Annotated in this window: 50 protein-coding genes, 3 tRNA genes and 1 other RNA gene (1 of these 54 only partly in view); 27 read left to right on the top strand and 27 right to left on the bottom strand. The window is 74.1% G+C overall.

What is annotated here, in order from left to right:
* Nucleotides 1-245, bottom strand: the 5' portion of a protein-coding gene (locus GD970_RS01855) for an RDD family protein (RefSeq protein ID WP_152200059.1). The gene continues 118 nt to the left of window position 1, outside the view; the window shows 245 of its 363 coding nt (coding positions 1-245); its start codon is at nt 243-245; its stop codon lies beyond the left edge, outside the window.
* A 268-nt stretch (nt 246-513) separates the two neighbouring features.
* Between GD970_RS01855 and glnA (GD970_RS01850) the strand changes: the two genes are divergently transcribed.
* From glnA (GD970_RS01850) to GD970_RS01835, 4 genes are all read left to right on the top strand, one after another.
* Complete coding sequence (glnA, locus tag GD970_RS01850) at nt 514-1,935, top strand: type I glutamate--ammonia ligase (protein ID WP_152200057.1); 1,422 nt, start codon at nt 514-516, stop codon at nt 1,933-1,935.
* Between the two features lie 276 nt (nt 1,936-2,211).
* The gene (locus GD970_RS01845) at nt 2,212-3,132 is read left to right on the top strand and encodes an ABC transporter substrate-binding protein (protein ID WP_152200054.1); all 921 of its coding nucleotides are present in this window, start codon (nt 2,212-2,214) and stop codon (nt 3,130-3,132) included.
* Nucleotides 3,132-4,094: an amino acid ABC transporter permease gene (locus GD970_RS01840; protein WP_152200052.1), complete on the top strand. Its 963-nt coding sequence runs from the start codon at nt 3,132-3,134 to the stop codon at nt 4,092-4,094. The genes GD970_RS01845 and GD970_RS01840 overlap by 1 nt, the downstream gene beginning before the upstream one ends.
* On the top strand, nt 4,091-4,864 hold the full coding sequence (locus GD970_RS01835) for an amino acid ABC transporter ATP-binding protein (RefSeq protein ID WP_282958494.1): 774 nt from the start codon (nt 4,091-4,093) through the stop codon (nt 4,862-4,864). The genes GD970_RS01840 and GD970_RS01835 overlap by 4 nt, the downstream gene beginning before the upstream one ends.
* A gap of 111 nt (nt 4,865-4,975) precedes the next feature.
* Here GD970_RS01835 and GD970_RS01830 read toward each other — a convergent pair whose 3' ends face one another.
* Complete coding sequence (locus tag GD970_RS01830; RefSeq protein ID WP_152200049.1) at nt 4,976-8,029, bottom strand: bifunctional [glutamine synthetase] adenylyltransferase/[glutamine synthetase]-adenylyl-L-tyrosine phosphorylase; 3,054 nt, start codon at nt 8,027-8,029, stop codon at nt 4,976-4,978.
* Nucleotides 8,030-8,060: 31 nt separating this feature from the next.
* Entirely contained in the window at nt 8,061-9,398 is a 1,338-nt protein-coding gene (gene glnA / locus GD970_RS01825) for a type I glutamate--ammonia ligase (RefSeq protein WP_152200046.1), read from the bottom strand.
* 175 nt (nt 9,399-9,573) lie between these two features.
* Here glnA (GD970_RS01825) and GD970_RS01820 point away from each other — a divergent pair, with 175 nt between their 5' ends.
* Together GD970_RS01820 and panB are read left to right on the top strand one after the other, a co-directional pair.
* Entirely contained in the window at nt 9,574-11,295 is a 1,722-nt protein-coding gene (locus tag GD970_RS01820) for an NAD+ synthase (RefSeq protein ID WP_152200044.1), read from the top strand.
* Between the two features lie 70 nt (nt 11,296-11,365).
* Nucleotides 11,366-12,247: a 3-methyl-2-oxobutanoate hydroxymethyltransferase gene (gene panB, locus GD970_RS01815; RefSeq protein WP_152200042.1), complete on the top strand. Its 882-nt coding sequence runs from the start codon at nt 11,366-11,368 to the stop codon at nt 12,245-12,247.
* Between the two features lie 63 nt (nt 12,248-12,310).
* Here the strand turns inward: panB and GD970_RS01810 are convergent, their stop codons facing one another.
* The gene (locus GD970_RS01810) at nt 12,311-12,505 is read right to left on the bottom strand and encodes an SPOR domain-containing protein (protein WP_152200040.1); all 195 of its coding nucleotides are present in this window, start codon (nt 12,503-12,505) and stop codon (nt 12,311-12,313) included.
* A gap of 66 nt (nt 12,506-12,571) precedes the next feature.
* Here GD970_RS01810 and map point away from each other — a divergent pair, with 66 nt between their 5' ends.
* From map to GD970_RS01795, 3 genes are all read left to right on the top strand, one after another.
* Nucleotides 12,572-13,459, top strand: coding sequence for a type I methionyl aminopeptidase (map, locus tag GD970_RS01805; RefSeq protein WP_152200038.1), 888 nt, complete (start codon nt 12,572-12,574; stop codon nt 13,457-13,459).
* Entirely contained in the window at nt 13,456-14,259 is an 804-nt protein-coding gene (gene ppgK, locus GD970_RS01800; RefSeq protein ID WP_282958495.1) for a polyphosphate--glucose phosphotransferase, read from the top strand. The genes map and ppgK overlap by 4 nt, the downstream gene beginning before the upstream one ends.
* Nucleotides 14,260-14,373: 114 nt before the next feature.
* A complete protein-coding gene (locus GD970_RS01795; protein WP_152200035.1) occupies nt 14,374-14,586 on the top strand; it encodes a PspC domain-containing protein in 213 nt (70 codons plus the stop codon).
* Nucleotides 14,587-14,666: 80 nt separating this feature from the next.
* Here the strand turns inward: GD970_RS01795 and rnpB are convergent.
* Nucleotides 14,667-15,049: RNase P RNA component class A (rnpB, locus tag GD970_RS01790), an RNA gene on the bottom strand.
* Nucleotides 15,050-15,225: 176 nt separating this feature from the next.
* On the opposite strand from rnpB, the gene GD970_RS01785 reads away from it, so the two are divergent.
* Nucleotides 15,226-16,023, top strand: a complete 798-nt coding sequence (locus tag GD970_RS01785; RefSeq protein ID WP_152200033.1) for a YaaA family protein — start codon at nt 15,226-15,228, stop codon at nt 16,021-16,023.
* A 184-nt stretch (nt 16,024-16,207) separates the two neighbouring features.
* On the top strand, nt 16,208-16,720 hold the full coding sequence (locus GD970_RS01780; protein WP_152200031.1) for a hypothetical protein: 513 nt from the start codon (nt 16,208-16,210) through the stop codon (nt 16,718-16,720).
* A gap of 36 nt (nt 16,721-16,756) precedes the next feature.
* Here the strand turns inward: GD970_RS01780 and GD970_RS01775 are convergent, their stop codons facing one another.
* From GD970_RS01775 to GD970_RS01750, 6 genes are all read right to left on the bottom strand, one after another.
* A complete protein-coding gene (locus tag GD970_RS01775) occupies nt 16,757-18,031 on the bottom strand; it encodes a bifunctional RNase H/acid phosphatase (protein ID WP_226925075.1) in 1,275 nt (424 codons plus the stop codon).
* Nucleotides 18,028-18,768 carry a zinc ribbon domain-containing protein gene (locus GD970_RS01770; RefSeq protein ID WP_152200029.1) on the bottom strand — a complete coding sequence of 247 codons (741 nt, stop codon included), beginning with the start codon at nt 18,766-18,768 and terminating at the stop codon, nt 18,028-18,030. Before GD970_RS01770 ends, GD970_RS01775 begins: the two co-directional genes overlap by 4 nt.
* Nucleotides 18,765-19,937, bottom strand: a complete 1,173-nt coding sequence (locus GD970_RS01765) for a Nif3-like dinuclear metal center hexameric protein (RefSeq protein ID WP_152200026.1) — start codon at nt 19,935-19,937, stop codon at nt 18,765-18,767. Before GD970_RS01765 ends, GD970_RS01770 begins: the two co-directional genes overlap by 4 nt.
* A 122-nt stretch (nt 19,938-20,059) precedes the next feature.
* Nucleotides 20,060-20,136: transfer RNA gene (locus GD970_RS01760), tRNA-Val, on the bottom strand.
* A 120-nt stretch (nt 20,137-20,256) separates the two neighbouring features.
* Nucleotides 20,257-20,751, bottom strand: coding sequence for a peroxiredoxin (locus tag GD970_RS01755; protein WP_405002552.1), 495 nt, complete (start codon nt 20,749-20,751; stop codon nt 20,257-20,259).
* A complete protein-coding gene (locus tag GD970_RS01750) occupies nt 20,752-21,174 on the bottom strand; it encodes a DUF3052 domain-containing protein (protein ID WP_226925073.1) in 423 nt (140 codons plus the stop codon).
* Between the two features lie 243 nt (nt 21,175-21,417).
* On the opposite strand from GD970_RS01750, the gene aceE reads away from it, so the two are divergent.
* On the top strand, nt 21,418-24,300 hold the full coding sequence (gene aceE, locus GD970_RS01745; protein ID WP_452178926.1) for a pyruvate dehydrogenase (acetyl-transferring), homodimeric type: 2,883 nt from the start codon (nt 21,418-21,420) through the stop codon (nt 24,298-24,300).
* A 295-nt stretch (nt 24,301-24,595) separates the two neighbouring features.
* Here aceE and aspA read toward each other — a convergent pair whose 3' ends face one another.
* Together aspA and GD970_RS01735 are read right to left on the bottom strand one after the other, a co-directional pair.
* On the bottom strand, nt 24,596-26,134 hold the full coding sequence (aspA, locus tag GD970_RS01740; RefSeq protein WP_152200019.1) for an aspartate ammonia-lyase: 1,539 nt from the start codon (nt 26,132-26,134) through the stop codon (nt 24,596-24,598).
* 5 nt (nt 26,135-26,139) lie between these two features.
* A complete protein-coding gene (locus GD970_RS01735) occupies nt 26,140-26,820 on the bottom strand; it encodes a hypothetical protein (protein ID WP_152200017.1) in 681 nt (226 codons plus the stop codon).
* Between the two features lie 196 nt (nt 26,821-27,016).
* On the opposite strand from GD970_RS01735, the gene GD970_RS01730 reads away from it, so the two are divergent.
* The 7 genes from GD970_RS01730 (at nt 27,017) to GD970_RS01700 (ending at nt 35,592) form a co-directional block, all read left to right on the top strand.
* Nucleotides 27,017-28,213 carry a PucR family transcriptional regulator gene (locus GD970_RS01730; protein ID WP_226925072.1) on the top strand — a complete coding sequence of 399 codons (1,197 nt, stop codon included), beginning with the start codon at nt 27,017-27,019 and terminating at the stop codon, nt 28,211-28,213.
* A gap of 157 nt (nt 28,214-28,370) precedes the next feature.
* Entirely contained in the window at nt 28,371-29,297 is a 927-nt protein-coding gene (locus GD970_RS01725; RefSeq protein WP_152200012.1) for an ACP S-malonyltransferase, read from the top strand.
* On the top strand, nt 29,294-30,307 hold the full coding sequence (locus tag GD970_RS01720) for a beta-ketoacyl-ACP synthase III (protein ID WP_152200010.1): 1,014 nt from the start codon (nt 29,294-29,296) through the stop codon (nt 30,305-30,307). The genes GD970_RS01725 and GD970_RS01720 overlap by 4 nt, the downstream gene beginning before the upstream one ends.
* A 110-nt stretch (nt 30,308-30,417) precedes the next feature.
* The gene (locus GD970_RS01715) at nt 30,418-30,669 is read left to right on the top strand and encodes an acyl carrier protein (RefSeq protein WP_152200008.1); all 252 of its coding nucleotides are present in this window, start codon (nt 30,418-30,420) and stop codon (nt 30,667-30,669) included.
* Nucleotides 30,670-30,784: 115 nt separating this feature from the next.
* Nucleotides 30,785-32,026, top strand: coding sequence for a beta-ketoacyl-[acyl-carrier-protein] synthase family protein (locus GD970_RS01710; protein WP_152200006.1), 1,242 nt, complete (start codon nt 30,785-30,787; stop codon nt 32,024-32,026).
* A 177-nt stretch (nt 32,027-32,203) separates the two neighbouring features.
* A complete protein-coding gene (locus GD970_RS01705; protein WP_152200003.1) occupies nt 32,204-32,905 on the top strand; it encodes a response regulator transcription factor in 702 nt (233 codons plus the stop codon).
* A complete protein-coding gene (locus tag GD970_RS01700) occupies nt 32,902-35,592 on the top strand; it encodes a DUF4153 domain-containing protein (RefSeq protein WP_226925070.1) in 2,691 nt (896 codons plus the stop codon). The genes GD970_RS01705 and GD970_RS01700 overlap by 4 nt, the downstream gene beginning before the upstream one ends.
* Before the next feature lie 143 nt (nt 35,593-35,735).
* Here GD970_RS01700 and GD970_RS01695 read toward each other — a convergent pair whose 3' ends face one another.
* The gene (locus tag GD970_RS01695; protein ID WP_152200001.1) at nt 35,736-36,236 is read right to left on the bottom strand and encodes a DUF3145 domain-containing protein; all 501 of its coding nucleotides are present in this window, start codon (nt 36,234-36,236) and stop codon (nt 35,736-35,738) included.
* Nucleotides 36,237-36,398: 162 nt separating this feature from the next.
* Nucleotides 36,399-36,887, bottom strand: a complete 489-nt coding sequence (gene def, locus GD970_RS01690) for a peptide deformylase (protein WP_152199999.1) — start codon at nt 36,885-36,887, stop codon at nt 36,399-36,401.
* Nucleotides 36,888-36,954: 67 nt separating this feature from the next.
* Between def and GD970_RS01685 the strand changes: the two genes are divergently transcribed.
* The 3 genes from GD970_RS01685 (at nt 36,955) to GD970_RS01675 (ending at nt 39,787) form a co-directional block, all read left to right on the top strand.
* Entirely contained in the window at nt 36,955-37,983 is a 1,029-nt protein-coding gene (locus GD970_RS01685; RefSeq protein ID WP_170297216.1) for a PLP-dependent aminotransferase family protein, read from the top strand.
* An 88-nt stretch (nt 37,984-38,071) separates the two neighbouring features.
* Nucleotides 38,072-38,488, top strand: coding sequence for a YchJ family metal-binding protein (locus GD970_RS01680; RefSeq protein WP_193314862.1), 417 nt, complete (start codon nt 38,072-38,074; stop codon nt 38,486-38,488).
* A gap of 48 nt (nt 38,489-38,536) precedes the next feature.
* Entirely contained in the window at nt 38,537-39,787 is a 1,251-nt protein-coding gene (locus GD970_RS01675) for a M18 family aminopeptidase (protein ID WP_152200101.1), read from the top strand.
* Nucleotides 39,788-39,798: 11 nt separating this feature from the next.
* Here GD970_RS01675 and GD970_RS01670 read toward each other — a convergent pair whose 3' ends face one another.
* From GD970_RS01670 to GD970_RS01645, 6 genes are all read right to left on the bottom strand, one after another.
* Nucleotides 39,799-40,251, bottom strand: a complete 453-nt coding sequence (locus GD970_RS01670) for an SRPBCC family protein (protein ID WP_152199991.1) — start codon at nt 40,249-40,251, stop codon at nt 39,799-39,801.
* A gap of 135 nt (nt 40,252-40,386) precedes the next feature.
* On the bottom strand, nt 40,387-42,720 hold the full coding sequence (locus GD970_RS01665; RefSeq protein WP_152199988.1) for a coiled-coil domain-containing protein: 2,334 nt from the start codon (nt 42,718-42,720) through the stop codon (nt 40,387-40,389).
* Between the two features lie 257 nt (nt 42,721-42,977).
* A complete protein-coding gene (locus tag GD970_RS01660; RefSeq protein ID WP_152199986.1) occupies nt 42,978-43,841 on the bottom strand; it encodes a DUF2231 domain-containing protein in 864 nt (287 codons plus the stop codon).
* A 144-nt stretch (nt 43,842-43,985) separates the two neighbouring features.
* Nucleotides 43,986-44,789, bottom strand: a complete 804-nt coding sequence (locus tag GD970_RS01655) for an FAD:protein FMN transferase (protein WP_152199984.1) — start codon at nt 44,787-44,789, stop codon at nt 43,986-43,988.
* Nucleotides 44,786-45,298: an FMN-binding protein gene (locus GD970_RS01650; protein ID WP_152199982.1), complete on the bottom strand. Its 513-nt coding sequence runs from the start codon at nt 45,296-45,298 to the stop codon at nt 44,786-44,788. The genes GD970_RS01655 and GD970_RS01650 overlap by 4 nt, the downstream gene beginning before the upstream one ends.
* Before the next feature lie 11 nt (nt 45,299-45,309).
* Nucleotides 45,310-46,716 (bottom strand): ferredoxin reductase family protein, encoded by a 1,407-nt coding sequence (locus tag GD970_RS01645; protein ID WP_152199980.1) that lies wholly within the window; start codon nt 46,714-46,716, stop codon nt 45,310-45,312.
* Nucleotides 46,717-46,961: 245 nt separating this feature from the next.
* Here GD970_RS01645 and GD970_RS01640 point away from each other — a divergent pair, with 245 nt between their 5' ends.
* Nucleotides 46,962-48,020: a zinc-dependent alcohol dehydrogenase family protein gene (locus tag GD970_RS01640; protein WP_152199978.1), complete on the top strand. Its 1,059-nt coding sequence runs from the start codon at nt 46,962-46,964 to the stop codon at nt 48,018-48,020.
* Nucleotides 48,021-48,047: 27 nt separating this feature from the next.
* On the opposite strand, the gene GD970_RS01635 is transcribed toward GD970_RS01640, so the two are convergent.
* The 5 genes from GD970_RS01635 to GD970_RS01615 all read right to left on the bottom strand — a co-directional run bounded on the left by GD970_RS01635 (nt 48,048) and on the right by GD970_RS01615 (nt 53,744).
* Nucleotides 48,048-48,323 carry a hypothetical protein gene (locus tag GD970_RS01635; RefSeq protein WP_152199976.1) on the bottom strand — a complete coding sequence of 92 codons (276 nt, stop codon included), beginning with the start codon at nt 48,321-48,323 and terminating at the stop codon, nt 48,048-48,050.
* A gap of 196 nt (nt 48,324-48,519) precedes the next feature.
* A complete protein-coding gene (locus GD970_RS01630) occupies nt 48,520-51,234 on the bottom strand; it encodes a cation-translocating P-type ATPase (protein WP_152199974.1) in 2,715 nt (904 codons plus the stop codon).
* Nucleotides 51,235-51,759: 525 nt separating this feature from the next.
* Nucleotides 51,760-51,990: a hypothetical protein gene (locus GD970_RS01625; RefSeq protein ID WP_152199972.1), complete on the bottom strand. Its 231-nt coding sequence runs from the start codon at nt 51,988-51,990 to the stop codon at nt 51,760-51,762.
* 745 nt (nt 51,991-52,735) lie between these two features.
* Nucleotides 52,736-53,509 carry an RNase H family protein gene (locus GD970_RS01620; protein WP_152199970.1) on the bottom strand — a complete coding sequence of 258 codons (774 nt, stop codon included), beginning with the start codon at nt 53,507-53,509 and terminating at the stop codon, nt 52,736-52,738.
* Between the two features lie 161 nt (nt 53,510-53,670).
* A tRNA-Ile gene (locus GD970_RS01615) sits at nt 53,671-53,744 on the bottom strand.
* A gap of 71 nt (nt 53,745-53,815) precedes the next feature.
* Here GD970_RS01615 and GD970_RS01610 point away from each other — a divergent pair.
* The 4 genes from GD970_RS01610 to GD970_RS01595 all read left to right on the top strand — a co-directional run bounded on the left by GD970_RS01610 (nt 53,816) and on the right by GD970_RS01595 (nt 55,704).
* Entirely contained in the window at nt 53,816-54,319 is a 504-nt protein-coding gene (locus GD970_RS01610) for a hypothetical protein (protein WP_152199968.1), read from the top strand.
* Nucleotides 54,320-54,383: 64 nt separating this feature from the next.
* Nucleotides 54,384-54,459, top strand: a tRNA-Asn gene (locus GD970_RS01605).
* Between the two features lie 300 nt (nt 54,460-54,759).
* Nucleotides 54,760-54,957, top strand: coding sequence for a hypothetical protein (locus tag GD970_RS01600; RefSeq protein ID WP_152199966.1), 198 nt, complete (start codon nt 54,760-54,762; stop codon nt 54,955-54,957).
* A gap of 123 nt (nt 54,958-55,080) precedes the next feature.
* The gene (locus GD970_RS01595; protein ID WP_226925068.1) at nt 55,081-55,704 is read left to right on the top strand and encodes a malonic semialdehyde reductase; all 624 of its coding nucleotides are present in this window, start codon (nt 55,081-55,083) and stop codon (nt 55,702-55,704) included.
* 100 nt (nt 55,705-55,804) lie between these two features.
* On the opposite strand, the gene GD970_RS01590 is transcribed toward GD970_RS01595, so the two are convergent.
* Entirely contained in the window at nt 55,805-56,554 is a 750-nt protein-coding gene (locus GD970_RS01590; RefSeq protein WP_152199964.1) for a DUF4352 domain-containing protein, read from the bottom strand.
* Nucleotides 56,555-56,629: the final 75 nt, after the last annotated feature.

The following is a 56,629-nucleotide window of genomic DNA, read 5'->3' as shown; positions in this document are numbered from 1 at the left end:
AGCGGGCCGGGCAGGGCGCCGTCGAGGCGCCGCACGGCCAGCCCGGCGGCGACGTGCCCGATGGTTGCGCCCAGCGTGCTGAGCATCACCCAGGTCATCAGCGCGAAGACGCCAAGGGTGGCCCAGGGGTCGTGGCCGAGGAAGCCGGCGCTGATCGCGGTGGCGATCGCCCAGTCCACGAAGAGGGCGATGATCCGGCGCCCCAGGCCGGCCACGGTGGGAAAAGCGGTTCTTGCGTCGGACACCAGGCGAGCCTACCCAGCGGTGGGCACCGGCCCGGCGCGGACGTCCGCCCCCGGACCCGTGCGGCACCCGGCCGCCCGATCGCCCGGCATCGCCGCGTGCGCACCACCGTGTCGCCGCGTGCTCACGAGCCGGTTGCCGCCGTCCGCCCGCCGGGACGCCGCGTAACATCCCTGACACATTTGGGTGACACAGCAGAAACCGGCCGCCACTAGGTTCGAAGGCGGTTCCCATCCGGGTCACGAAAGTCCACAAGCCAAGGAGCAACGGATGTTTTCCAGCGCCGAGGAGGCCATCGCCTTCACCAAGGAGCAGGGCGTCAAGTTCGTCGACGTCCGCTTCTGCGACCTGCCGGGCGTCATGCAGCACTTCAACATCCCGGTGGAGGCGTTCAACGAGGACGCCTTCACGGACGGTCTGATGTTCGACGGGTCCTCCATCCGCGGCTTCCAGGCGATCCACGAGTCCGACATGAAGCTCGTTCCGGACGTCACCACCGCCTTCGTCGACCCGTTCCGCAAGCAGAAGACGCTCGTCGTCAACTTCTCCATCGTCGACCCGTTCACCGACGAGGCGTACTCGCGCGACCCGCGCAACATCGCCGCCAAGGCCGAGGCGTACCTCAGGAGCACCGGCATCGCCGACACCGTCTACTTCGGCGCCGAGGCGGAGTTCTACATCTTCGACGCGGTGCGCTTCGAGACCAACCAGCACTCGAGCTTCTACTACCTCGACTCCAACGAGGCGGCCTGGAACACCGGCCGCGAGGAGGGACCGAACCTCGGGTACAAGACCCGCTACAAGGGCGGCTACTTCCCCGTCTCCCCCAACGACCAGATGGCCGACCTGCGCGACGAGATGGTCACCTGCCTGCAGGAGGTCGGGCTCGACGTCGAGCGGGCGCACCACGAGGTCGGCACCGCCGGGCAGATGGAGATCAACTACCGGTTCGACACGCTGCGTGCGGCCGCCGACGACGTGATGAAGTTCAAGTACATCATCAAGAACGTCGCCTGGGAGGCCGGCAAGTCCGCCACCTTCATGCCCAAGCCGCTCTTCGGGGACAACGGGTCGGGCATGCACTCCCACCAGTCGCTGTGGAAGGACGGCAAGCCGCTGTTCTTCGACGAGCGCGGCTACGGCGGCCTGTCCGACATGGCCCGGTGGTACATCGGCGGCCTGCTCCACCACGCGCCGTCGCTGCTCGCCTTCACCAACCCGACGGTGAACTCCTACCACCGTCTCGTGCCCGGCTTCGAGGCCCCGGTCAACCTGGTCTACTCCGCCCGCAACCGCTCGGCGTGCATCCGCATCCCGGTCACCGGCACCTCCCCCAAGGCCAAGCGCATCGAGTTCCGGGTGCCCGACCCCTCGTCGAACCCCTACCTCGCCTTCTCGGCGATGCTCATGGCCGGCCTCGACGGCGTGCGCAACCGGATCGAGCCGCCCGAGCCGATCGACAAGGACCTCTACGAGCTGCCCCCCGAGGAGCACGCCAAGATCGCCCAGGTGCCCGACTCGCTGCAGGGCGTGCTCGACGCGCTCGAGGCCGACCACGACTACCTCACCGAGGGCGACGTGTTCACCCCGGACCTCATCGAGACCTGGATCGACTACAAGCGCACCAACGAGATCGACCCGCTGCGCCTGCGTCCGCACCCCCACGAGTTCGAGATGTACTACGACCTGTGACCGGCACGGCGCAGGGCCGCGGCCCTGACGCCTGACCCAGCAGAGACGGCACCCCCGTCGCCCACGTGGCGGCGGGGGTGCCGTGTGCTTGCCCGATCGTTGCTGCGCTGGGCGGTTTCGTGCGGTCCCCCGGCGCGCTCGTTCCCGGCCCGCCGTTGCGGCACCGCGCTCCCGTGCCGCTGTGCCCGAGCCCACACCCTCGGTGCATAGTCATGCATGGATGTGGATATACGATGGCGGAGTTCGTTTACGTGATCCGTCCCCGGAGAGTCTGTCATGCGTCGCTTGCCCGTCCTTGCCACCTTCGCCCTCGCGGGCGCCCTCAGCCTCACGGCGTGCACGAACGCCGTCTCGGAGGGGGCCGGCGGCGCGAGCACGGGCGACGCGACCGCCGCGGCCGCGCCCAGCTACGACACCTCGAAGATCGCCAAGGTCGACGACATCGCGGCCAAGCTGCCCGCCGACTTCGACGGCACCCTCACCGTCGGCGCCAACCTCCAGTACGCCCCGGCGGAGTTCTTCGGCGGCGCCGACGGCCAGACCCCGACCGGCTACGACGTCGACCTGGCCAACGCCCTGGGGCAGGTCCTGGGGGCGAAGGTCGAGATCGCGCACGCCGAGTTCGCCTCGATCATCCCCGGCATCGGCACCCAGTACGACGCCGGCATCTCGTCCTTCTCGATCAACCCCGAGCGCGTGGCCGAGGTCGACATGATCTCCTACATCTCCGCCGGCTCGACCTACTCCGTCCAGGCGGGCAACCCCAAGGGCCTCGACGCGGCCGACCTGTGCGGCACCACCATGGGCGTGCAGACCGGCACCGTCCAGGACGAGGTGGTCGACCAGCTCTCCGCGGACTGCGAGGCCAAGGGCGCCGACCCGATCGAGGTGCTGCGATACAACTCCCAGGCGGACGTCACGACCAACCTCGTCGGCGGCAAGATCGACGTCATGTACGCCGACTCCCAGGTCGGCCAGTACGCCGAGGTGCAGACCCAGGGCAAGGTCGAGCAGCTCGGCGAGGTCACCGACACCGCCCCGCAGGGCATCGTCGTGGCCAAGGACGACCCCGAGCTCACCGCCGCCCTCCAGGCCGCGATGCAGCACCTCATGGACGAGGGGGTCTGGCAGGACCTCCTCGACACCTGGGGCGTCTCCGGCGCGCTGGACACCGCCGAGCTCAACCCGACGGTCTGATGTCCCACTCCCCCGACCGCACGGACGTGCCCGAGCTGATCCGCGCCCGCCCGGTGCGCCGGCCCGGGCGCGTCATCTCGGCCGTCGTCGTCGCCGTGCTCGCGGCGATGGCCGTCAACGCCCTGGTCACCAACCCCAACTTCCGCTGGGACCTGGTCTGGCTCTACGCGCGCGACGTCACGGTGATCAAGGGCGTCGGGTGGACGCTGCTGCTCACGGCGGCCTCCATGGCGATCGCCGTCGTGCTGGCCCTGGCCCTGGCGATCATGCGCCGCTCGGACAACCCGGTCATGCGGGCGGTGGCGTGGTTCTACATCTGGTTCTTCCGCGGCACCCCGATCTACACCCAGCTGACCTTCTGGGGGCTGCTCGCCGTGCTCTACCCGCGGCTGAGCCTGGGCGTGCCGTTCGGGCCGGAGTTCGTCGTCTTCTCCACCAACGACGTCTTCAACGCCGCGTGGGCCGCCATCATCGGCCTGGCCCTCAACGAGGCCGCGTACCTCGCGGAGATCTTCCGCTCCGGCCTGGCCAGCGTGGACGCCGGGCAGGGCGAGGCGGCGCGGGCGCTGGGCATGAAGGAGTCGACCATCCTGCGCCGCATCGTCATCCCGCAGGCCATGCGCGTCATCGTCCCGCCGACGGGCAATGAGACGATCTCCATGCTCAAGACCACCTCGCTGGTGCTGGCCGTGCCCTTCACCCTCGACCTGACCTTCGTGACCAACTCCGTGGGCAACCGGCTGTTCCTGCCCATCCCGCTGCTCATGGTCGCCGCGATCTGGTACCTGCTCATCACCTCGGTGCTCATGGTCGGCCAGCACTACCTCGAGCGGTACTACGGGCGGGGGTTCGCCGGCGCCGGCTCCGGCCCGCGGGGCGGGAAGGGCCTGGGCAAGAAGCAGCAGGCGATCCTCGCCGCCGGCACCACGAAGGACGACCCGTTCCTGGAGTACACCCCATGACCGACATGATTCAGATCGACGGCGTGCACAAGCTCTTCGGCGAGCTGCACGTGCTGCGCGGGGTCGACCTGACGGTGCCCGCGGGGTCGGTGTGCGTGGTGCTCGGCCCGTCCGGGTCGGGCAAGTCCACCCTGCTGCGCTGCGTCAACCAGCTCGAGGAGATCGACGCCGGGCGCATCCGGGTCGACGGCGAGCTCATGGGTTACCGGGAGGAGACCCGCGACGGGGCCAGCGAGCTCCACCGGCTCCACCCGCGCAAGATCGCCCAGCAGCGCGCCCGCATCGGGATGGTGTTCCAGCGCTTCAACCTCTTCCCGCACATGACGGCGCTCGAGAACGTCATGGAGGCCCCGGTGCAGGTCAAGGGACGGTCCAAGGCGGCCGCCCGCACGCGTGCGCTGGAGCTGCTCGACCGGGTGGGCCTGGCCGACCGGGCCGGGCACTACCCCGCCCAGCTCTCCGGCGGCCAGCAGCAGCGGGTGGCGATCGCCCGGGCCCTGGCCATGGACCCCGACCTCATGCTCTTCGACGAGCCGACGTCGGCGCTGGACCCCGAGCTGGTCGGCGAGGTGCTCGGCGTCATGCAGGACCTCGCCGCCGACGGCATGACGATGATGGTCGTCACCCACGAGATCGGCTTCGCCCGCGAGGTGGGCGACCAGGTCGTGTTCATGGACGACGGCGTCGTGGTCGAGCAGGGCCGGCCCGCCGACGTGCTGGACGCCCCGACCCAGCAGCGCACCCGGGAGTTCCTCTCCAAGGTTCTCTGACGGGCCGCGACCGAGATGGGCGTCCTGGCCAGCGGCCGGGGCGTCCATCCGTGTCGGAGCGGCCGGAGAAGGGCTCCGGCTCAGCCGTAAAAGGGCTCCGGCTCGGCCCGATCAGCCGTAGAAGAGCCGCTCGACGACCTTGCGGGCCCGTCGGGCGGCGCGCAGGTAGTCCTCCTCCAGGTCCAGCCGGCCCCCGGGCTCGTAGCCCAGGATCCGCGCGACGACCTCGAGGTCGCGCGACTCGTGCGGCAGCACGTCCAGCCGGCCGCCGGTGGTGCGGCCGCTGGCCAGGACGATGGCGTTGCGGATGCGCGAGGCCAGCTCCCACGCCGCCGCCAGCCGCTCGGCCTGCTCGCCCCCGACCAGCCCGGCGGCGTGCAGCGCGCGCAGCGCCGGCAACGTGGAGGGCGTGCGCACCTCGGGCACCGCGCCGCCGTGGCACAGCTGGAGCAGCTGAACGGTCCACTCCACGTCGCTCAGCCCGCCCCGGCCGAGCTTGAGATGGCGGGTGGGCGGCACCCCGCGGGGCAGCCGCTCGGACTCCACCCGCGCCTTGACCCGGCGCAGCTCGCGCAGCCCGGCCTCCCCCAGCCCGGCCTCGGGGTAGCGCATCCGGTCGATCAGCGCCACGAACCGGGCGGCGAGCTCCTCGTCACCGGCCACCGGCCGGGCGCGCAGCAGCGCCTGGCGCTCCCACGGCTCGACCCACCGCTCGTAGTACTCCGCGTAGGAGGACAGCGAGCGGATCATCGGGCCGTTGCGGCCCTCCGGGCGCAGGTCGGCGTCCACCGGCAACGGTGGCTCCGGGCCCGTCTCGGCGAGCAGGGAGCGCACCGTGGAGGCCACCGCCACCGCCGTGCGCGCGGCCACCTCGGGGTCCGCGCCCGGCACCGGGTCGTGGACGAACAGGACGTCGGCGTCAGAGGCGTAGCTCATCTCCGCCCCGCCCAGCCGACCCATGGCGACCACGAGGTAGCGCGACGGCGGGGCGTCGAGCCCGGCCTCCGCCGTCGTCTGCGCCACGGCCACCTTGAGCGCGCCCTGCAGGGCCACGTCGGCGGCGGTGGTGATCATGCCCGCGGTGCGCGCGAAGGGGACGTCCCCGAGGATCTCGGCCAGGGCGGCGCGCAGCAGCTCGCGCCGGCGCAGGTAGCGCGCGGCCATGACGGCGGGCACCGGCTCGGTGCGCCGGGCCTGCAGCGCCGCGAGCTCGGCGGCCAGGGCGGCCTCCTCGCGCGGGACCAGCTCGGCGTCGTCGTCGAGCCAGGCCACCGCCTCGGGCAGGCGGGCCAGCGCGTCGGCGGCGTACCGGCTGGTGGACAGGACCTGCGCCAGCCGCTCGGCGGCGGCGCCGGAGTCGCGCAGCAGCTTGAGGTACCAGTGGGTGGTGCCCATGGTCTCGGACAGCTTGCGGAAGGACAGCAGGCCGGAGTCCGGCTCGGGGCCCTGGGCGAACCAGCCCAGCATGACCGGCAGCAGCTGGCGCTGGATCGCCGCGCGCCGGGACAGCCCGTCGGTGAGGGCGTCGAGGTGGCGCAGGGCGCCGTCGGGGTCGAGGTAGCCGATGGCCCGCAGCCGGGCGCGGGCGGCCTCGGGGGCGAGCGCGACGTCCTCGGCGGAGAGCTGGGCGGTCAGCGGCAGCAGCGGGCGGTAGAAGATCTCCTCGTGCAGGTGCCGCACCTCGCGGCGCACCTGGCGCCAGCGGGTCTCGAGGGACTCGGCGGAGTCGACCCCGTCGGCGTGCATGGCCCGGCCCAGTCGGCGCAGGTCCGCCTCGTCCCGGGGCACCACGTGGGAGCGGCGCAGCCGGTGCAGCTGGATGCGGTGCTCGAGCACGCGCAGGAAGCGGTAGTGGTGGGACAGCTGGGCGGCGTGGTCGCGCGACACGTAGCCGCCGCGGGCGAGCTGGTCCAGCGCCTCGAGCGTAGTCCCCGAGCGGATCGTCGGGTCGGTGCGCCCGTGGACCAGCTGGAGCAGCTGGACGGTGAACTCGACGTCGCGCAGGCCGCCCTTGCCGAGCTTGAGCTGGCGGTCGGCGTCGGCGGCGGGCACGTGGTCCTCCACCCGCCGGCGCATGGCCTGGGCCTCCTCGACGAAGTGCTCGCGCTCGACGGCGGACCACACCATCGGCCCCAGCGCGGCCCGGTACGCCTCGCCCAGCTCGCGGTCGCCCGCGACGGGCCGGGCCTTGATGAGCGCCTGGAACTCCCACCCCTTGGCCCACCGCTCGTAGTAGGCCACGTGCGAGGCGAGCGTGCGCACCAGCGGGCCGTCCTTGCCCTCCGGGCGCAGATTGGCGTCCACGGGCCACAGCGCCGGCTCGGGCCCGGGAGCCGAGCAGGCGCGGGCCAGCTGCGTGGCCAGGCGCGTGCCGACGGCGAGGGCCGCCGCCTCGGACAGGTCCGAGCCGGGCGCGGGCTCGCACACGTAGACCACGTCGACGTCGGAGATGTAGTTGAGCTCGCGCCCGCCGGTCTTGCCCATGCCGAGGACGGCGAGGCGCACGTCCCGGGCGCCGTCCGGCATCGCGGCCCGCGCCAGGGCGAGCGCCGCGTCCAGCGCGGCGCCGACCAGGTCGGCGATGGCGGCGGCCACCCGGGGGAAGTCGGCCACCGGGTCGGCGCTGACCAGGTCGGCCGCGGCGACCTGCAGGAGCCGGCGGCGGTAGGTCCGCCGCAGGGCGGCGACCCCCTCCTCCCCGGTCACGGTGGCCACCGGCACCGGGGCGTCCGGGTCGGCGCCCACCGCCCACAGCGCGCGGGCGCGCTCGGCGGCGGCGTCGGAGTCCAGCGGCCCGGGCGCGTCGGCCCGGTCGCGCAGCAGGGCGCCGTCGTCGGGGTGGGCCACGAGCATGTCGCCCAGCGCCGAGGAGGCGCCGAGCACGGCCAGGAGGCGACGGCGGTGCGCTCCGTCCTCGGTCAGCACCGCCCGGACCCGGTCGCCCAGGCCGTGGTCGCCGGCCTGCTCGATCAGGCGCAGCAGCGCGAGGAGCGCCTGGTCGGGGTCCGCGGTCTCGCTCAGCGCCTCGGGCAGCGGCGCCTCCGCCGCCTGCGCGGCGTCGACCAGGGGCGCCAGGGCGGGGTCGGCGAGCAGGAGGTCGGCGCGCGGGGCGTCGGTGAAGCCCAGCCGGCGCAGCACGCTGGTGCGGGTGACCTGCCGTGCCATCACGCCTCCCCCCGGTCGCGCCGCGGCGCGGTCACAGCGCCGGGATGAACCGGCGCAGCTCGAACTGCGTGACCTGGCTGCGGTACTCCTCCCACTCGGTGAGCTTGTTCCGCACGAAGTACTCGAAGGTGTCCTCGCCGAGCGTGTCGGCCAGGAGCTCGGACCGCTCCATGATCTGGATGGCCTCGTGCAGGGAGTTGGGCAGCTCCTGGATGCCCAGCGCGCGCCGCTCGGCCCTGCTCATGGCGAACACGTCGTCGTCGGCGCCCTCGGGCAGCTCGTAGCCCTCCTGCACGCCCTTGAGGCCGGCGGCGAGGAGGACCGCGAAGGCGAGGTAGGGGTTGGCCGCGGAGTCCAGCGCGCGGTACTCGATGCGGGCCGAGCCGCCCTTCTCCGGCTTGTACAGCGGCACCCGCACCAGTGCCGAGCGGTTGTTGTGGCCCCAGCACACGTAGCTGGGTGCCTCCCCGCCGCCCCACAGCCGCTTGTAGGAGTTGACGTACTGGTTGGTCACCGCGGTGATCTCCCCGGCGTGGCGCAGCAGGCCCGCGATGAACGCCCGGGCGGTGTCGGAGAGCTGGTAGCGGCCCGAGGGGTCGTAGAAGGCGTTCCGGTCGCCCTCGAACAGCGACAGGTGCGTGTGCATGCCCGAGCCCGGGGCGTCGACCAGCGGCTTGGGCATGAAGGTGGCGAGCACGTCCTGCTGGAGCGCGACCTCCTTGACCACCGTGCGGAAGGTCTGGATGTTGTCGGCCATGCTCAGCGCGTCGGCGTAGCGCAGGTCGATCTCGTTCTGCCCGGGGCCGGCCTCGTGGTGGGAGAACTCCACCGAGATGCCCATGGACTCCAGGGTCGTGATGGCGTCGCGGCGGAAGTCGTGCGCCGTCCCGCGCGCGACGTGGTCGAAGTAGCCGGCGGTGTCGATCGGCACCAGCGGGTCGTCGGGGCGCTGGGGGCGCTCGAAGAGGTAGAACTCGATCTCAGGGTGCGTGTAGAAGGTGAAGCCGGCGTCGGCGGCCTTGGCCAGCGCCCGCTTGAGCACGTTGCGCGGGTCGGAGCGGGCCGGCTCGCCTGTCGGGGTGAGCACGTCGCAGAACATCCGCGCCACGGAGTTCTCCTCCCCCCGCCAGGGCAGGATCTGGAACGTGGCGGGGTCCGGCTTGACCAGCATGTCCGCCTCGTACACCCGGGTGAGCCCCTCGATGGCCGACCCGTCGAAGCCGATGCCCTCGGCGAAGGCCTGCTCCAGCTCGGCGGGGGCGATGGCGACGGACTTGAGCGTGCCCAGGACGTCGGTGAACCACAGCCGGATGAACCGGACGTCGCGCTCCTCGATCGTCCTGAGCACGTACTCCTGCTGCTTGTCCATCGGCCACTCCCTGGCTGCGCGCGTGCCGGCGGGTCCAGCGACCCGCGACGGCGGTCGGGTGCGGCCGGCGGTGCCGCACCGCACCATCATGGCGCACCCGGCCCGGGCGGGAGCGACGCCGCCCGGCGTGTGGCCCGCCGCGAAGGATGTCTGCCGTCGGCAATAGGCTGACGCCATGGCACCGCTTCGCATCGCCCTGGCCCAGGTCAACGCCACCGTCGGCGATCTCGACGGGAACGCCGCCGTCGTGCGCCGCGCCGTCGCCGACGCCGCCGCGGCCGGGGCGGACGTCGTGCTGCTGCCCGAGATGGTGCTGACCGGTTACCCCATCGAGGACCTCGCGCTGCGCGGCTCCTTCCAGCGCGCCGCCGCCGCCCGGCTGGTCCAGCTCGCCGCGGAGCTGGCCGAGGACGGCCACGGCGAGCGGCACGTCGTCGTCGGCTCCCTGGGCACCGCGGCCGACGGGCGGCCCACCAACACCGCCGCCGTGCTGCGCGGGGGGCGGGTCGCGCTGGTCTACACCAAGCACCACCTGCCCAACTACGGCGTCTTCGACGAGTACCGCATCTTCGCCGCCGGCGCCGAGCCGGTGGTGCTCGAGGTTGCCGGGCAGCGGCTGGGCCTGGTCATCTGCGAGGACATCTGGCAGGAGGGCGGGCCGGTGGCCGCGATGGCCGGCATGGGCCTGGACGCCCTGCTGGTGCTCAACGGCTCCCCCTACGAGCACGGCAAGGGCGAGGTGCGCCGGCGCCTGGCCTGCGACCGCGCCGCCCAGCTGGGCTGCCCGCTGTTCTACGTCAACCTCGTCGGCGCGCAGGACGACCTCGTCTTCGACGGCCACTCCTTCGTCGTCGACGCCGCCGGCGAGCTGGTGGGCGCGGCGCGCGGCTTCGTCGAGGACCAGCTGGTCGTCGAGCTGCCCGGCGCCGGTGCCGCGCCGGTCGCCCCGGCCGGGTACACCGTGCCGGCCCGGCAGGGCGACACCGAGCAGATGTACCGGGCCGTCGTGCTCGGGCTGCGCGACTACGTGGTCAAGAACGGCTTCCGCTCCGTGGTCCTCGGGCTGTCCGGCGGGATCGACTCGGCCCTGGTCGCGGCCGTCGCGGCCGACGCCGTCGGCGCGGAGAACGTCGTCGGCGTCTCCATGCCCTCGCGGTACTCCTCCGAGCACTCCCGCGACGACGCCGCCGACCTCGCCGCGCGCATCGGGCTGGACTACCGCGTCCAGCCGATCGCGCCCATGGTCGACGCCTTCGAGGGCGAGCTGCACCTGAGCGGCATCGCCGCGGAGAACCTCCAGGCCCGCATGCGCGGGGTGATCCTCATGGCGGTCTCCAACGCCGAGGGCCCGCTCGTGCTGGCCACCGGCAACAAGAGCGAGCTCGCCGTGGGGTACTCGACCATCTACGGCGACGCCGTCGGGGGCTTCGCGCCCATCAAGGACGTGCTCAAGACCCAGGTGTGGGAGCTGGCCCGCTGGCGCAACGAGGCCGCGCAGGCCGCCGGCCAGACCGAGCCCATCCCGTGGTCCTCGATCACCAAGGCGCCCTCGGCCGAGCTGCGCCCGGGCCAGCAGGACTCCGACTCCCTGCCCGAGTACGACCTGCTCGACGACGTCCTCGAGGGCTACGTCGAGCGCAGCCTGGGCCGGGCGGAGCTGCTGGCCTCCGGGTTCGACCCGGCCACGGTGGAGCTGGTGCTCACCCTGGTCGACCGCGCCGAGTGGAAGCGGCGCCAGTACCCCCTGGGCCCCAAGGTCACCGCCCTGGCCTTCGGCCGCGACCGGCGCCTGCCGGTGACCAGCCGCTGGCGCGAGCAGCTCGCCGCGGTGGCGTCCGGGCCGGTGGACGCGGCCACCCCCGACGGCGTCCAGCCCCGCCCGGTGGACGCCCCCTGAGCGGCCCCCAGCCCCCATCCCCGCCGCGGCCGCGCCGTCGCGCCCGAACCACCGACCGGAGAGCGAGAACATGACCGACACCGACCGCCCGGACAGCGCCGGCGCGCCCACCTCCCCTGCCGCGCCGCCCGCCGCCGAGGGCGTCCCCGTGCCCAAGCGGGTGCGGGTGCACCACCTGCGCCAGGCCAAGGAGCGCGGCGAGGCGCTGACGATGCTCACCGCGTACGACGCCGTCACGGCGCGGATCTTCGACGAGGCCGGGATCGACATCCTGCTCGTGGGCGACTCCATCGGCGACAACATGCTCGGCCACCCCACGACGATCCCGGTGACGGTCGACGAGATGATCCCCGCGGTGCGCGCGGTCGCCCGCGTCAGCCGCCGCGCCCTGGTGGTGGCGGACCTGCCCTTCGGCTCCTACGAGGCCTCGCCGCAGCAGTGCCTGGCCACCGCGGTGCGCATGCTCAAGGAGGCGGGCGCCCACGCGGTGAAGTTCGAGGGCGGCGCGCACCTGGCCGAGCACGTCCGGCTGCTCACCCGCTCCGGCATCCCGGTGGTGGGGCACCTCGGCTTCACCCCGCAGGCGGAGAACCTCCTCGGCGGCAAGCGGGTGCAGGCCCGCGACAACGACGCGGCCGAGCAGCTCGTGGCCGACGCCCTGGCGCTGGCCGACGCCGGCGCCGTCGCGGTCGTCCTGGAGATGGTGCCCGCGCCGGTGGCCGAGCGGGTCACCGAGGTGCTGGCGGTGCCGACCATCGGCATCGGCGCCGGGCCCGGCTGCGACGGGCAGGTGCTGGTCTGGACGGACATGGCCGGGATGACCGGCTGGTCCCCCCGCTTCGCCCAGCGCTTCGGGGAGGTCGGCGCCGAGCTCTACCGGGCCACCCGCGCGTACGCCCGGGCCGTGCGGGAGCGGGCCTTCCCCGCCCCGGAGCACACCTACGAGCGCTGAGGCGCGAGCACCGCTGCAGCGCCGGCGGCGCGGCGCCCGGAGGAGCGCCGCCGGCGGGCCGGGTCAGCCGGCGTCGACGTCGTCGTCCTCCTGCCACTTCGCGTCGGCGGCGTCCCAGGCGGCGTTGCGCTCCTGGGCGTGGGCGAGGGCGGCCCGGGCGGCCTCCGCCGTCGGGTACGGGCCCATGCGCGTGGTCGCGCCGTGGACCTTGCCCTCCTCGATCTCGCCGGTCGCGAGGTTGTAGTAGAACTCGGTCATCGCGCGCTTCCTCTCGTCGTCCCCGCCCGATCGTCCCACGGGCGGGCCGGTCCGTAGACTCAGCCCATGCCCGACACCACCATGCTCGCCGACCGCGCCCCGCGCGGCACCCTCACCAAGGGCGTCGTCAGTCCGATGCGCCCCGTCCCGGCCTCCATCCCCCGTCCGGAGTACGTCGGCCGCACGGGACCGGAGCGGGTGACCGCCTCCGAGGTGAAGTCGCCGGAGACGATCGAGCGGATCCGGCGCGCCTCCCAGATCGCCGCGCAGGCGCTCGAGGAGGTCGGCCGGCACGTCCGGCCCGGGGTGACCACCGACGAGCTGGACGCCATCGGGCACGAGTTCATGATCGACCACGGCGCCTACCCCTCGACGCTGGGGTACATGGGCTTCACCAAGTCGCTGTGCACCTCGGTCAACGAGGTCATCTGCCACGGCATCCCGGACTCCACGGTGCTCAACGACGGCGACATCCTCAACGTCGACGTCACCGCGTACAAGGACGGCGTCCACGGGGACCTCAACGCCATGTTCCTCGTCGGCGACGTCGACGAGGAGTCGCGCCTGCTGGTCGAGCGGACCAAGGAGGCGATGATGCGCGGGATCCGGGCGGTCAAGCCCGGCCGCGCGGTCAACGTCATCGGCCGGGTCATCGAGGCCTACGCGCGGCGCTTCGACTACGGCGTCGTCCGCGACTTCACCGGCCACGGCGTGGGCGAGGCCTTCCACTCGGGCCTGATCATCCCGCACTACGACTCCGCCCCCCGCTACGACGACCTCATCCGGCCCGGCATGGTGTTCACCATCGAGCCGATGCTCACCCTCGGCACCATCGAGTGGGAGCAGTGGGACGACGGCTGGACCGTGCTGACCAAGGACCGTTCGCGCACCGCCCAGTGGGAGCACACCATCGTGGTGACCGAGGACGGCGCCGAGATCCTCACGCTGCCGTGAGCACCGCGGAGCGCACGGAGGCGGCGCAGGACGGGCGGCTTGGCCGAGGCGTGCCCCTCGCCTTCGGCATCGACATCGGCGGCTCGGGCATCAAGGGCGCCCCGGTGGACCTGACCAGCGGCGAGCTCACCGCCGAGCGGGTGCGCATCCCCACGCCCAGCCCGTCCACGCCGGCGGCCGTGGCCGCGACCGTGGCCGAGCTCGTCGCCGGGTTCGACCTGCCGGCGGACGTGCCGCTCGGGCTGACCTTCCCCGCGCCCATCAAGCACGGCAAGGTGTCGTTCATCGCCAACCTCCACCAGTCCTGGACGGGCGTGGACGTCCCGGCGCTGATGAGCGAGGCCACCGGCCGGCCGGTCATCGCGGTCAACGACGCCGACGCCGCCGGCGTGGCCGAGGTCGCCTTCGGCGCCGCCCGCGGCGTGCCCGGGGTGGTGCTCGTGACCACGCTGGGCACCGGGATCGGCTCGGCCCTCGTCGTCGACGGCGTGCTCGTGCCCAACACCGAGCTCGGGCACCTCGAGATCGACGGCGAGGACGCCGAGCGCCGGGCCTCCTCCGCCGTCAAGGAGCGCGAGGGCCTCGGCTGGGAGGAGTGGGCCGCGCGGCTGCAGCGCTTCTACGAGACGGTGGAGATGCTCTTCTCCCCCGACCTGATCGTCGTCGGCGGCGGGGTGAGCAAGAAGCACGACAAGTTCCTGCCCCTGCTGCGCACCCGGGCGCCGATCGTCGCGGCGGCGCTGCGCAACAGCGCCGGGATCGTCGGCGCCGCCCGGCTCGCGGCGGCCGGACACCGCTGAGGGGTGCGCCCCGAGGATCAGGGGGTGAACCAGGGGCGTCCCTGATGTGCGCGCGGCCGCGGTGCGGGACGGTGGTACCGACAAGCACACCGACGCACCTGAAAGGGCCTCACCGTGGCCGACGTGCACTCCACCTTCCGCCGTCAGGGACTCGTCCGTCCCCGCGACACCCGCATCATCGCCGGCGTCTGCGCCGGCCTGGGCCGCCGGTTCGGCCTGGGGCCGTGGGCCACGCGCCTGCTGTTCATCCTGCTGCTGATGGTCCTGCCGGGGAGCCAGCTGATCGTCTACCCGATCCTGTGGATCCTCATGCCGAACGAGTACTGAGCCGCGACCGACGGACAGGCGTTCCGCGCCTCGCTCCCGCGGTGCGGCGCCCCTCGCCGGAGGGCCGCGCCCGACGAGGGCGGATGAGTCGGCCGATACGCCGGGTTCTGTCGCCGGGGCCCGTCACCGGGCCCCGGGGGCGGCCATCCATCTAGGACGTGCGTTGCCGCACGCCTCCAGCGACCTACCCGCAGGCTCGGGCGGGCCGCCCTCGAACGCCTGCTGTCTGGTCTTGCTCCGGGTGGGGTTTACCGAGCCACGACGGTCACCCGCCGCGCTGGTGGTCTCTTACACCACCGTTTCACCCTTACCCTCCTGGCGGACCAGGAGGGCGGTCTGCTTTCTGTGGCACTGTCCCGCGGGTCACCCCGGGTGGGCGTTACCCACCACCCTGCCCTGCGGAGCCCGGACGTTCCTCGGCGCCCCGGCCAGGCCGGGACGACGCGACCGCCTGGCCGACTCATCCGCGCGGACAGTCTACCGGGCCCCCGCCTCGGGAACCGACGACGGCGACCGGCCCGTCGTCGCGCAGGGGTGACGACCGCCCGGCGGCAGGCGGCCGCGACCAGCCCGCCCTCCGCCTGTCCACCGGGCGAGCCATGTCCGTTTCGGACCGCGGCCGGGCGTTAGCATCCCTCGGTGCTCGTGCTCCTCCCGCCCTCCGAGGGCAAGACGGCGCCCACCCGCGGCGCGCCGGTCGACCTCTCCGAGCTCAGCGGCACCGCTCTCACGCCCGCCCGCGAACGGGTCCTGACGGCCCTCGAGCGGGCCTCCGCCCGTCCCGACGCCGCGGCCGTGCTCGGCGTGGGCGCCAAGGTCGCCGACGAGGTCCGGCGCAACCTCGACCTCCGCACGGCCCCCGCCGCCCCGGCCGCCACCGTCTACACCGGGGTGCTCTACGCCGCGGCCGGCCTCGCCGGGCTGCGCGGCACGGCGCTGCGCCGGGCCCGCGAGGGCGTGCGCATCTTCTCCGGCCTGTGGGGCGTGCTCGCCCCGGCCGACGCGGTCCCGGCCTACCGGCTGTCGATGGGCGTGGACCTGCCCGGACTCGGCAAGCTCGGCACGTTCTGGCGCGCCCAGCTCGGGGGCGTGCTCGACGAGCGGGCCGCGGGCGACGTCGTCGTCGACTGCCGCTCCGCCGCCTACGCCGCCGCCTGGCACCCGCCGGCCGACGCCGAGCACGTCGTGGTGCAGGTGGTCCGTGAGCACGGCGGGCGGCGCCAGGTCGTCTCGCACAACGCCAAGCACGCCCGCGGCGTCCTCACCCACCACCTGCTCACCCGCCCGGGCCGCCCGCCGCGCACCGCCGAGGCCCTCGCCGGCGCCGCCGAGGAGCTCACCCGCTCCCCCACGCAGGGCACCGGCGCGGTGCACGCCGTCGAGCTGGGCCCGGTGACCCGCGGGCGCCGGACCCTCACCCTCGTCGAGCGCGGCTGACCCGCCCCGGACGCCGCCCGAGCGCGTCCGTGCCGGGGCAGCCGTGCGCGGGGTCGTGTGAGTTTGCGCACCCGCCTGCGCGGGGGCCCTCCTGGGCACCGGTAGTGGACGCCCATGCCATAAAATGGGCACATCGGTCAAGGCAGGGCAGGCCTGCCGAGACGGGTGGCGACGGGGAGGAACAATGTCGACGGTCGGGGTCCAGGGCGACCCGGCGGTGAGCACGGACGTGGCGGGCGCAGCGGGTGGCGGGAAGCCGCGGCGTCCCCGGAGGCGGCTGGCGGCGCTCGGCGGCGCGCTGGTGGCGCTCCTGGCCACCGTCACCGTGGTCACCAGCTCGGTGGTCTCCGGGCACGAGTCCCCGGGTGCGCTGACGGTCGCCATCACCGACGCCGGTTCCCCCACCGACGAGAGCTGCTCGGCGGAGGACTACGCCGGCTCCTTCTTCGACGGCACCGAGGTCGCGCTCCTGGACGCCGACGGCGCGGTCGTCGACAGCCGGGTCGTCAAGGGCGCCGGGCAGCCGTCCAAGAACGGGTGCCTGTGGACCGTCGAGCTCATCGACGTGCCGCAGTCCGACGCCTACACCCTGCGTCTGCGCGGCACCGGGATTCCCGCCCGCGAGCACACCTTCCACTACACCCCCGAGCAGCTGGCCGAGCGCAGCTGGAACCTCTGGGTGACCGTCTTCGCCTGAGCCCCCCGCGCAGCGCCCACGGGCGAGGGGCGCGGGTCAGGCCAGCTCGGACGGGCAACCCACGACGGTGAGGTCGCCGACGAGATGGCCGTCGGCGTCGACGTCGGGCCACAGCCGCACGATCGTCAGCGAGGCCGGCGGGATCCGCACGGCGGACCAGTGCCCCGGGGCCATGCGGGCCACGAGCCCGACCGCGGCCCGGATGACGACGGTGTGGGCGGCCAGCGCGACGGTCGCGCCCTGGTGGTCGGCCAGGTCGCGCAGCCCGCGGGCCACCCGGGCCCCGACGTCGCGCAGGGACTCCCCGCCCGGCGGGCGCACGTCCGCCGAGGTCGCCCAGGCGAGCAGCCCGCCCGGCCAGCCGGCCTCGATCTCGGGCACCGTGAGCCCGTCCCAGTCCCCGAACCGGCACTCGGCGAACCGCTCGTCGGTGCGGAGCGGCACGCCCAGCGCCCCGGCCAGGGCAGTGCCGGTCTCCCGGGCGCGCGCCATCGGCGAGGCGACGACGGCGCCCGGGGTGGGCAGATCGGGCCAGACGTCGTCGCCCACCCGCTTCAGCAGGGCGGCGGCGCGGGCGGCCTGGGCGCGTCCGAGGTCGCTGAGCGGCGGACCCGCGGTGTCCCCGCCGGAGTAGCGCCCGGTCTCCGTCAGCGCGGTGACGCCGTGGCGCACGAGCACCAGGGTGGCCGGCGCGCCCGTCGCCCGGGGCAGCGGCGTGCCCGAGCTGCGCGGGGTGTTGGCGGCGGCCGCCACGCGTGCCTCGGACGCGGCACCCCGGCCGGGCGCCTCGACCACGCCGGGCTCGCCGGGCACCGCCGGGCCGGCGGCGTGGTCGCGGGCGATCTGGCCCCGGGAGTCCATGACGGCGTTGGCGAGGGCGTCGGCGGCGGTGTTCTGGGCGCGGGGCACCCAGGTGTAGCGCACCCGGGCGGGGTCGAACGCGCGGCGGGCCTCCTCGGCGAGACGGCCCAGCTCGGCATGCTTGATCTTCCAGCGCCCGCTCATCTGCTCGACCACGAGCCGGGAGTCGGCGCGCACCTCGACCGCGGCGCCGGGGTCGATCTCGGCGGCGGCACGCAGGCCGTTGACCAGGCCGGTGTACTCGGCGACGTTGTTGGACACCACGCCGAGGTAGGCGGCCCGCTCGGCCAGCAGCCGCCCGGTGGCGGCGTCGCGCACGACCGCGCCGTAGCCGCCCGGGCCGGGGTTGCCGCGGGAGCCGCCGTCGGTCTCGACGAGGAGGCGACGGGTGGCGCCGGAGGGCGGCGCCGGCGGGGCGAACAGGTCGCCCTGCTCCCCCGCGGCGCTCACGTCGCGTCGTCCAGGCGCACGAGCACGTAGCCGTGCTCCTCGGAGGTGAGCACCTCCTCGGGGGCGGCGGCGTCGATGGCGGCGAGCTCGCTGAGCGAGAAGTCCACCTGGGAGCCGTCGGTGCGGTGCCCGTGCAGCGCCACGGCGCCGAGGCCGCCGGTGCGGCGGCGGGCGTACTCGTACAGGTCGAGGAGCTCCTCGCCGATCTCGTCGGCCACCCGCGCCCGCTCGGCGGTGACGTCGGCCAGCTCGGCGTCGATCGTGGCGAACTGGGCGTCGCGGTCGGCGGCGTGCCGCTCGACGTCGGCGGTGACGGCCTTCTCCTGCATGTCGAGCTCGGCCACCCGGGCCTCGGCCGCCTCCAGGCGCTCCATGACCTCGAGCTGGACCTCCTCGAGCACGGCCTGGCGCTTGGCGAGCTGGGCGACCTCGTCCTGCAGGGCCACCAGCTCGCGGGACAGCCCGGTGCCGGCGTCGAGCTTGGCCTGGTGGCGGGCGGCCCGGGAGCGCACCTGCTCGACGTCGGCCTCGGCCTTGGCGAGCTCGCGGCGGGTGTCCGAGGCGAGGGTCTTGGCCTCCACCTGGGCGCGGTGCAGGTCCTCGGCGCGCCCCTCGAGCTCGGCGAGGGTGGCCAGCACGGGCAGCGTGCGACGCTGGTGGGCGAGCTTCGCGGCGCGGGTGTCCAGCGCCTGGAGGTCGAGGAGCCGGCGTTGGTCCTTCACGGGGGCGGTGGTCACGGGCGTGCTCCTTCGTGCGTGTGCTCGCTGTGCTGTTGGGGCAGGTGCAGGGTCCAGGGGTCGGTGACCCGGGTGGAGACCCGCAGGTCCAACCTAGTGCCGCGCGCCGCCGCGTCCGCGCGCAGCCGGTCCGCGGCGCGCGGCAGCCAGGGCCACTCGCTGGCCCAGTGCGTCGCGTCGACGAGGTAGGGGCGCCCGCCGGCAAGGTGCTCGGAGGCCGGGTGGTGGCGCAGGTCCGCGGTGAGGTAGACGTCCGCGCCGAGGCGGCGCACCTGGGCCAGCAGGGAGTCCCCGGCGCCCCCGCACACGGCGACCGTGCGCACCTCGGCGTCGAGGTCCCCGCCCACCCGGATCCCCTGCGGGGTGGCCGGCAGGACGGCGGCCACCCGCTGGGCGAAGTCCCGCAGGGTCATCGGCGCGGGCAGGTCGCCGATGCGGCCGGTGCCGGTGGCGGCCTCCTCGGTGGCCTGGGCGACGAGGGTGTAGGCGGGCTGCTCGTAGGGGTGGGCGGCGCGCAGCGCGGCGAGGACCGCGGCGCGCCGCTCGCGGGGCAGCACGATCTCGAGCCGGTCCTCGGCGACCTCCTCCACCTGCCCGACCTGCCCGATCGCCGGCCGGGCGCTGTCGAGCGGGCGGAAGGTGCCGGTGCCCGGGGACGTGAACGCGGCCCGCTCGTACTCGCCCAGGCGACCGGCGCCGGCCTCGGCGAGGGCGTCGAGAAGTCGCTGGGTGTCCGAGCGCGGGACGAACACCACCAGGGTGTCCAGGGCGCCGCCGGCCAGCGGCTGGATCGGCCGGGTCTCGCCCAGCCCGACGGCGTCGGCCAGGGCCTCGGCCACGCCGTCGGCGGCGGCGTCGGCGTTGGTGTGCGCGGCGTACAGGGCACAGCCGCCGGCCAGCAGGCGGTGGACCACGCGCCCCTTGGGCGTGGTGGCGGCGACCGAGGAGGTGCCGCGCAGGTAGAGCGGGTGGTGGGTGACGAGCAGGTCCGCGCCCCACGCGAGCGCCTCCTCGGCGACCTCCTCGGTGGGGTCGACGGCGAGCATCACCTTGCTGACCGGGTCGCCCGGGTCGCCGGCCACCAGGCCGACGGCGTCCCAGCCCTCGGCGGTGGCGGGCGGGTAACGGCGCTCGAGGAGGCCGACGACGTCGGCGAGGGAGAGGGGCATGGCGGCGAGCCTACCGGCGGGCCCGGGCGTGGCTCGTGGTCGATGCCGCCGGTGTCGACACCCGCGGTGGTGGCTCCACCGCCCGCGCGCGATCGCCCGCGGGGCGTCGCGCGCGGCGGTGATGGTGGGCCCGGCCGGTCTCGAACCGACGACCTCCGCGGTGTAAGCGCGGCGCTCTGACCAACTGAGCTACAGGCCCGAGGGGCGCGTCCGGCGCGCCGATGCGGACGCGCGCCGGGGGGACGCCCCGGACAGCGTAGAGCACCGGCGCGCCCGGGCCGCGCACCCGCGGCGCTGCAGGCGCTCCGCCGGCGCCCGGCTACAGGCTGTCCAGCGCCGCGCGGTAGGCCGCCAGGTCGCGGGCCTGCCCGCGCGGGTTGACCACGCTCCAGCGCACCACGCCGTCCGCGTCGATGAGGAAGCTGCCTCGCAGCGCGTGCCCGCTGCCCTCGTCGAGCACCCCGTAGGCGCGGGCGACCGCCCCGTGCGGCCAGAAGTCCGAGAGCAGGTCGAAGCCGAAGCCCTCCGCCTCGGCCCAGGCCCGCTGGGCGAACATCGCGTCGGTGGAGACCCCGAGCAGCCGCACGCCCCGGGCGGTGAAGTCGGCGAGGTTGTCGCGCAGCTCGCACAGCTCGCTGGTGCAGATGCCCGAGAAGACGAACGGGAAGAACACCAGCGTCACCGGCGTGCCGCGCAGGGCGCTCAGGCGCACCGGCGTGCCGTGGGTGTCGGGCAGCTCGAAGTCCGGCGCCGCCCGCCCGGGCGCGACGGCGGTCGGGCCGTGCACCGCGCCGTCCTGCGTCGTCGCCGTCACTCAGCGCACCCGGCTGCGCGAGGCGATGCGGATGCCCGACCACGCGTCGGCCACCGCGGCGGCCGAGGTGGCGTGCATGCCCGCGGTGCGGGCGGCCTCCTCGATGTCGGAGGGGCGCACGTGCCCGGGGCGGCCGGGCTTGGGGGTGAGGACCCAGATGAGCCCGCCGCCGTCCTCGAGGTTGGCCTGGGCGTCGACGAGCAGGTCGGTGAGGTCCTCCTGCTCGGCGTCGTCCTCGCGCCACCAGATCAGGGTGCCGTCGCAGACGTCCCCGTAGTCCTCGTCCACGAGCTCGTTGCCGGTGGCCTCCTCGATCTCCTCACGGACGCGGGGGTCGACGTCGTCGTCGTAGCCGAACTCCTGGATCACCTGCCCGGTGGTGAAGCCGAACCTGCTGCCGGCTCCCGCCGCGCTGACTGCCACGTGTGTCCTGCCTTTCCCTGGGGCCACGGCCCCGTCCCGGCGGTCCGGACGGGCGCCCGGGACCGCATGTGTGTGGTCTAGCCCACCGTAGCGGGGACAGCCCCCGCAAGCGCACATGTCCGTGCACCACGCCGACGTCGCGTCTCATGCGTGTCCCGCGGGCCCGCGCCGTCGGCGGCTTTCCGTGACAGGCTGGCAGGGACGGCCCCCGTGGTTCGGCAAGCGAACCGGCGTGCGCGGCTGATGTCGGCAGCCTCACACCCCCACGCCTGCCCAAGGTTGGCCTCTTGTGAGGTCAAGGGCGGACAATGGTCCTACCCTGAACGGCGGTGCGCCGCACCGTGCGCCACCGTCGCCGCCAGAAGTGAGAAGAGGGAACGCGTGAGTGCACGAACCGAGTCCTCGCCCCTGATCAACGGACTGCTCAGCCAGGTAGGGGACATCGACAGCGAGGAGACCAGGGAGTGGCTCGAGTCGCTCGACGGTCTCATCGACGAGCGAGGCGGCCCGCGCGCGCGGTACATCCTGCTCAACCTGCTCAAGCGCGCCCGCGAGCGGTCCGTCGCCATCCCGAACCCCGTGACGACCCCGTACGTCAACACCATCGGCGTGCACGAGGAGCCGTACTTCCCCGGTGACGAGGCGGTCGAGCGCAAGTACCGCGGCTGGATCCGGTGGAACGCCGCCGTCATGGTGACGCGCGCGCAGCGGCCCAGCGTCTCCGTCGGCGGTCACATCTCCTCCTACGCCTCGCTCGCCACGCTCTACGAGGTGGGCTTCAACCACTTCTTCCGTGGGAAGGACCACCCGGGCGGCGGGGACCAGGTCTTCTTCCAGGGCCATGCCTCCCCCGGCAACTACGCGCGCGCCTTCCTCGAGGGCCGGCTCACCGAGAAGGACCTGGACGGCTTCCGCCAGGAGTACTCCCACGACCCGGCCGGCCGGGGCCTGCCGTCCTACCCCCACCCCCGGCGCATGCCGGACTTCTGGGAGTTCCCGACCGTCTCCATGGGCCTGGGCCCGGCCGAGGCGATCTACCAGGCGTGGGTCAACCGCTACATGCACGACCGCGGGATCAAGGACACCTCCCAGCAGCGGGTGTGGGCCTTCCTCGGCGACGGCGAGATGGACGAGCCGGAGTCGCGCGGCATGCTGCAGCTCGCCTCGTGGCAGAACCTGGACAACCTCACCTTCGTCATCAACTGCAACCTCCAGCGCCTCGACGGCCCGGTGCGCGGCAACGGCAAGATCATCCAGGAGCTCGAGGCCCAGTTCCGCGGCGCGGGCTGGAACGTCATCAAGGTCATCTGGGGCCGTGAGTGGGACGCCCTGCTCAACGCCGACAAGGACCGCGCGCTCGTCAACCTCATGAACGAGACGCCCGACGGCGACTACCAGACCTACAAGGCGAACGACGGCGCGTACGTGCGCGAGCACTTCTTCGGCCGCGACCCGCGCACCAAGGCGCTCGTGGCCAACATGAGCGACGACGAGATCTGGGCGCTCAAGCGCGGCGGGCACGACTACCGCAAGATCTACGCCGCCTACAAGGCCGCCACCGAGCACACCGGTCAGCCGACGGTGATCCTGGCGCACACGGTCAAGGGCTACGGCCTGGGTCCGAGCTTCGCGGGGCGCAACTCCACGCACCAGATGAAGAAGATGAAGACCACGGACCTCAAGATGCTCCGGGACTCCCTGGGTATCCCGATCTCCGACGAGCAGCTCGAGGACCCGTACAACGCGCCGTACTACCGCCCCGCCGAGGACGACCAGACGCTGCAGTACATGCTCGAGCGGCGCCGCGCGCTGGGCGGGTTCCTCCCCGAGCGGCGCGACCCCAGCAAGACGCTCACCCTGCCGGACGACAAGCCCTACCAGATCCTCGCCAAGGGCTCGGGCCAGCAGGAGGTGGCCACCACGATGGCCTTCGTCCGGCTCCTCAAGGAGCTGATGAAGGACAAGGAGATCGGCAAGCGGTTCGTGCCGATCATCCCCGACGAGGCGCGCACCTTCGGCCTGGACTCGATCTTCCCGACGGCGAAGATCTTCAACACTCACGGGCAGAACTACACCTCCGTGGACGCCGACCTCATGCTCAGCTACAAGGAGTCCGAGCAGGGGCAGATCCTCCACACCGGCATCAACGAGGCCGGCTCGGCCGCGGCGATGCAGGTCGTCGGCACGTCCTACGCCACCCTCGGCGAGCCGATGATCCCGGTGTACATCTTCTACTCGATGTTCGGGTTCCAGCGGACGGGCGACCAGTTCTGGGCGGCCGCCGACCAGCTGGCCCGGGGCTTCATCATCGGTGCGACGGCGGGCAAGACCACCCTGGCCGGCGAGGGCACCCAGCACATGGACGGCCACTCCCCCGTGCTGGCCTCGACCAACCCCGCGATCGTCCACTACGACCCGGCCTACGCCTACGAGATCCGCCACATCGTCAAGGACGGCCTGCAGCGGATGTACGGCGAGGACCCGCGCGACCCGGACGTCATGTACTACCTCACGGTGTACAACGAGCCGATGCGCCAGCCCGGCGAGCCGGAGGACGTCGACGTCGAGGGCATCCTCAAGGGCATCTACCGCCTGGCCGAGCCCGACGGCGACGGGCCGCGGGTCCAGCTCCTCGCCTCCGGGGTCGGGGTGCCGTGGGCGCTGCACGCCCGCGAGCTCCTCGCCAACGACTGGGGCGTCCGGGCCGGCGTGTGGTCGGTGACCAGCTGGTACGAGCTGCGCCGCGACGGGATCGAGGCCGAGCGGCACAACTTCCTCCACCCGGAGGAGGAGCGCCGGGAGGCCTACGTCACCGCCAAGCTGCGCGACGCCGGCGGCCCGTACGTGGCCACCAGCGACTTCGAGCACCAGGTGCAGGACTCGATCCGCCAGTGGGTCCCGGGCGACTACTACACCCTCGGCGCCGACGGGTTCGGGTTCTCCGACACCCGCCCGGCGGCCCGGCGCCACCTTCACATCGACGCCCACTCGATGGCGGTGCGGGCCCTGCAGGCGCTGGCCGACCGTGGCGAGATCGACCGCGACATCTCGCGCCAGGCGATCGAGAAGTACGACCTGTTCAACGTCCACGCCGGCGAGTCCGGCACCGCGGGCGGCGACGCCTGACGGCGCCGCACGGATGACGGGGAGCCCCGCCGGTCTTGGACCGGCGGGGCTCCCCCGTCCCGCACCCCAAGCACCCGCGAGACGTCAAGTAGTGCGCGAGACGTCAAGTGGTGCGTGAGGCGTCACATGGTGCGTGAGACTTCTCGGTGCGCGCGTGGCAGCCGGCGAGCGCAGCCCTGCGACGTCGGCGCTCGTCAACCCCTGGGCTTGAGCGACCTCTCGCGACCGAGTTGACGTCTCACGACCAATTTGACGCCTCACGACCAACTTGACGCCTCACGACCAACTTGACGCCTCACGCGCGAGTTGACGTCTCGCCGCCGGCGCGGGTGGGGGTGGTGGGGTCCTGCCCCTCGTAGTGCCGGCCGCGGTACTGCGGGCGCATGAGGTTGGCCGGGGAGAGGATCTCGTCGAGCTGCTCCTCGGTGAGCAGCCCCATCTCCAGCACGACCTCACGCACCCCCTTGCCGGTGCGCGCGCACTCGCGCCCCACGAGGTCGCCGTTGTGGTGGCCGATGATGGGGTTGAGGAAGGTGACGATGCCGATGGAGTCGAGCACGTCCTGCCGGGTGACGTCCGGGTTCGCGGTGATCCCCACGACGCACTTCTCGCGCAGCGTCTCGCAGGCCCGGCTGAGCAGCGCGATCGTCTCGAACAGCGCCTGGGCGATGACCGGCTCCATGACGTTGAGCTGCAGCTGCCCGGCCTCGGCGGCCATCGTCACCGTGACGTCGTTGCCGAAGACCTTGAAGCAGACCTGGTTGACGACCTCGGGGATGACCGGGTTGACCTTCGCGGGCATGATCGAGGAGCCGGCCTGCCGCTCGGGCAGGTTGATCTCCCCCAGCCCCGCCCGCGGCCCGGAGGACAGCAGCCGCAGGTCGTTGCAGATCTTCCCGAGCTTCACGGCCGTGCGCTTGGCCGCGGCGTGCATGGAGACGTACGCGCCGGCGTCGGAGGTGGCCTCGATGAGGTTCTCGGCGGGCACCACCGGCAGCCCGGTCACCTCGGCGAGCCGGGTGACGGCCCGCTGCGCGTAGCCCTCGGGGGTGTTCAGCCCCGTGCCGATGGCGGTGGCCCCGAGGTTGACCTCGAGCAGAAGCGCCCGGGCGTGGCGCAGCTGGCGCAGCTCCTCGGCCAGGACGACGGCGAAGGCGGTGAACTCCTGCCCCAGCGTCATCGGCACCGCGTCCTGGAGCTGGGTGCGGCCCATCTTCAGGACGTCCGCGAACTCCTCGGCCTTGTCGCCGAGCGCCAGCGCGAGCCGCTCGAGCTCCGCCATGAGCCCGTCGACGGCCCGGTACAGGGCGATGCGCAGCCCGGTCGGGTAGGCGTCGTTGGTGGACTGGCTCTTGTTGACGTGGTCGTTGGGGTTGACGACGTCGTAGCGCCCCTTGGGCAGGCCGAGGTGCTCCAGCGCGAGGTTGGCGATCACCTCGTTGGTGTTCATGTTGACGCTGGTGCCCGCGCCGCCCTGGAAGACGTCCACCGGGAACTGGTCGAGGCAGCGCCCGCGGAGGAGGACGTCGTCGCAGGCGGCCGTGATCGCGTCGGCGATCTCCGGCGGGACGGTGCCCAGGTCCTTGTTCGCCAGCGCGGCGGCCTTCTTGACCTCCACCATGGCGCGCACGAACTGCGGGATGTCGCTGATGCGCTGGGAGGAGAACTGGAAGTTCTCCACGGCGCGGACGGTGTGGACGCCGTAGTAGGCGTCGGCGGGGACCTCCCGGGGCCCGAGCAGGTCCTCCTCGACCCGGACGGCGGCGCCGGCCGCGGGCGCCGCGGTGCGCGGCGCGCCGGGGCGCGTGCCGGTGGCGCCCGGTCGGGCGTCCATGTCCCTCAGACCCCGTGGCCGACCTCGGCCTCGGCCACCAGCGGCTCGAGCTCCGTGACGGCGGCGGCGGCGCCGGCCTGGTCGCGCGAGGTGCTCAGCTCCCGCAGGTGCCGGCGGGCGTCCATGGGGCGGCCCGCCTCGATGGCGGCGAGCACCACCTGGCGGCCGGCCTCGACGATGTTGTCCTTGGGGGCCCAGTGGCCCACCCCGAGCCCGAGCGCCTCGCCGGGCTGGCCCGCCTCGCGCAGCATCTTGATGCTCTCGGCCAGGGCGCGGCCGGTGTTCTCCCGCTCGCACGCCCCGGCCAGGCGCCGCATCGCGCCCTCGTGGTCGTTCTCGAGCGAGAGCCGGCCGAGCTCGACCAGGGCGTACCAGGCGCGCGGGTTGCCGGCGATCTCCTCGGCCAGCGCCCAGACGGCGAGGTCGGAGGCGCGGCGCACGTCGGGCGGCAGCTGCTCGGCGGTGAGCGGGTCGGCGGGGCCCACACCGGCGGCGCGGCGGCGCACCAGCTCGGCCAGGGCCTTGAAGGCCTCGATGTCGTTGGGGTCCTCGATGAGGCGGGCCCGCAGCGCGTCCTCGCGCGGCGCGTCGGCCGGGCGCGACACCGCCGACGGGCGCCGGGCACCGACCAGGTGCCCCGGCTTCTTTCTCGACAGCAAGGCACGGAGTCGGTCAAGGAGAGCCATGCCGACGACCATATCCGCTCCCTCCCAGGCTCGCCGCGCGATTCTTCCGCGCGGCCCCGACGACCACCGTCGGACGGCGCTCGTCCGGCCCGGCGGCGGCGCACCCGCCGGGCCCGCTGCGGCGCCGCCGTCCGCCCGCTCGTCGCCCCGGCGGCGGTTTGTAGGCATCCCACAAGGACGCCCTATGCTCGCCCGCATGAGTGGTGGCGAACGCGCGGGGCGCGAGCAGGGCAGCTCCGACGTCGTGCGCCGGCTGCGCGGGGGCACCGACATGCTCACCGCGGCCGCCCTCAAGCGCCTGGACGCCGAGCTGGACTGGTACCGCAACCTCGCCGCCGAGGACCGCTCCTGGATCGGGCTGGTCGCCCAGGCGGGCATCGCCGCCTTCATTTCCTGGTACGAGACCCCCGCCAACGGCACGTACAACGCCCAGGAGATCTTCCGCGCGGCGCCGCCGGAGCTGACCCGCTCGATCTCGCTGCAGCACACCCTCCAGCTCGTGCGCATCGTCGTCGAGGTCGTCGAGGACAACGCCGTCCAGCTCGCCGAGCCGGGCCAGCAGCGCGACCTGCGCGACGCCGTCCTGCTCTACTCCCGCGAGGTCGCCTTCTCCGCCGCGGAGGTCTACGCCCGCGCCGCCGAGACCCGCGGCGCCTGGGACGCCCGGCTCGAGGCCCTCGTGGTCGACTCCCTCGTGCGCGGCGTCGCCGACGAGTCCCTGCGCTCGCGCATCTCCGCGCTGGGCTGGTCCAGCCGCGGGGCGACCATCGTCGTCGTCGGGCAGGCCCCCGGCGGGCTGGACGAGCGGCGCACCGCCGACGTGCGCCGGGCCTGCCGGCGCGCGGCGCAGGACGCCCTCGTGGGCATCCAGGGCGACCGGCTCGTCGTCGTCCTGGGCGGGGAGGGGGACCTGCGGGCCGCCGCCGACACCCTCCTGCCCCGCTTCGGCCCCGGGCCGGTGGTGCTCGGCCCGGTGGTCCGCGAGGTCGGCGACGCCGGCCGCTCCGCCCGGGCGGCCGTCGCCGGCCTGCTCGCCGTGCGCGCCTGGCCCGGGGCGCCGCGCCCGGTCAGCGCCGACGACCTGCTGCCCGAGCGGATGCTCAACGCCGACCCGCTGGCCCGGCGCACCCTGATCGAGGAGCTTTACCGGCCCCTGGTCGCCGGCGGCGCGACGCTCGTGCAGACCCTCGAGGAGTACCTCGCCCAGGGCCGCTCCCTCGAGGGCGCGGCGCGGGCCCTGTACGTCCACCCCAACACCGTGCGCTACCGGCTGCGGCGCATCGGCCAGGTCGTGGGGTGGGACCCCACCGACGCCCGGGAGGGCTTCGTCCTGCAGGTGGCGCTCGCCGTCGGCCGCCTGGCCGAGACCGCCGCCCGGCACACCGGGGTGTGAACGCATCCCACAAGGTGTGGGGCGGCGCGGCGCAGGAAGCGACCGGCGCGCCGTGAGACCTCGCTCACGCGTTTGTCGGAATCCGACAAGGGCCCCGGGGACAGTTCGTAGGCGTCGTAGGCGCGGACGCACCCGTTCCGGTTGGCACAGTAAACGGGTGCTTGCCCTACTGTGCCCCGGACAGGGCGCCCAGACCCCCGGCATGCTCGCCCCCTGGCTCGATGAGCCGGTGCTGCGCGAGCGGCTGGAGTCCTACGCCGCCGTCACCGAGCTCGACCTCGTCGCCCTCGGCACCACCGCCGACGCCGAGACGATCAAGGACACCAAGATCGCCCAGCCGTTGCTCACGGCGGCGTCCCTGCTGAGCTTCCAGGCGCTCGGCCTCGCCGACGTCCCGGCGCCCGACGTCGTCGCCGGCCACTCGGTCGGCGAGCTGGCCGCGGCCGCCGTCGCTGGGGTGCTGCGCGACGAGCAGGCCCTGGTCCTGGTGCGCGAGCGCGGCCGGGCCATGGCCGAGGCCGCCGCCGCCCGGCCCACCGGCATGACCGCCGTCGTCGGCGGCAAGCCGGAGGAGGTCGAGGCCGCCCTCGCCCGGCACGGCCTCACCCCCGCCAACGTCAACGGCGGCGGCCAGGTCGTCGCCGCCGGCACCCGCGAGCAGCTCGACGCCCTGGCCGCGGACCCGCCGGCCCGCGCCCGCGTCATCCCGCTGCAGGTGGCCGGCGCCTTCCACACCGAGCACATGGCCCCCGCCGTCGGCCGCGTCCGCGAGGTGGCCGCCACCCTCGAGCCGGCCGATCCCGGCGTGACCCTGCTGTCCAACGCCGACGGCGCCCCGGTCACCTCCGGCGTCGCCGCCCTGGACCGGCTGGTCACCCAGGTGGCCAACCCGGTCCGGTGGGACCTGTGCTGCGAGCAGCTGCTCGCTCTCGGCGTCACGGGCGCGGTCGAGCTGTGCCCCGGCGGGGTCCTCACCGGTCTGGCGCGGCGTACGCTGCCCGGGGTCGAGACCGTGGCGATCAAGAGCCCCGACGACCTGCCCGCTGCTCGCGAGCTCATGACCCGCCATGGAGGAACCCGATGACCCGCACCCTGCTCGCCGCCCAGCCGATCCAGCACGCCCGCATCCTCGGCGTCGGCGGCGTGCGCGGGGAGAACGTGGTCGTCAACGACGAGATCGTCGGGCCCATCAACTCCTCCGACGAGTGGATCCGCCAGCGCACCGGGATCATCTCCCGCCGCCGCGCCAAGCCCGAGACCACCGTCGCCGACATGGCCGAGGCCGCCGCCCGCGCCGCCATGGACCAGGCCGGCATCACCGGCGCGGACGTCGACGCGGTCATCATCAGCACGGTGACCTGGTGGGAGCAGACGCCCTCGCTGGCCGCCATCGTCGCCGACCGTATCGGCGCCACCCCGGCCGCCGCCTACGACATCTCCGCCGCCTGTGCCGGCTACGCCTACGGCATCGCCCAGGCCGACGCGCTCGTGCGCGCCGGCACCGCCCGCCACGTGGTGGTCATCGGCGTGGAGAAGATGTCGGAGTTCATCGACCCCACCGACCGCTCCATCAGCTTCCTGCTCGGCGACGGCGCCGGCGCGGCCGTCGTCGGCCCCTCCGACACCCCCGGCATCGGGCGCACCGTGTGGGGCTCGGACGGCTCGTCGGCCGCCATGATCGGGCAGACCCACTCCTGGCTGGACTACCGCAACGGCAACGGTGACGGCGAGGTCGAGTGGCCCACGCTGCGCCAGGAGGGCCCGTCCGTCTACAAGTGGGCGGTGTTCCAGATGACCCCGGTGGCCAAGCAGGCCATCGAGGCCGCCGGGCTGCTGCCGGAGGACATCGACGTGTTCCTCCCCCACCAGGCGAACATGCGGATCATCGATCACATGGTCAAGTACCTCGGCCTGCGCGAGGACGTCGTCGTCGGCCGGGACATCGCCGAGACCGGCAACACCTCCGCGGCGTCGATCCCGCTGGCCACCGAGCGGCTGCTGCGGGAGGGACAGGCCAAGAGCGGCGACGTCGCGCTGCAGATCGGCTTCGGCGCGGGCCTCGTCTACGCTGCGCAGGTCGTGGTGCTGCCCTAGCCGCTGCTCGCGGCGCGGCGCCGGACCACCCCCGCGCGCCACCTGGTGCCCGCCCCGGGCGCCGACAAGACTGTCAAACCGACACATCCACCAAGGAAACGGAGAACCCCATGGCTTTCAGCGAGCAGGAGATCCTTGCCGGCCTGGCCGAGATCGTCAACGAGGAGACGGGCCTGCCCACCGAGTCCGTCACCCCCGAGAAGTCCTTCACCGACGACCTCGACGTCGACTCCCTGTCGATGATGACGATCGCCACGCTCGCCGAGGAGAAGTTCGAGGTGCGCATCCCCGACGAGGAGGTCGGCAACCTCAAGACGGTCCAGGACGCCGTCAACTACATCAACGGCGCCCAGACCGCCTGACGCGCCCCGCGCGCCTCGCCGTCCCGGGGGCACCGGCCCGACCGGTCGCCCCCGGGCGCGGCGCACCCCCGCCGGGCCCGTCCCGGCACCCCTTCTCAGCAACCAGGAGCAGCTCATGGCACGCCCGTCCGTCGTCATCACCGGCCTGGGCACCACCAACCCCCTCGGGGGCGACGTCGCCTCCACGTGGGAGGCAGCCCTCGCCGGACGGTCCGGCGTGCGGACCCTGGAGAACGACTGGGCCGAGACCTACGAGCTCCCCGTCAACTTCGCCGGCCAGGTCGCCGTCTCCCACGACACGGTGCTCACCCGCCAGGAGACCCGCCGCCTCGACCCCTCCGCCCAGTACGCCATGGTCGCCGCCCGCGAGGCGTGGGCCGACGCCGGCAGCCCCGAGGTCGACGGCGAGCGGCTCGGCGTCGTCGTCGGCTCCGGCATCGGCGGGATCTGGACCACCCTGACCGCCTGGGACACCGTCAAGGAGAAGGGCGCGCGGCGCGTGCTCCCCCTGACCGTGCCCATGCTCATGGCGAACTCCCCGGCCGCCAACATCTCGGTGTACTTCGGCGCCAAGGCCGGCGCCCACGCCACCATCTCCGCCTGCGCCTCGGGCGCGGAGGCCATCGCCTACGCCGCGGACATGATCCGCACCGGCCGCGCCGACGTCGTCATCGCCGGCGGCACCGAGGCGGCGATCCACCCGCTGCCGCTGGCCTCCTTCGCCAAGATGCAGGCGCTGTCCACCCGCACCGACGACCCCGCCGGGGCCTCACGGCCCTACGACGTCTCCCGCGACGGGTTCGTCATGGGCGAGGGCGCGGGCATCGTGGTCCTCGAGTCCGCCGAGCACGCCGCCGCCCGCGGCGCGACCGTGCACGCCGTCCTGGCGGGCGTCGGCATCACCGCCGACGCCTACGACATCGCCCCGCCCGACCCGACCGGGTCCGGCCAGGAGCGCGCCATGCGCATCGCGCTGGCCGACTCCGGGCTGAGCACCGGCGACATCGTCCACGTCAACGCCCACGCCACCTCCACGCCCGCCGGGGACGGGGTCGAGGCGCTGGCCGTGCGCCGCGCGCTGGGCACCGACGCCGACGGCGCCACCATCTCCGCGACGAAGTCGATGACCGGGCACCTGCTCGGCGGCGCCGGCGCGCTGGAGACGGTGTTCACCGTGCTGGCCGTGCGCGAGCACCTCGCGCCCCCCACGATCAACGTCACCCAGATCGAGGACGGCCTGGACATCGACCTCGTCCGCGACACCCCGCGCCAGCTGCGCGCCGGAGACATCGCGGCCGTGAACAACGCCTTCGGCTTCGGCGGGCACAACGTGGCCCTGGTGGTCCGTTCCGCCTAGCTCGACTACGCCCGGGCGGCCGGCTCCGCGAGCCGGCCGCCCGGACACACACCTCGACAACGGCGCCCCTCCCCCGGGAGGGGCGCCGTCTGCTTCCCCTGCTCGGCGGCGCATCTCCAGACAACCTTCACAGGCCGCTCCCAGGTTCTGCCGGGGGCCGCTCCTACGCTCGAAAGCATGACCGAAGAGCGCAGACCGACGCCCCGGACCCTGCTCGTCGTCGAGGACGACGAGACGATCAACCGCGCGTTGTCGGACCGGCTCGTCGCGGAGGGGTTCCGGGTCGTCCAGGCCTACGACGGTCCGGGCGCGGTGGCCGCCGACCAGGAGCACCGTCCGGACGCCGTCGTTCTCGACGTCATGCTGCCCGGCTTCGACGGGATCGAGGTGTGCCGCCGGGTGCAGGCAGCGCGTCCGGTGCCGGTGCTCATGCTCACCGCGCGCGTCGAGGAGGTCGACGTGCTGATCGGCCTGGCGGTCGGCGCCGACGACTACGTGACCAAGCCGTTCCGGCTGCGCGAGGTGGTGGCCCGCGTCCGGGCCCTGCTCCGCCGGGTGGACCGGGCCCACGAGCTGGCCGCGGCGCGCCCGCCCCGGCTCGAGGTCGGCCGGCTCACCATCGACCGGGCCACCCGCGAGGTCACCGCCGACGGCCGCGCCGTCCACCTCACGCCGCTGGAGTTCGACCTGCTCCTGGCCCTCGCGGCCGACCCGGGCGCGGTCTGCAGCCGCGAGCGGCTCATGCGGGAGGTGTGGGGCTGGGCCGACGCCCGCGGCACCCGCACCCTGGACAGCCACGTCAAGGCCCTGCGGGCGAAGCTCGGCGCGGACCGGGTCCGCACCGTGCACGGCGTCGGCTACGCCGTGGAGCCCCTGTGACCCGTCCAGCGCTGAGCACCGACCGCCCGCTGGACGCGATCGGCTCGATCAAGGTCAAGTTCGGTGTGCTCGTCGGCCTCAGCGTGGTCGCCGCCGCCCTGGTCGCCGAGATCGGGGACCGGGCCGCCGTGCCCGCGTGGCTGACCGTCCCGGTGACGGTGGCGGCCGCGCTCGGCGTCACCCAGTGGCTGGCCCGCGGGATGACCTCTCCGCTGCGCGAGATGACCGTCGCCGCCGCGCGCATGGCCACCGGGGACCACTCCCTGCGCGTCACCGCCACCTCCGCCGACGAGGTGGGGCGCCTCGCCCGCGCGTTCAACACCATGGCCGCCGACCTCGCCACGGCGGACCAGCAGCGCCGCGAGCTCCTCGCCACGGTCTCTCACGAGCTGCGCACCCCGCTCGCGGCGCAACAAGCCCTGCTCGAGAACCTCGTCGACGGGGTCGTGCGCCCTGACGACGAGGCTCTGCAGGACGCGCTGGCCCAGTCCGAGCGGCTGGGCGAGCTGGTCGGCGACCTCCTCGACCTGAGCCGGTTCGAGGGCGGGGCCGCGACCCTCGCGCTCGCCCCGGTCGACGTCGCCGTGCTGGTGGAGGCGGCCGTGGCCGAGGCCCGGCTCGGCGCGCGCGAGGTGCGGTTCACGGCCCGCGTGAGCCCGCCCGACCTCGTCGTCGCCGCCGACGGCGCCCGCCTCGCCCAGGTCGTGGCCAACCTCCTCGACAACGCGGCCCGGCACTCCCCCGCCGGCGGCGAGGTGGTGGTGAGCGCCGGCACGGAGGACCCGGCCGACGGCGTCGGACCGGAGGGGGCCGGCCGGTGGTATCTCGAGGTGACCGACGAGGGGCCCGGCATCCCCGCCGAGCGGGCGCAGCAGGTGTTCACCCGGTTCTGGACCGAGGACGAGGGGGGCGGCGGGACCGGCCTGGGGCTGGCGATCGCGCGCTGGGTGTGCGAGCTCCACGGCGGGTCCATCGAGGCGCTCCCGCCCCGTGCGGGGGGTCGCGGGGCCCGGGTGCGCGCGGTGCTGCCCCGGGGCCCCGCCGCCGCCGGGTCGGTCTCCCCGTCCCCGTCGATGTCTCCGTCCCCGCCGACCTACCCACCGGACGCGGCTGCGCCGCCGTCCCCCGTCCCGCCGATCGAGGAGCCCGCCATGTCCACCGCCTCCGTGCCCACCCCGGCCCGTCCCGCCGGCGCCGCGGCCGCCTCGTCGGCCGTGCACCCGCCGTCGTTCGCCGAGTCGTTGTTCGGCGGCCTGTGGCCCGAGCGCGGGCCGGCCACCGCCCCCTTCGCGCTCTTCGGCGCGCTCGGCGCCGGCACCGTCGCCGCCGTCGTGCTGCCCTACCGCGCGATCGGCCTGGGCGCGGTGCTGGTGCTCCTCCTGGGCGGGGCCCTGGTGCTGCGCCTGTCCGGCCGGCGCACCCGTCCCTGGACCATCGTCTCCGTCGTCCTGTGCCTCGGGCTGGGCTCGCTGCTCGTCCTGCGTGCCGCGGAGTGGCTCGCGGTTCTGGCGATGCTCGTGGTTGCGGTGCTGGTCGCCACGGCGCTGACCGACGCCCGCCGGCTCACCTCGATGCTCGCCGGGCTGGCCGCCTGGCCGCTCTCGGCAGTGCGCGGGCTGCCCCTGCTCGGCCGGACCATCTCGGCGACCAGCGGCCACAAGCTCCTCTGGCCCGTGCTGCGCACAGCCGCCATCTCCCTCGTCGCGCTCGTGGTGTTCGGCGGGCTGTTCGCCTCCGGGGACGCCGTCTTCGGCTCGTGGGTCTCCCACCTCGTGCCCGATCTGGCGTGGAACTCCCTGATCCTGCGCACCTTCGTCTTCGTCCTCGTGGCCGGTGTCGTCCTCGCCGGGTGCTACCTCGCCCTGAACCCCCCGAGGGTGCAGGCCCTCGGCCTACCGGCGGCGCGGCCAGTGGCCCGGGCCTGGGAGTGGCTCGTGCCGGTGGGCATCGTCATCGCGGTGTTCGTGGCGTTCGGCCTCGCCCAGGCCTCCGCCATGTGGGGCGGGCACGCCTACCTGCGCCGCACCACCGGGCTGAGCTATGCCGACTACGTCCACCAGGGCTTCGGCCAGCTCACCCTCGCCACCGTGCTCACCCTGGCGACCATCGCCCTGGCCGTCCGCAAGGCCCCCCAGCGCACCGGCCGGGACCGGCTCCTGCTGCGCCTCGCCCTCGGCATCCTGTGCCTGCTCACCCTGGGCGTCGTCGTCTCCGCCCTGTTCCGGATGGCGGTGTACCAGCAGGCGTTCGGCTACACGGTGCTGCGGGTGCTGGTGGACGCCTTCGAGCTGTGGCTGGGCCTGCTCGTCGTGCTGGTGATGGCGGCCGGCGTGCGCTGGTCCGGTGCGTGGCTGCCGCGGGCAGCGCTCGTCTCGGGCGCCGGCCTCCTGCTCGCCGTCGGCCTGGCCAACCCCGAGGCATGGGTGGCGCAGCAGAACATCGCCCGCTACCACGCCACCGGCAAGATCGACACCTTCTACCTCGCCAGCCTGGGCGCGGACGCCGTGCCGGCCATCGTCGACGGCCTGCCCGAGGACCTGGCCGCGTGCGCGCTGCCGCACGCCCACGCCGCGGAGGACGACCTGCTGGCCTGGAACCTCGGCCGTGCCCGCGCCGAGGCCAGTGCGGCCACGGCGGGCGGGACCGGGCCGGCGTCGGACGCCGGGGACCGGACCGGGTGCCCCTGACCGGACACGGCGACGGCGCCCGCCCCCTCGACGCAAGGGGGCGGGCGCCGTCGTCGTGCCGCGAGCAAGCAGCTGGGCCCACGAGGGCCCCGCTCAGGCCACCTGGGGCCGCTCAGCCCAGCCGGTCAGCCCAATAGTGCCGGTCAGCCCACGCGGTGCAGCCACCGGATGGGGGCACCCGCGCCCGCGTACCGGAAGGGCTCCAGCTCGTCGTCCCACGCCTGGCCGAGCGCGAGGTTGAGCTCGTGGCGCATCCGCGCGGGGTCGGCGGCGTGCTCGAGCGCTGCGCGGATGCGGTCCTCCGGGACGACCACGTTGCCGTGGGTGTCCGTCTGCGCGTGGAAGATCCCGAGCTCGGGGGTGTGCGACCAGCGTCCGCCGTCGCAGCCCGGGCTCGCTTCCTCGGTGATCTCGTAGCGCAGGTGGGTCCATCCGCGCAGCGCCGACGCCAGGCGCGCCCCGGTGCCCACGGCACCGATCCAGGAGTACTCGGCGCGGAACATCCCCGGCGCGGCCGGCTGCGCCGTCCACTCCATGCTCACGCGCGCGTCGAGCACCGTGCCCGCCGCCCACTCGATGTGCGGGCACAGCGCACGGGGCGCAGAGTGCACGAAAATGACGCCGCGGGTGAAGGCACCACTCATGTCAACTCCTCCTGGTCTGTTTCGAGGTGCGTCTTCCCCAACGACCTCGCCCACGACCAGGCGGGTGACCTGCGCGACGGAACGGGGCAATCATGCCCGAAAATGCCCGGCCGGCGCCACCCCTCCGCCGCCGCGGGCGGGCGTGTCGCGGCCGGCGTGTCGTCAGAGCTGCTCGCGGATGGCCTTCATGGCCTTCTTGCGGACGTTCTTGTCCAGCCGGTCCAGGTAGAGCATGCCGTCGAGGTGGTCGACCTCGTGCTGCAGGCAGCGCGCCATGAGCTCCTCGCCCTCGACCACGACCTGCTTGCCGTCGAGGTCGATGCCCTCGACGCGGGCGTACCAGGCGCGGCGGGTGGGGAACCACAGACCGGGCACGGACAGGCAGCCCTCGTCGCCGTCCTGGTACTCGTCCTCGGAGAGCTCGACGATCCGCGGGTTGATGACGTAGCCGATCTCGTCGTCGATGTTCCACGAGAAGGCGCGCAGGCCGACGCCGATCTGGTTCGCGGCCAGCCCGGCACGCCCCTCGGCGTCCACGGTCTCCAGCAGGTCCTCCACGAGGGACCGGACGCGGCCATCGATCTCGGTGACCTCTTCGCACGGGGTGCGCAGCACGGGGTCGCCCACAACACGGATCTCACGGAAAGCCATAGGCGTATCGTCGCACGAACCGCGCACCGCCCCTGGTGGCGGCGGTGCCCGGGGCGACACTGAGGGCGTGATCGGCGACGAGTTCGAGGCCCCGGCGCTCGGGGTGCGCCCGGGGTCCGCGAGCGCCGCGGACCTGTTCGTGCCCGACGGCGCCACGCTCGTCGCCTCGGGGCGGCAGGCCCTCAGCCTGGTCGCCCAGGACCTGCGCGCCCGCGGGGTGACCACCGTGCTCGTGCCGGACCACCACTGCACGACCATGGTGCTCCCCTTCCAGCTCGAGGGCCTGCACGTGACCACCGTCGCCACCGATGAACGCTGCCTCCTGGACCCCGGTGCCCTGGCCGCGGCCCTGACCGACCGCGCGGCCGTCCTGCACTGCGAGACCTTCGGCAACCTCGCCGGGCCGGCGCTCGCTCGCGTCCTCGCACGTGCCCGCCGCGGCGGCGTCCCGGTCGTCGTCGACGAGACGCACTCCGTGCTCGGCCCCGACCATGCCGACGGCGACTACCGGGTGGCGAGCCTGCGCAAGCTCCTCCCGGTGCCCGACGGCGCGTGGGTCACCGGGCTGGCCGCCCCGCCGGGCCTGACGCCCCGGGCCGTCGACCGGGAGATCACCCGGCTCCGGATCGACGCCGCGGCGCGCAGGCGCGCCCCGCTCCACGGCCGGGAGGGCGCGGCGGAGGTCCAGGCGCTGTTCGGCCGCGCCGAGGAGCTCATGGGCCAGGCGCTCGCGCCCTCCCCCATGAGCCCTCAGGCCCGGGAGGTGCTCACGAACCTGGACGGGGATGCCCTGCTGGCGCGCCGGCGGGCCAACGCCGTCCGGCTGCGTGGTGCGCTGGCGGAGGCCGGCCTCGAGGTTCTCAACCCCGACGCCTCCCCCTGCTTCGTCATGGTGCGCCACGACCGCGCCGGCGCCGTCATCCGCCGGCTCGCGCGGGCCGGGATCGTCGGGCCGGTGTACTGGCCCCGCCCGGCGGGCCTGTCACGCGAGCGGCGCTGGCGCACCGACCTCGTCTCCCTGCCCGTCGACCACCGCTACGGCGCGGCGGAGATGGACCAGGTGGCGCGCGCCGTCGTCGCGGCGGCGGCGGCATAGGTGAGCGAGCGGTGCGGTGGCCCGCGACGCCCGGCACCCCGGCCGCGAGCGCCCTGGCCGCGACGCCGCCACCCGGCGGCGGGTGACAATGGCGCACGTGCCCACGCCCCTCGCCCCCGACGCCCGCTGCCCGTGCCTGTCCGGGGAGAGCTACGGCGTCTGCTGCGGCCGCTACCACGCCGCAACCGCCGCCGGGCCGCACCCGCCGACGGCCGAGGCGCTCATGCGCTCGCGCTACAGCGCCTTCGCCGTGGGTGACGCGGCGTACCTGCTCGCCACCTGGCACCCGACCACCCGCCCGCACACCCTCAAGCTCGACGACGACCTCACCTGGCGCCGGCTGGACGTCCTGCGCGCCGCCGGCGGCCCCTTCGACACCGAGGGCGTCGTCGAGTTCGTGGCGCACCACCGGTCGGGCGCCGGGCGCGGCACGCTGCACGAGGTGAGCCGGTTCGTCCGCGAGGACGGCCGGTGGTGGTACGTCGACGGCGACCAGCTGCCGTAGCGGACGCGGCACGCCAGAACCCGGCCGGGGTGCTTGGATCGAGGGGTGATCGACACCGCTGGATACATCGCCGACCTCGCCGACTTCATCACCGCCGCCCCGTCCTCCTACCACGCGGCCGCCGAGGTGGCCCGGCGCCTGGACGCCGCCGGGTTCACCGAGCTGGGCGAGGCCGAGCCGTGGTCGGGCGCCGGGCGCCACTACGTCCTCCGGGACGGCGCGGTCATCGCCTGGGTGAAGGCCGAGGGAGCCACCGCGGTCACGCCGTTCCGCATCCTCGGCGCGCACACCGACTCCCCCGGGTTCAAGCTCAAGCCGCGCCCGACGATCGCCGCCCACGGGTGGCTCCAGGCCGGCGTCGAGGTCTACGGCGGGCCGCTGCTGAACTCCTGGCTCGACCGGGAGCTCGAGCTGGCCGGGCGGCTGGTCACCCGCGACGGCGCCGAGCACCTGGTGCGGACCGGGCCGTACCTGCGCATCCCCCAGCTGGCGATCCACCTGGACCGTTCCGTCAACGAGGGGCTGAAGCTCGACAAGCAGCGCCACACGGTGCCGGTGTTCGGCATCGGCTCGGTCGGCGACGTCCTCGACCGGCTGGCGGGCGCGGCCGGGGTCCGGGCCGCCGACGTCGTCGGCTACGACGTGCTGACCGCCGACACGCAGGCGCCGCGCCGCTTCGGGCAGGACGAGGAGCTGTTCGCGGCCGGACGCATGGACAACCTCTCCTCGGTGCACGCCGGGCTCACCGCGCTGCTCGCCGCCCCGCAGGACGCCGGCCACATCAGCGTGCTCGCCGCGTTCGACCACGAGGAGCTCGGCTCGGAGTCCCGCTCCGGTGCCAGCGGGCCGTTCCTGGACGACGTGCTCACACGCCTGTCGGCCGGCTCGACCGACGAGCGGCTGCGGGCCTACGCGGGCTCGTGGTGCGTCTCGGCCGACGCCGGGCACGGCGTCCACCCGAACTACCCCGAGCGGCACGACCCGGCCAACACGCCCATGCTGGGCGCCGGCCCGCTGCTGAAGATCAACGCCAACCAGCGCTACACCACCGACGCGCACGGCGCGGCCCTGTGGGCGCGGGTGAGCGAGCAGGCCGGAGTGCCGTGGCAGCCGTTCGTGTCGAACAACGCCATCCCGTGCGGCTCGACGATCGGGCCGCTCACCGCCACCCGCCTGGGCATCCGCACCGTCGACGTGGGCGTGCCGCTGCTGTCGATGCACTCGGCGCGCGAGCTGGCGCACGTCGCGGACCCGGTGGCGCTCGCTGCGGCGGTCGCGGCGTTCTTCGCCGGGGCCTGACCGCCGCCGGTTCAGGCGGCCGGTGACGCCAGCGCGGCCCGGAGCTTCTCGAAGCTCTCCGTCCACCCGCCGCGGTGCAGCTCGAGCCGCTCCGGCGTGGCGAAGGTCCCCTGGGACAGGGTGAGGCGCGTCGCGCTGCCCCGGTCCTCGAGGTCGATGGCGACGACGGTCTCCCGGTCGTCCGGCGTGGGTTCCTCCCACCGGAAGGTGGAGACGAGCCGGCGCGGCGAGTCGACCTCGAGGAACTCGCCCGCGAGATGGAACGGCTCACCGGTGGGCGGCTGCATGGTGAGCCGGTAGGTCCCGCCCGGCCGGAGGTCCAGCGCGATCTCCGGCGTGGTGAACCCCGCCGGGCCCCACCACCGCGCCAGCCCGGCGGGTTCGGTGAGCATGCGGAAGACGGCGTCGCGCGGAGCGTCGAGGACGGTGTCGAGCTCGAGGCGCAGGCCCTGGGTCTCGGTCATGGTGCCTCCCGTCGGCGCTTGGGTAGCCGACGGGAGACACGGTCGCAGGGCCGGTCCCTTGTGTCGAGATCGCGGCCCCCACGAGAACCGGGGTGGGGCGAGCGCTGTCCGCTCGCCCCACCCCGGACCCGGTCGTCAGACCGCGCAGCCCCCGTTGGCGATCTGCCCGTCGATCTGGCCGATCTGGGTCTGCACGTCGCCGAGCTTCTTCTGCAGATCGGTCACGACCGCCTGCTGGGCAGCGATCTTGTCCTTGTTGTTGCCCTTCGCCGTCTGCAGCGTGCGCAGCACGGCCTGGGCGTCGACGACCTGCTTGTCCAGGGCGGTCAGCTGCGACTGGAGGGCCGTGAGCTCGGCCTCCTTGGCGCTGGTCTGGTTGTCGAGGTCGGTCAGCTGGGTCAGCAGGGGGGCGACCTGGCCCTCGAGGCCGAGGATCTCCTTCTCCACCGCCGTGATGCGGGTGTTGAGGCCGGCCATCTCAGTGCTCAGCCCGTCCACGTCCCGGTTCAGGGCGTCCACCGTGGCCTGCTTCTCGCCGGCCAGCTTGGAGGCGGTCCCCAGCGCGGTCTGCGCGTCGGCCAGGTCCTGCCGGGCCTGGCTGAGCCGTGCGGACTGGTCGGCGATCTCCTGGTTCGCCGCGTCCAGCGCCGCCTGGCGCGTCGCCAACGTGGCCTGCAGGTCCTCGAGCGTGGCCTGCTGGGCCGCGATCGCGGCGCGTGCCTGCTCGTCGGCGCTCGCGAGGTCGGGCACCTCGGCCTCGAGGGCCGCGACGCGGGCCTGCTGCTCCTCGACCGCCCGGTTGGCGTCCTCGACGGCCGCGCGGAGGCCCGGGAGGGCCCCCTCGAGGTCGGCGACATGCGCGCCCTGCGTGTCGACAGCCGAGCGCGCGTCGGACGCGGCGGCCTGCAGCCCCGGCAACTGATCCCGGGGGGCCGCGAGCGCCGCGGACGCGTCGGTGACGGCCTGGTTGGCGGCAGCCAGCGCCTGCTGGTCGGTGGCGAGTTGGGTCTGCAGCCGGCTGCTCTCGGCCTGCTTGGCGGTGAGGTCGGCGTTGAGCGCGGCGATCCGGTCCTGGAGCGCCTTGAGGTCGCCGCTGAACCCGGCGATCTCGGCGTTCTTGTTCGTGATCTGGCTGTTGACGGTGGCCAGCAGGCCTTCCTTCTCCGTGATCTGATCCTGGATCTTGCGCTTGTTGCCCACGCCGTTGGCCTTCTCGAGGTCCACCTTCAGGCCAGCGATCTCCCGCTCCAGTGCCGTCTTCTGGTCCTGGAGTGCCCGGAGCTCGTTCTGCGCGGTCGTGAGCTGCGCTTGCTTCGCGTTGATCGCCGTCTGGGTGGTGGCGATCTCGGCCTGGAGCTGGCTGATCTGGCCCGGAAGGGCGGCGAGCTGGGCCTGGGTGGTGGTGACCTTGTCGGCCGCGGCGGAAGCTGCCGCCTCCTTCTCGCTGAGCGTCTTCTGCGCGGCGGCGATCTCGGCCTGCTTGTCGTCCAGCGCCTTCTGCGCCGCGGTCGCGTCCGCCTGGAGCCGCGTCAGCTCGCTGCGCTCGGCGGCGACCTCGGCCACCTTGTCCTCGAGCGCCGTCTGCGCGCTCGCGGCGTCGGCCTGCCGAGCGGCGAGGACGTCCTGTGCCGAGGCGAGCTCGGCCTGCTTGGCGGCCAGGGCCTCGGCGGCGGTGTCGCCGGCGGCCTGGAGCCGCGTGAGCTCGTCCTGGGCGGCGGTGACGTCGGCCTCGGCCTGCGTCACCGCGTCGGCGGCCGCGGCGGCGCGGTCCTGCGCCCCCGCCAGAGCCTGCTCGGCGGCCTGGAGGGCTGCCTGGTGGTCCGCCACCGCCTGCTCGGCCGTCGCGACATCCGCCCGCAGCCCGTCCAGCTCGCTCTGCGCGGCGGCGAGCTCGGCCTGCTTATCGGCGATCTGCGCGTCCAGTGCGCGCTTCTCGTCATTGAGGGACTGGAGGGTGGCGTCGGCACCGTCGAGCTGCGCCTGCAGCCCGGCGAGCTCGTCCTGGGCCGCCTGCCGCTGGGTCGTCAGCGCCGACAGGTCCGCCGTCATCTGCTCCACGGCCTGCTTGGCAGCCGCCTGGCGAGAGGTGAGGTCGGCGAGCTGGGCCTCCGCTGCGGCCTCCTGCTGCTCCAGATCCTGCGTCGCGGCGTCCAGCGCGGCGATCTCCTTCTGAAGGTCGGCGAGCTGCGTCGTCAGGGTGCTCTGCTGGGTCTGCAGCTTCGTCTTCTCGGCCTGGAGGCGGGCGATGACGTCGGCGTTCTGCTTCGCCGCCGCCTTGAGCAGGTTCTGCTGGACGGCGCCGCGGTGAGCGAGCTGGTTCACCACGCCGTTGCAGCTCCCGCCCGCGCCGGCGGGGGGCCCGGCGTACGCCGGGCCACCCAGCGTCAGCAGGCCGAGGGCCAGACCGGGGACCACCACTGTTCCGACAAAGCGACGCCCGGGGGACGGCTTCGCACTGTTCTTCTTCACGTCACTCCTCGACATGCCGGCGCCCCCGACGGACGCCGGGGGCGAGAACCGCCGAGGCGCCCGCCCGCGGGGGTACGGGCGGGCGCAGGAGCGGCCCGCGGGTCTCCCCGTACCGGTGCACGAGGGACTGTTCGCGGCAACAAGCACATCTCAGCGGCCGAAACGGCGGAGAGCGCCCACGGGTGACCGCAGGATGAAACGGACGCACGTCACCCCCGTTCACCCGGGGGTGAGCGGGGGTGAGAGCGGGGAGCGGTTCAGGCGCGGGCGCGCACCTGGATGCGGTCCCCGACCTGCCGCACGTCGTAGGCGAGCACCGGCGCCGTCGCCGGGCCGCGGGCCACCGAGGCGTCGCTCAGGCGGAAGTGGCTGCCGTGAAGCGGGCAGACGACGCAGCCGCCCTCGTCGTCGACGACCTCGCCCTCGTCCAGGGCGCCACCGAGGTGGCTGCACACCGCGCCCATGGCGAAGAGGGCACCGCCGTGGCGGCCGAGCAGCACGGGCTGGCCGGCCGCCTCGGCACGCAGCATGCCGTCCCCGAGGTCCCCGGCGGCGGCGACGTCCTCCCAGTCCTCCGGGGTCGGGGTGCGGTCCGCGTTGCGGTTGACCGCCACGGCCTCGGAGTAGGCGAGGTGGCCGCCGAGGTAGCCCCCGACCGACAGCCCGGCCGAACCGGCCAGGGCGAGCGCGGCGCCGGTCCCGTGACGGCCCCGACGCCGCGCCAGCCAGCTCGCCGCGAAGAACCCGGTGGCGACGACGTTCGCGCCGGCGTGGACGAGGCCCACCCGCTTGGGGCGGTTGTCGGAGCCGAGCTCGGACCAGTCCGCCAGCCCGGCCGCCGCCGTCGGACCCACGAGCAGCACGGCGGCGCCGACCAGGCGCTGGGCGGCGCGCCGGGAGCTCTTCCCGCCGGTGAGGTCGAGGAGCAGCGCGCCGACGTTCATGCCGATCGGCAGGGTCACCAGGAGCGGGTGGAGTGCGTGGCCGAGGAACTTGCCGTGCAGGATGTCCTTGATCTCACCCGGTGGGAGCACCTGGTTCACCGCACCGACGAGGGCGTCCACCGCCGGGTCGAGAGACTCTTCCTGCTCGAGCTTGCCCACGAGTCGCGCAAGTTGCATGACGGCCTCCGGTGCCAGGGATCGGTCGTGGCGGCGAGGCTATCGACCATCCCCCGCCACCGCGCGTCCGGGCCCTTGGGAATGGCGCTGGCCCTCGGCGTGGTGGCTCAGAGGAGGGAGGGCCGCGGCGCGCGTCGGTCGCGGTCAGGCCGTGGGGCCGGGAGCTGCCGGCGCGGCAGCGACGAGGGGCAGCGTGCGCTCCGCGCGCCCGTCGTGGTGGACGACGACGACCTCGTACCCGTCCCGTGCGGCCCACGCGGCCGCCGTCGGGCCTTCCACGAACACGGCCGTGGCGAACACATCGGCCCACAGCAGGGTCGGGCCCGCGACGGTGACGGAGGCGAGGTCGTCGGCGGCGGCGCCGGTCCGCGGGTCCCAGATGTGCGCGCCACGGGCCGCGGTGCCGGAGGTGGCCACGCCGCCGTCGCGCAGGGCGACGACGGCGAGCACCCGGCCGCGGTCGCGGGGGTCCTCGACGCCCACCCGCCACGCCGGCCGGTCCTCGGCCACATGGGCGGCGATGTCGCCGCCGGCGTTGACGTACCAGTCGGCGTCGAGGTCGCGCAGCGGCGCGGCGGCGCGCTCCACCGCCCAGCCCTTGACCAGGCCGGTGGGGTCGATGCGGTGGCCGCCGCCGGGCAGCGGGCGCAGGGCGGTGAAGGCGCCCGCGGTGTGGGTGGTCGCGAGCGCGCACAGCTCGAGCACCTCGGCGACCTCCGGGGCGCACCGGTCGAGCGTGAGCACGCCGTCGGCCAGCCGCGAGACGTCGGAGTCGGGGCGGTAGGTGCTGAGCAGCGTCTCCAGCCGCCGCAGTTCGGTGTAGACGGCGGCGACTGCCACGTCGGCGGCCGGGCCGAGCCCGGGCCCGCGCAGGTGGACGCTGACGGGCATGCCCATGACGGTCTCGTGCCAGGCGCGCCGGTCGAGCCCGACGGGCGCGGGCCTCATCGCAGCCCCGCCTGGTCCAGCGCCGACTGGAGTGACTCGATGTACCCCTCGCTCGTCACCGTGGCGCCGGAGACGGCGTCGATCTGGGAGCTGCCGGCCCGGACGGTCTCCTGTTCGAGGATGGGCACGGCGTAGGCGTTGATCTCCTGGTCGCGCGAGTTCCCGTCGGGCGCCTGGACCGCCTGGGCGTCCACGACCCGCCCGTGCTCGACCGTCACCTCCACCTGCACGACGCCCCACTGGGTGTTCACCTCCGCGCCTGTGTAGGTGCCCGCACCGGCGGACGACGGACCCGCCGACTGCCCGGACGACGGGCCCGCGGACGGCCCGGACGTGGCTCGCGGGGACTGCGAGGAGGCGCCCGGGGCGTCCCCGGCGGAGAGCCCCGAACCGGGCGCCCCGCCCGCCGTCGCCGCCCCGTCGAGGGCGTGGTGCCGCGAGGTCGGGTAGGACAGGAGCAGCACCAGGCCCGTGACGGTCGTGGCACCGGCGAGGACGATCTTGCGCACGGAGTGCTCCTTCACATCGAGAAGCGTTCGCGGTGGATCTGCTCGGCCGGCACACCCGCCCTGAGCGCGGCGGTGCGGGCGGCGTCCATCCACCGGTCGGGACCGCAGAGGTAGACGTCGCGGTCGGCGACGTCCGGGACGAGGCGGAGCAGGGCGGCGGCGTCGTCCCACCGGGCCGCCCAGTCCGGCAGCCACGACGCGCGGTCCGGGACGCGGCGCCCCGGCAGCTCGACGACGGCGGCGCCCCGGCGGGCGGCGATGTCCCGGATCTCCTCGCGCAGGACGAGGTCGGCCTCGCTGCGCGCCCGGTAGATCAGCGTGGCCCGGCCCGGCTCGTACGCCAGGCCCTCCAGGAGCGCCCGCATCGGCGTGATCCCGATGCCGCAGCCGAGGAGGACCACCCCGGGCCGCGTGCGCGCGGCCTCGGTGAGCCGGCCGTAGGGCCCCTCGAAGGCGACCGGGGTGCCCGGACGCAGCCGGGCCATCTGCGCGGTGCCGTCCCCGGCGACCTTGGCCGTCACCCGCAGGCGGTCACCGTGCGGGGCGGCGGAGAGGGACAGCGGGTGTCCGCGGGTGCGGCCGGGCCCGGCGAAGCGCCAGACGAAGTACTGGCCGGCCGCCGCCGGGAGCCGGGACAGGCCGTGGCCGCGCAGGTGCAGGGAGAAGACGCCGGGCCCCTCCCAGACGACCCGCTCGACCACCACCCGGTGCCGGCCGGTGCGCCACAGCGGCAGCGCCACCCGGAACACCAGCACGGCCAGCGCCACGAGCGCCCACGCGGTCCACCAGTAGGCGCTCGCGAGCGGCGCGGTAAGGAAGTCCCGCCCGGTCCACACCATGTGCGGGACGACGAGGAACGCGCCGAGGTAGCCGTAGAGGTGGACGAGGTGCCAGGACTCGTAGCGGCTGCGGCGCCGGGCCGCGCGGACGGAGGTCACCACGACGAGGACCGTGAGGGCGGTGCCCGCCGCGGCGAGCAGCATGCCGGGGTAGGTCCGCACCATGTCCCACGCCGTGGCCCAGGCACCCGTGCGGGCGGAGGTCGCGTACCCCAGCACGGTCAGGACGATGTGGGCGACCAGGAGCCAGAAGGAGGTGAAGCCGACCAGGCGATGGCGCCGCGCCAGCTCGTCCTGGCCGTAGGAGCGCTCGACGAAGGGCACCCGGGCCATGAGCGCGACCTGGACGAGCATGAGGTCGGCGGCGACGAGCCCGGTGAGCCGCCCGGACGTCGTCAGCGCCGCGCCTGTCCCGCCGGTGAGGTCCTGCAGGCCGCCGCCGCGCACCCACAGCGCGACGACGACGAGCATCGAGCCCCAGGCGAGCAGCCCGGCCGCGTCGCGCCACCAGGTCGGCACGCGCCGGGTGGGGCCGGCGGCGCGGGTGCCGGGACGGGCGGGGGCGCTGACGGTGGCCATGGGGACACCGTGCTCCGTTTCGCTGGGAGGGGGCTGGGCTCCCGCTGGGGCGCGCGTGTGAGTCCACGTGCCGCGCGGGGACGCCGCAGGTCAGCGGGACGCCCGCGCCGACGGCCCGGCGATGCGTCGATGTCGTGGGCCCCAAGTCCTGGTCGGGGTGCCCCGGAATGGGTCAGGCTGAGAGCGGGCGCGCACGCGCTCCCCGGCCCGGCCAGGGCCGGCCCAGACGACGAGGGAGTCGCGACATGAAGGCGCTGGTTTACCACGGTCCGGGCGAGAAGGCCTGGGAGGACGTGCCGGACCCGACGATCCAGGCCCCGACGGACATCATCGTGCGGATCGACACCACCACGATCTGCGGCACGGACCTGCACATCCTCAAGGGCGACGTCGCCGCGGTCACCGACGGGCGCATCCTCGGCCACGAGGGCGTGGGCACCGTGACCGAGGTGGGCGACGCCGTCACCACGGTGGCGGTCGGCGACCGGGTGCTGCTGTCGTGCATCAGCGCCTGCGGGCGGTGCTCGTACTGCGCGCAGGGCCTGTACGCCCACTGCCTCGCCGAGGAGGGCGCGAGCGGCATCGGCTGGATCTTCGGCCACCTCATCGACGGCACCCAGGCGGAGTACGTGCGCGTCCCCTTCGCCGACACCTCCGTCTACAAGCTCCCCGAGGGCATCAGCGACGAGGCGGCCGTCATGCTCTCGGACATCCTGCCCACCGGGTTCGAGATCGGGGTGCGCAACGGGGCGGTCAAGCCCGGCGACGTCGTCGCCGTCGTCGGCTCGGGCCCGATCGGCCTGGCCGTGATGATGACCGTGGGGCTCTACGGCGCCTCCCGCGTGATCGCCGTGGACCTCGACGACAACCGGATCGAGCAGGCGAAGTCCTTCGGGGCCACCGACGGGGTCAACAGCGGCCGCGACGGCTGGCAGGAGGACGTCCGCAAGCTCACCGACGACGGGCTGGGCGTCGACGTGGCGGTGGAGGCGGTGGGCATCCCGGCGACGCTGCAGGCGTGCACCGAGCTGATCCGGCCCGGCGGGCACGTGGCGAACGTCGGCGTCCACGGGCACCCGGTGGAGTTGGCGATGCAGGACCTGTGGATCAAGGACGTCACTATCACCACCGGCCTGGTGAGCACCAACACCACGCCGATGCTGCTCAAGCTGGTCGCGCAGCACAAGATCCCGGCGGAGAAGTTCGCGACGCACCACTTCTCCCTGGAGCAGATGCTCGACGCCTACGACACCTTCGGCCGGGCGGCCGAGACCAAGGCCCTGAAGGTCGTCATCTCCCGCTGAGCGGGTTCGCCGCCGGGCGTGGGCCGCTCAGCCGGCCGGCGCCCGGCGGCGGGCGGCGCCGCCTGCCGGCCCGGAGAAGACGGCGGAGACGCCGAGCATGAAGCCGAAGTCGTACCAGTTCCCGTTGTTGCGCACCTCGTAGATGCTCACGTTGTCGTTGAACAGCGAGACGACGAACGTGATCGGGCTGATCAGCCCCTGCCACAGGCCCGACCAGAATCCCGCCTCGCCGGCGCCGGCGACCGGGTTGGGCCCGGCGGCGCACGCGGCCAGCACCAGGACGCCGGCCGCGATGAGCGCCATGCCGACGCGTCTGCGGCTCGGCCGGCGGGGACCCGACGCCGAGGGCGTCGCGGGCTCGGAACGCATGGCGCCTCCTGAGGCTGGCCTCGCCGACGGGGGTCACCGGCGGCGGGCGGACGTGGTCGCAGGGTAGGCCGCGGGGGCGGTGCCGGGGACCGGAACCGTCGCGCCGCTCCCCCGGCCGACCGGGTTCACCTCACCGCCGGGCGGGCCGGGTGCGGCGCGCCCATCGCCACGCCTCGTCGGCGCCCCAGACGAAGACCGGCAGGGGCACCAGCAGGGCCGCCTGCCAGGGCTCCGGGACGGCGGTGCCGAACACCACCTGCAGGGGCGGCAGGAGGACGACGGCGGCGGCGAAGGCGACCTCGAAGGCGATGCCCCACAGCAGCGCCGGGTTGGTGGTCAGGCCGATGCGGCGCAGGGAGGTGTGGGTGGTGCGGGCGGCCATGGCCGTGCCGATCTGGCAGGCGACGATCCCGAGAAAGGTCATGGTGGTGGCCTGTCGCCACACCTCGTGCAGCGGCCCCTGGTCCACCGCGGTGCCGGGCACCCAGCCCCCGTGGGCGAGCGTGATCAGGAACAGCGTCGACACCAGCAGCGCGGAGACCCCGCCGAGCAGCCCCCACGCCCGCGCCAGCATGACGCCGTCGATGACGTTGGCGTGCCGGCGACGGGGCGGACGGTCCATGAGGTCCGGTTCGCCGCGCTCGCGGCCCAGCGCCAGCGCAGGGAGCGTCTCGGTGCCCAGGTCGATGGCGAGGATCTGCATCACCGTCAGGGGAAGGGGGATCTGTCCCCCGGAGAGCGCGTACATGAGGAAGGGCACGACCTCGGGGGTGGCGTGCGCGAAGATGTAGACGATGAACTTCCGGACGTTGTCGTACACCCGACGTCCGGCCTCCACCGCCGTGACGATGGTGGCGAAGTTGTCGTCGGTGAGGACCATGGTGGAGGCCTCGCGCGCCACGTCGGTGCCCGAGCGGCCCATCGCCACGCCGATGTCGGCCCGCCGCAGCGCCGGGGCGTCGTTGACCCCGTCGCCGGTCATCGCCACCACGTACCCCTGGTCCCGCAGCGCGTCGGCGATGCGCAGCTTCGCCTCGGGCGAGCTCCGGGCGAAGATGACCTCCCGGTTCCGGTCGAGGAGCGCGTCGAGCTCGACCTCGGTCATCGCCTCGAGCTCCCGGCCGGTGACGACCGGCACGTCGGGCCCGCCGATGCCCACCTGGGCGGCCACGCCCTGGGCGGTCAGGCCGTGGTCGCCGGTCACCACGATGAGCCGGATGCCGGCGCTGTGGCAGCGGGCGACCGCGTCGCGGACCTCCGGGCGCGGCGGGTCCTGCATGGCCACCAGGCCGAGGAGGGTGAGGTCGGCCTCCACCTGCGCCCGCTCGGCGGTGAGCGGGTCCAGCTCGGGAAGCTCCCGGTCCGCCACCGCGAGCAGGCGCAGGCCCTCGCGGGCCCACGCGTCCACCACCGCGGCGAGCGCCGCGCGGGTGTCCGGCGTCAGCGGAAGGTCCTCGCCGTCGGCGGTGGCAACCCACGTGCACCGGGCGATCACCTCCTCCGGGGCGCCCTTCGTGGCCACGTAGAGTCCGCCGTCCAGTCGGTCCAGGGTGGACATGCGCCGGAGGGTGGGGTCGAAGGGGTACTGACGCACGCGGGCGGTGTGATCGGGCCCGCCGTGTCCGGCCTCGGCCGCAAAGCGCAGCAGCGCCACCTCCGTCGGGTCGCCGGCTCCCCGTCCGGCTCGATCCAGCGTGGCGTTGGTGCATGACACGCTGGCCCGGCACAGCCGGTCCGGAACGGGTGGGGCCACGGCGTCGGAGATTCGCGCGTCGGCGCCGGTGCCGGTGCCGGTGCACCACCGGACCACCCGCATCTGGTTCAGGGTGAGCGTGCCGGTCTTGTCCGTGCAGATGACGCTGGTGGACCCCAGGGTCTCGACGGCGGAGAGCCGCTTGACGACCGCACCGCGCCGGGCCAGGACGCGCACGCCCACCGCGAGCGCGAGGGTGATCGTCGGCAGCAGGCCCTCCGGCACGTTGGCCACCAGCAGGCTGATCGCGAACGTCAGCGTGTCGGCCACGGACAAGCCCGCCAACAGGGTGCCGAGGGGGATGAAGGCCGCGGCCATCCCGACGGCGACCACGGCGATCAGTCGCGCGACCCGGCGGACCTGCTGCTCCAGCGGGCTCGGCTCGTGCCGCACGCGTTGCGAGAGCCCGGCGATGCGCCCGAACTCGGTGCGCATCCCGGTGGCGTAGACGACCGCGAGGGCCTCGCCCGCGACGCACGCCGTCCCGCTGAAGAGCAGGTCTCGGGCCTCGAGCAGCGGGAGCCCACGCGGTCCGGGCGCGGGCGAGCGCAGCACGGGCATGGACTCCCCCGTGAGCGGGGACAGGTCCATCTCGACACTGCCGCTGAGCACGCGGGCGTCGGCCGAGACCCGGTCGCCCTCACCGACGGCGATGACGTCGCCCGGGACGAGCTCGCGCGCGTCGATCACCCGTGTGCGCCCCTCCCGCACCGCTCGGGCGTGGGGTGGGAGGTACTGGGCGAGGGCCTCGACCGCCCGTTCGGCGTGGCGCTCCTGGACGAGCGCGAACACCGCGTTGACGGCCACCACCACGACGATGGCGACGGCGAGCGGCGGGCTCCCGCTCACATAGGCCAGGACCGCGGCCGCCCACAGGAGCAACGCCAGCGGATGGACGAGCTGGTCGAGCAGCTGACCGGGCCAGGTCGGACCGCCGCGCCGGACCAGCTCGTTCGGTCCGACCGCCACCAGCCGACGGGCGGCCTCGCGATCCGAGAGACCGTCACGTCGGCTGCGCAGGTCGCGCAGCAGCCGATCGAGGGCCTCCTCCGGATCTGCGGCGTGGTCGGCCGGCGGCGGCGCGTCGTCCATGGCGCCTCCAGGGACGAGGACGGTTCCTATGATGCGGCGACCGGCCGGGCGGGGACACAAGAACCGTCTCGCCCTCTCGCATCACCCCCGCCTGGCCGGCGCTGGGACAGCCCTCGACGGATCCCGGTCGGTGGCCGCCGCTCAGGCTGCCCTGCCGAGCGACCGCGGTGTCGCCTGTTCTCGCGACGCCCACCGGCCGGTGCGGGCCCTCCGTTGCGCCCTACCAGTTCGCCGGCGGATCACTCGCGGGGAAGGAGTGCCATCCCCACTCCTCCACGATGTCCGCTGCGTGCGCCCCGCCTTGATGCCCGCCAGCCAGGCGAGCGCCGTACCGGCGGCCCTGCTGGAAATGCGGGACCGCGTTGTGCGCATGCGTCGCGGGCAGGCGGGATTCCTCGACCCGTGCTCCCGCGTGAACCGATCTCAGGGAACTCACTCCGTTTCTCGTCGAATGCCGCTCGCCGACTCCACATGACGTCGAGAACCCGGTGTGCCCGGCCAGGGCCGGGCACACCTCGACGATTCTTAGGCGGCGGTGGAATATCCGGCGTTCGCCTTGATCTGCGTGGCGATCTCCTTCAGCGCGGTGCCGGGGTCGGGAGACAGCCTCGAGAACGCATCGGTGCTCCACGCCGCGACGACCTTGGGCCACACCCCGCGGGTCCGCAGGCGCAGCTGTACCGACTCGCCACGCCGACGCAACGACCACACAAGGCCCTCCGGCGCGGCAGGCAGACCGAACTGCTCAGCACTCATTTTTCCCTCCTTGAACCCAAAGTTCCGGCACGTGTCCACTCGCGGCCCACATTCACCGGGATGCTTGCAGCGCCTTTCGGTGGAAAAGTGAGCACGGCCACGCTGCCGGATTGTTTACGATGATGTCCATCGACCATAGGCGATTTCTCGAAAGGCCGCAAGCGTGAGGTGCGATTTTCCTTGGAGTCCGCGGCAATTACCGTTGTCGCAATAAGGGGGCCACATTCTTTCGAGGCGGCTACGACGTATTGCGACAGTGGTCAGTCTCCCGGGCCCCGATCGGGCTCTCGGGCCGAGGAATGCCCCGACCGTGCGCAGCCGGGAAGCGCGACCGCCGGCGTCATCGCCGTCGATGAGCCGCGATGCTCACCGACGGCGGTAGTCCCTCGATCTCGCCGGAAGGCACCGAACGGTGCCCTGGCGAGCGCGCCGGCGGAAGCCCTGACCAGGGCGCCGGCGGACGCCCGACGCGATGGACCAGGAGGGAGCCCCCGGGCGGGACCCCCCCCCAACCGGCCAGGATGAACCGGGCCCGCCGATGCCGGCCCTGACAGAAGCCGGTGAGGACGAAGCCCTGGGACAAGGCCGTCGTTGTCGATATGGCGCCACGATCGGGACGCTCGGCCGACATGGGGCCTGGGCGGCCTCCACCCGCAGCCGATGCACAGCGCTCAGGCGAGCGCCGACGACGGCAGAGGGCGGCGGGTGCGGACGCCCCGCCGCCCTCTGCAGCGCTGTTCAGCGCCTACGAGCGGCCGACCTCCCGTGCCGCCTCGGCCGCCCTCTGGGCGGCCGCCATGACGAACTCGTCGTCCGCAGCGGCGTGCCCGAACCTGGTGCGCCCCGCTCGCGCCTCGATCTTGGCGAGCAGTAGCTGGATCAGGTCGAGGTTCGCCGGGGTCTCCCCGTTGCGCTTCCTCCACCCGTTGCGCTTCCAGTTCGGCGCCCACACCGTCGCGGTCTTCACGAGATACTCGGACGCCGTCCTGATCAGCAGGTTGGCGCCCGCCGGCGACTCGTCCAGCAGATGAACCGTGGCGGTCAGCTCCCCCTCCCGATCCGTCCCGAAGGGCAGCGCACCTGACGCGGGTGTCCAGGTCTCCTGATTCACATACGCCCACCCGGTCGGGCCGGGGTTCGGGTCGGCGACGGCCTGCAGCGCGACCACGACGTCGAAGGTCGTCCCCCCTCCCCGCACGGGCCGCGCCGGGGCCGCGGACCGTCGCGCGGACTGCGCGGGCGTCGTCCGTCGTGAGGTCCGCGCGGGCGCCTCGCTGGCGGCCGGCGGAGCGATGCGCGGCACCAACGGCTCGATGAGGGGCAGGACCTCGGCGGCCCGCCACCGGACGAACGGTCGCCCGAGCGCCGTCACGTCGGGTGCCGCGAGGCCCCGGTCCAACGCGTCATCCGTCGCGTGCCGGCCGGCCTTCAGTCCGGCGGCGACCAGGAGCTCCCCGACTGCCTGGGCGTCGATGCCGAGCCGCTCACCGAGCTCGGCTTGTGTAGACCACTCCTCCACGGGCTTTCCTCCCCCGATGTCGATACGACCACGACCGCCCCGGCGACGCGAGGGAGCCGCCTGCACGAGGCTAGCCGCGGGGACGGGATGCGACGCGACGGCATTCGCCGGGCCGGCTGTCCCGTCCGCCGGGCTGACGGCAGGCCGCCGAAAGGCGGCGGTGCCCCCGGCGGGACTTGAACCCGCGACCGACGAATTATGAGTTCGCTGCTCTGACCAGCTGAGCTACAGGGGCGTGCCGCACTGCGAGAGCGCGACGACGGCGCCGTCCACCCTACCGGGGCGCGCCCGGCTACCGTGGCACCCATGATCTTCCGCCGAGGCCACAGACTGCCGCGCGAGGTGGCGGCGCAGCTCAAGCCGCACGACGCGCTCGCCGTCGCCGAGCTCCAGGACGGGTCCTGGGCCGTGGTGTCGACCGGCGCCCTGCTCGTCGCCGACGCGGCGGGCATCCGTGCCCACCACCCCTGGCACGCCGTCCAGCACGGCAGGTGGGACGGTGAGCTGCGTCGGTTCACCGTCTCCTGGGTCGACGGCGCCCAGCCGCCCCTCGTCCTGACCACGGCCTCGGACGACGTGGAGACCTTCACCGCCGCGGTGCGCGAGCGCGTGCAGTCCTCCGTGGTCCACACCGAGACCGCGGAGACCCCGCACGGCACCTTGCTGCGGGCGCAGATCCGGCGGGGCGAGGACGGCGCGCTGTTCTCCCAGCTCACCGCGCAGGGGCCGCTCCAGGGCGACGAGGACGAACGCCGGGTGATCGACGCCCTCGAGAGCCGGGCGCGCGCCGCTGTGGGACTCCCCACATAACGGCGCAGCGGCCCCCTCGCGGTCAAGAGGGGGTCGGATTGTTTGCTAGAGTCCTATCCGGCGATCCCGCGTAGCTCAATTGGCAGAGCATCCGACTGTTAATCGGACGGTTACTGGTTCGAGTCCAGTCGCGGGAGCCACACGGCCCGGAACCTCCACGGTTCCGGGCCTCTCGCGTTCATGGCTGTCCCATCCGCCGCTAGCGTCGCGCGTCCGCCGGGGCGCCACCGGGCGCCCACCGGGTGCGGCCGCCGGGGCCCCAGTCGGCACGGCCCCCGGGCGCCGACAAGGCTCCTCCCCAGCCGCCGTTCGGCTCCGGAGGATGACCTCGAGGTCGAGAAGTTCCAGGAGCGTCTTCCGCGGCCCGGCAGGTCCGGTGAGTGTGCCCCTAGCCCGGAGGGCACTTGGCAACGAATCGGACAAACGACATACTTATTCATGTGACCTTTCACGCCATCCGCCTGGGCGACGGCGCGCTCGGGATGCTCGAGCTCTCCGACGCCTGGCCCCGTCGCGCCCACCTGTGCGCCGTGTGCGGCACCCACGAGGAGCCGCTGCGCCGGGTCGGGCGGGGCGCCGCCGAGGACGTCGAGGTCCGCCTGTGCCCGTCCTGCGACGACGCCAGCGGGAGCAACTGAGGGTCAACACGCCCCACCGGTCCCGGGCCGCGCCGCGCGACGGCGGCTGACACGCGGGCTGGCTATGGCATCAATCACGCCGCGCTGCGGAATCGCCGGGCCACGGCCGTGGCTGCACTAGGCGTGAGTACTTCAACTGATCTTCGCATCGCCGACGCGCTGCTCCTCGACGAGGACGCCCAGGACCTGCTCTTCCGCGAGGCCCGCACCGCCAACGCCTTCACGGACGAGCCCGTCACGGACGAGCAGCTCGCCGCGATCTTCGAGCTCGTCAAGTGGGCGCCCACGGCGATGAACACCCAGCCGCTGCGCGTCGTCGTGGTCCGCTCCGCCGAGGCGAAGGAGCGACTCCTGCCGCACATGGCCGAGGGCAACCGGGCGAAGACGGCGGCCGCCCCCGCGACCGCCCTCCTCGCGGCGGACATCGACTTCCACGAGGAGCTGCCGCGCACGTTCCCGCACAACCCCGGTGCGCGGGACATGCTCGCCGGCGACGAGGCGTCGCGCGCCCGCATGGCCGAGCTCAACGCCGGCCTGCAGGTGGGCTACGCGATCATCGGCATCCGGGCCGCCGGGCTGGCCGCCGGACCGATGACCGGCTTCGACGCCGAGGCGGTCTCCCGCGAGTTCTTCCCGGACGGGCGCCACCGCGTCCTGGTCGCGGTCAACATCGGCAAGCCCGCCGAGAACGCCTTCCGGGACCGCCTGCCGCGCCTGCCCTTCGACGAGGTCGTCTCGGCCCTCTGAGCCCCACGATCGTCGCGTGGCCGGGCCCGGCCCATCGGGCCGTTCCCGGCCACGCGGCGAACCTCGCTCTCACGGCCGGCGGCCGCCGCCTGCCGGCCCCCTACCGGGCGGCGAACACCTTCGGCCGCGCGTACTCCGCCGGGGTGCGCAGCACCCACGCCCCGCCCTCGACGGCGCGGGCCGGCACACCCAGGCAGACGCTGCCGCGCACCGTCTCCCCCGGCGGGATCTTGCCGCGCCCGAAGACCGCCTCCCGCGTCGGGCACACTCCGCCGGCGTCGCCGTTGTACTCCACCCCGTCCGGGCCGAGGTACCCGACGAGGAGATCCAGGCCCGGGTCCGCCGGCGCCGCGCCGTCGTTGGTGACGGTCACCTGCGCCTCCAGCACGCGCTCTCCCCGCCCCGGCGAGGAGAGTCCGTCCGCGGCGGCGAACTCGCGCAGGTCCGTGCGCCGGACGGCGACCTCCCAGGTCCCGACCCGGGCGGGCTGGCCCAGCCGGACCCGGGCCTCGTCCGTCGCCCCGCCCGTGGTGCCCGGGGGCTGGAGGCGGCCGGTCAGCGGCCCGGCGCCGGGCGCCATGACGTCCGGGCGGCCCTCGGCGCCGAGCACGGCCCCCTCGGGGGGCCGGGTGGCCGAGGTGCGCGGGTGCTGCCCCTGGGTGGGCCAGACGGCGATGATCCCGAGGACGAGCGCCGCGGTGGCGAGGATGGCCACGGCGCCGACGACCGCCATCGCCCCCAGGCCGCCGACGGCGTCGCCGCCGGGGGTGCGGCGTGCGGGGTGCAGCCGAGCGAGGAAACGGCGGAGGGAGTGGACGGGCGCTGTGCGAGGCAGCAGCTGCTCCCCCATAACCGTGCCCCTCCCGACGGCGGTCCTGACCGGGCGGCGCGCCCGACGTTCTTCAGGTACAACATTGGCCGCGAT

The sequence above is a fragment of the Georgenia thermotolerans genome (assembly GCF_009193185.1).
In the GTDB taxonomy this organism is placed as follows: domain Bacteria; phylum Actinomycetota; class Actinomycetes; order Actinomycetales; family Actinomycetaceae; genus Georgenia; species Georgenia thermotolerans.
Note: the sequence above shows the minus strand (reverse complement) of the source record. Positions and strands in the feature narration are given on the sequence as shown.

Excerpts from the sequence above, each read along its gene's own strand:
- GD970_RS01840 (WP_152200052.1), top strand. The coding sequence starts at position 3,132 with ATGTCCCACTCCCCCGACCGCACGGACGTGCCCGAGCTGATCCGCGCC.
- GD970_RS01765 (WP_152200026.1), bottom strand. The coding sequence starts at position 19,937 with ATGCCCCTCTCCCTCGCCGACGTCGTCGGCCTCCTCGAGCGCCGTTAC.
- GD970_RS01820 (WP_152200044.1), top strand. The coding sequence starts at position 9,574 with ATGGCACCGCTTCGCATCGCCCTGGCCCAGGTCAACGCCACCGTCGGC.
- GD970_RS01590 (WP_152199964.1), bottom strand. The coding sequence starts at position 56,554 with ATGGGGGAGCAGCTGCTGCCTCGCACAGCGCCCGTCCACTCCCTCCGC.
- aceE (WP_452178926.1), top strand. The coding sequence starts at position 21,418 with ATGTCGGCAGCCTCACACCCCCACGCCTGCCCAAGGTTGGCCTCTTGT.
- GD970_RS01610 (WP_152199968.1), top strand. The coding sequence starts at position 53,816 with ATGATCTTCCGCCGAGGCCACAGACTGCCGCGCGAGGTGGCGGCGCAG.
- GD970_RS01730 (WP_226925072.1), top strand. The coding sequence starts at position 27,017 with ATGAGTGGTGGCGAACGCGCGGGGCGCGAGCAGGGCAGCTCCGACGTC.
- GD970_RS01835 (WP_282958494.1), top strand. The coding sequence starts at position 4,091 with ATGACCGACATGATTCAGATCGACGGCGTGCACAAGCTCTTCGGCGAG.
- GD970_RS01670 (WP_152199991.1), bottom strand. The coding sequence starts at position 40,251 with ATGACCGAGACCCAGGGCCTGCGCCTCGAGCTCGACACCGTCCTCGAC.
- GD970_RS01635 (WP_152199976.1), bottom strand. The coding sequence starts at position 48,323 with ATGGCGCTCATCGCGGCCGGCGTCCTGGTGCTGGCCGCGTGCGCCGCC.
- GD970_RS01640 (WP_152199978.1), top strand. The coding sequence starts at position 46,962 with ATGAAGGCGCTGGTTTACCACGGTCCGGGCGAGAAGGCCTGGGAGGAC.
- panB (WP_152200042.1), top strand. The coding sequence starts at position 11,366 with ATGACCGACACCGACCGCCCGGACAGCGCCGGCGCGCCCACCTCCCCT.
- glnA (WP_152200057.1), top strand. The coding sequence starts at position 514 with ATGTTTTCCAGCGCCGAGGAGGCCATCGCCTTCACCAAGGAGCAGGGC.
- GD970_RS01625 (WP_152199972.1), bottom strand. The coding sequence starts at position 51,990 with ATGAGTGCTGAGCAGTTCGGTCTGCCTGCCGCGCCGGAGGGCCTTGTG.
- GD970_RS01830 (WP_152200049.1), bottom strand. The coding sequence starts at position 8,029 with ATGGCACGGCAGGTCACCCGCACCAGCGTGCTGCGCCGGCTGGGCTTC.
- map (WP_152200038.1), top strand. The coding sequence starts at position 12,572 with ATGCCCGACACCACCATGCTCGCCGACCGCGCCCCGCGCGGCACCCTC.
- GD970_RS01630 (WP_152199974.1), bottom strand. The coding sequence starts at position 51,234 with ATGGACGACGCGCCGCCGCCGGCCGACCACGCCGCAGATCCGGAGGAG.
- aspA (WP_152200019.1), bottom strand. The coding sequence starts at position 26,134 with ATGGACGCCCGACCGGGCGCCACCGGCACGCGCCCCGGCGCGCCGCGC.
- GD970_RS01705 (WP_152200003.1), top strand. The coding sequence starts at position 32,204 with ATGACCGAAGAGCGCAGACCGACGCCCCGGACCCTGCTCGTCGTCGAG.
- GD970_RS01715 (WP_152200008.1), top strand. The coding sequence starts at position 30,418 with ATGGCTTTCAGCGAGCAGGAGATCCTTGCCGGCCTGGCCGAGATCGTC.
- GD970_RS01720 (WP_152200010.1), top strand. The coding sequence starts at position 29,294 with ATGACCCGCACCCTGCTCGCCGCCCAGCCGATCCAGCACGCCCGCATC.
- glnA (WP_152200046.1), bottom strand. The coding sequence starts at position 9,398 with ATGGACAAGCAGCAGGAGTACGTGCTCAGGACGATCGAGGAGCGCGAC.
- GD970_RS01845 (WP_152200054.1), top strand. The coding sequence starts at position 2,212 with ATGCGTCGCTTGCCCGTCCTTGCCACCTTCGCCCTCGCGGGCGCCCTC.
- GD970_RS01645 (WP_152199980.1), bottom strand. The coding sequence starts at position 46,716 with ATGGCCACCGTCAGCGCCCCCGCCCGTCCCGGCACCCGCGCCGCCGGC.
- GD970_RS01660 (WP_152199986.1), bottom strand. The coding sequence starts at position 43,841 with ATGCAACTTGCGCGACTCGTGGGCAAGCTCGAGCAGGAAGAGTCTCTC.
- GD970_RS01735 (WP_152200017.1), bottom strand. The coding sequence starts at position 26,820 with ATGGCTCTCCTTGACCGACTCCGTGCCTTGCTGTCGAGAAAGAAGCCG.
- GD970_RS01710 (WP_152200006.1), top strand. The coding sequence starts at position 30,785 with ATGGCACGCCCGTCCGTCGTCATCACCGGCCTGGGCACCACCAACCCC.
- GD970_RS01680 (WP_193314862.1), top strand. The coding sequence starts at position 38,072 with ATGGCGCACGTGCCCACGCCCCTCGCCCCCGACGCCCGCTGCCCGTGC.
- GD970_RS01810 (WP_152200040.1), bottom strand. The coding sequence starts at position 12,505 with ATGACCGAGTTCTACTACAACCTCGCGACCGGCGAGATCGAGGAGGGC.
- GD970_RS01780 (WP_152200031.1), top strand. The coding sequence starts at position 16,208 with ATGTCGACGGTCGGGGTCCAGGGCGACCCGGCGGTGAGCACGGACGTG.
- def (WP_152199999.1), bottom strand. The coding sequence starts at position 36,887 with ATGGCTTTCCGTGAGATCCGTGTTGTGGGCGACCCCGTGCTGCGCACC.
- GD970_RS01695 (WP_152200001.1), bottom strand. The coding sequence starts at position 36,236 with ATGAGTGGTGCCTTCACCCGCGGCGTCATTTTCGTGCACTCTGCGCCC.
- GD970_RS01655 (WP_152199984.1), bottom strand. The coding sequence starts at position 44,789 with ATGAGGCCCGCGCCCGTCGGGCTCGACCGGCGCGCCTGGCACGAGACC.